Below are 57,671 nucleotides of genomic sequence, written 5' to 3'. Positions count from 1 at the left end.
CCGCTGGTCACCATTACAAAGGTGGGCGACCAGAGTGCTTTATTAAGCGGATTGACCACCGACAGTCCGTAGCCGGCGCAAATGCCGGCCAATGCCAGCATCATCAGCTTATTCGGACAGCGCTGCTGCACCAGCACGTAACGGCCAACCCAGACGCCGGTTAAGCAGGTCGCGACCGCAGGCAGGGTGGAAAGTACCCCTTCAGGATCAAACGCAAACGGTGTTGCCTGACCATAATATACATGCGCTTTACCAAGCAGGTGATGATCAATGTACGCCGCCAGACTGTTGCCAAACTCCCATTGCCCCTGATAAATCACGCCGTCAGCACTGCTATAGGGTATAAGCGCCATGGCCCCCCAGTAGCCCGCCAGTAAGAGAGCGGTCAGAACGCCAAGCCAGCGCCACGACAAAGTAAGAATAATCACCACTGTTAGCCAGTACACAGTACCGAGCCGTGGCAATACGCCGGCGAAGCGCAACGTGAACAAACGTTCCTCAATCCAGCTATACCCTGGGCTGGCGGTATTAAACCAGCACAGGTATAACAGCCACCCCAGCAAAATAAGTGTCATGGCCCGTCGGGTCGTGCTTCTGAGCACAGCCATAACATTACCTACCCGCTCCAGCTCCCGGGGCAGGTGAATGGCGATGGTCACTCCCATTACAAAAATAAACCCCGGAAAAATAACGTCCGTTGGGGTTAAACCATGCCAGGCGGCATGTTTTAGCGGGGCATAAACAGCTTGCCATGAACCCGGATTATTAACCAGCACCATGGCAATTATCGCCAGTCCCCGCAGGGCATCCAGTGCACTGATCCGCTGCATCATTTTGTCTGCTTTATTCGATGGTAACGGGTGATTTGCCAGGCATGGGCGAGCGCCCGAGCAAACCTTCCGCGAGGGCGTCGAATACGGCGCCCTGAGCCTCGGCGGCGTCTTTGTCACCGGCTTTGGTGACGGTCACGTTATAGCCGAATGTCGCCACCGCTGCACCAGCCAGATGGCGGTAATCCGAAATACTGTAGGGCGCACGCAGTGCAATAAATACCGCACCAACCGACTGCTCCCCGGCGCTGACTAACAACCGCCTGATCCAGGCCGACTGAGTGGCTTTATCCGGCCGGTTTCGCCACACGGCCAGGTCGGCCATGCCGCCCATTTCTGCCAGGCTGTGTTGCGGCGTAATATCTCCAACAATTACCGCATCCGTCCCGCTCAGGTCGGGTAAGACGCCTTCAGAGTCAATCTCTGTTAACGCTTTACAGGTTAATTGCAAGTCTGGCTGGCGTTTTAACAACGCCGCCGTCATTGCCATGCATCGCGCGGTATCCGGCATTACCACATAGTAACGGTTGCCTTTGAGAGGCAGTGCTCCCAGATTATAAACCTGAGTCAGGGCGGCGCTGGCCAGCGCCATTTCGGTTTGCTGATTAGCTTCCATGGGAAGGCGCTCACGGGCTGCCTGAACCCGCTCAGCTAACGGTTGCTGAATAAACTCTTCCAGCTGAAACTGTTGCTTAGCCTGCAAAATACGCTTTACCGACAATTGCGTTTGCTCGCGGTCGATATCACCACGCTTGATGGCTTCAGCCCATTGTTCATATAGCGCCCAGAAACGGCTGATGCTTTGCGGGTTGCGCACCGCGTAAGGCATCAGTGCGATGTCGGCGCCGGCGTTAAACGTTTTAATCACCGCGTTTTTATGATCAACATAATGAGCAATCCCCGCCATATCCAGCGCATCGGTAACAATGATGCCTTCATAGCCCATTTTATTGCGCAACAATCCGGTAAGAATCTTGTGCGACAGCGTTGCTGGCACCAGGGTGTCCTCACCGTCGAGCGCTTTAAAACGAGTGTCGTCGAGCAACGGATACTGAATGTGTGCGGTCATAATCATAGCCGGTGCATTGTGCTGCCCGATAGCATAACTAAAAGGCAGTAAATCCACCGCTTCGACCGTGGCCAAATCATGATCGACCCGTGGTAAGCCGGTATGACTATCAGTGTGGGTATCACCATGGCCAGGGAAATGTTTCAGCGCACTAAGAATGTTTTCGCTTTGCAGCGCGGCAACCGCCGCAGCGCCGAGTTCGGCGACCATTTGTGCTTCTTCGCCATAGGATCTGACGTTAATCACAGGATTGTCAGCATTAACGTTTACATCAACCGTTGGGGCAAAGTTCACATTAAAACCAAGTAAACGGATACTGGTGGCAATCCCTTTGTTTACCCGTTCAGCAAAGGCAGTGTTGTACAGCGGATACGTTGCGCCAATCGCCATATTGCCCACATAACGGGTGGCCACTTCATCAGGTAGCCGGGCCACTCTGCCGCCTTCCTGATCAATAGCAATAAACAAGGGTGGCAGGCCGGCTTCTTTTGCGAGCTGCTGGAGAGCATAATTCAGCTCGATAATTTGCCGGCTGTTGTCGAGGTTTTCAGCAAATAAAATCACGCCGCCGATGTGGCCCTGACGAATAATGTCAGCAAACTCAGGCATAAGCGTGGTAACCGGCGTTTTGCAGCGTTCTGCTGGCGTGCCATCCGCGCAGTAGTAACGCATGTCCAGCATCAGCTTTTGGCCTAACATGAACTTCGCGTCCTGCCCGCCAGAACAGCCTAAGGTTAACATTACAAGCAAACTCACCAGTACGGCTTTTGTACGCATCACTTTCAGGGCCTTTTCAAATGTATCAACAACGATAACCAAGCTTACCTCAGCGACCGCAAAAAATAAATTATTCCAACTTTGCATTGGCAGACTTCCCGTTACGGCCCGGCGGTGACGCCTAAAATGTGTCAAACCAGGCGGATAAAAAAGGTCAGAAAGGCGATGTAAACCGAGTAACAGAGAGCGTCGGCGGCCCGGATGCCGCCCTCAAAACCAGGAATATTTTATTATGCACGAGCCATTCGAGTATGGTAGTTTGAGACAATAACCATCTGAGCTTTAGTCAGATGCCCAGTCAGCAAATCATCAATGAGTAGAGGAATAACTGTGACCAGCCGAAGTTTTCGCAGTGCGATATTATGGACACTTTGTGCACTGCTTTTAATTAGCTGTAGCAGTCGACGGGTAATTGAAATGCCGTCGGCCAATTATGGGGAGCGGGTAAAGTCGCTGGTGCTGCACTTTACAGCCATTGATTATGCCCGCTCAGTCACAGCACTGGTAGAGGAAGGCGGATTAAGTTCTCACTACCTTATTCCTGAGTCTAATGACCCGAGCGATCCTGGCGGTAAGCCAAGAATTATTCAGTTGGTCGATGAAAATATGCGTGCCTGGCATGCTGGTAAGAGTTACTGGCAGGGGCGTACCGGCTTAAACGACCACTCCATTGGTATCGAGATAGTCAACGTGCCCGAATGTGAGCGCGATGGCGAAATGGCCCCCTCTCTGGCTGAGCATGGCTCAAATCGGCTGTGCTTTTTCCCGGATTACGACCCCGCTCAAATCGAAGTGGTTATCGAGCTGGTAAAAGACATTATCGCCCGACACCCGGACATTGAACCTACCGCCGTGGTCGGCCATTCTGATATTGCCTTCGACCGCAAGAACGATCCCGGCCCGCGTTTTCCGTGGTTTGAGTTATATCAGGCCGGCGTTGGCGCCTGGTACGATAATGAGACCCTGGCCGATTACTGGAAAACCTTTAACGAACAGCCGGCCAGTATCGGGTTACTACAAAGTGCATTGCGCGCCTATGGTTACGGCGTGATTGAAACCGGTATCGCCGATACCGGTACGCTCAATGCCATTTCCGCGTTTCAGATGCATTTCCTGCCCTGGCATGTCAGCGGCGAACCTGACAGTCGCACCACCGCCGCCATATTTGCCCTGCTGGATAAGTATTTTCCTGAGCAAAATGAGGCGTTGCTGGTTCGATACGAGAAAGAACGCAATGAAGCCATAGCCGCTGCAGAAAGCGAGCTGCCTGAGATTCGCCGGGGCCAGATAGACGCGGTACTGCCAGATCTCAAGCCATCTAAACGCGCCTTTGTTAAAGACCGCTTCGCGTTTAAAAGCTACGCCGGCCGCGGCGAATTAATTATCGAAGCTGATGGTCCTACCTCCGCTACGGTGTCGGTAAATGGTGAAACACTGTCGCTGGACGATGAGTTTACCGCTGGCAATACCTATCGCTATTCGCTCGCCCGCCGCACCCGAACCGGCCTTAATACCCTGGCCGTCAGCGCTATTCAGCCCGCCGAAGCACAGTTACATATTCAGGTGCCATACCCTCAGTTAACCGACAATACCCGCGCTTATCAGGACCGCTTTGCAGCAGTCGACAAGCTGATCAATCAGGAAGTAGCCGAAGGCTTCCCGGGTGCGGTTTTGCTGGTGATTAAAGACGGTGAAGTCATTAAACGCACAGCCTATGGTTATCAGAAACGCTATGATGAAAACGGTGAGGTGCTGGCGGATCCGCAACCGATGCGCACCGATACCATTTTCGACCTGGCGTCTAACACCAAGATGTTTGCAACGACACTGGCGCTGATGCATCTGGTGGAAACCGGTCAGCTCGACGTAACCGTGCCCATTAAACATTATCTGCCGGAGTATCAGGGCGCAGGCCGGGAAGCACGCCGCGTCAGTGATTTACTCTCACATCAGTCCGGTTATTCACCCAGCATTGCTTTTTACGATCCGGAAAATCCACTGGGCAAGCGTTTTTACTCCCAGTCGAAACAACGCACCAGTGAACTGCTTATTACCCAGGCCCCCTTTGAGATCAGCAACGGGCTTAACGCCTCGTACAGCGACATTAATTTTATGCTGCTTGGGCTGATTGTGGAGCGCATTACCGGCATGCCTCTGGATAGTTATTGTGAGGAGTGGTTATATCAGCCGCTGGGGCTGGACAACACGGTCTTTAACCCGCTCAAAAAAGGTCATCATAAAGGCGAGTTTGCCGCGACCGAACTGCGCGGTAACACCCGTGACGGGCGCATTACCTTTCCCAATATCCGTGACTATACCCTGCAAGGGGAAGTTCACGACGAAAAAGCCTTTTATGCCATGCAGGGCGTGTCTGGTCATGCCGGGTTATTCTCTACCGCCGATGAACTGGCAGTAATGGCACAAATGCTGTTAAACGGCGGTGGCTATGGTGAAACCCATCTGTTCGACAGCAATGTCATTAATGCTTTTACCAAACCGGACAACCGCTTCTGGCATTACGGACTGGGCTGGCGACGGGCGGCCAATGGTACCAATCGCTGGCACTTTGGCCCTTATGCCAGCGATCAGGCTTTTGGCCACACCGGCTGGACCGGCACCGCAACGGTTATCGACCCAGCCCTTGATTTGGCCGTCATTCTCTTGACCAACGCCCGCCATTCGCCCATTGTGGAAGAAGACGAAGAAAAGCTGCAGTTTACCGGTAAGCAATTTGAAACCGGCCGCTACGGCAGCATCGTTTCACTGGTCTACGAAGCGGTTCTGAACACACAGGCCAATTAAAATAACGACATAAAAACAACAAGGGTTCATTAGTATGGATTGGGTTTCCATCATTCCACCAGTCATCGCCATTGTGATCGTTTTCTGGAAGAAAGAGGTCATTATGGCGCTGTTGATGGCGGTTCTTAGTGCCGAGGCACTGATCCTCCTCACCGCAGACACCGGCAGCCTTTTGCTGGCGCCAATCACTTCCATCGAGCGGGTGGTCGATGTAGCCACCAGCGCCGGCAATACCCGCATTTTACTGTTCAGCGTACTGGTAGGCGCATTGCTGGCCTATATTCGTGACTCGGGCGGGGTAACGGCTACGGTCGACTGGCTAACGAAACGCGGGGTAGCCAAAAGCCGTCGTCAGGTTGGCGGACTCACCATGCTCACCGGCATCGTCGTTTTCATAGAATCCAACCTCAGTGTACTGACCGCCGGCATATTTGCCCGCGGGTTATTTGATAAGTTTGGTATGAGCCGAGCCCGCCTGGCGTACCTGATAGACAGTACCAGTGCACCGATATGTATTCTCATTTTACTTAATGGCTGGGGAGCCTTCGTACTCGGCATGCTCGATACTTACGAACTGCCCGCCTCATCAGCGAGTATCCTGTGGGGCTCGGTATTTTTTAATTTCTACGCCATTATTGCCCTGCTCATCGCCGCCTACACCGTGTTTGCCGACAAAGTACACGGCCCCATGGCCAAGGCAGAACAGCAACTTCAGAGCAATCAGCAGCAGCTTTCTGCCGCAGCCGCCACCAAACCCGGCTATATGGTGATCCCCATTTTAACTATGGTGTTAAGCATGGTTGGCTTTATGCTCTGGACCGGCAATGGCGTACTCTCTCAGGGCAGCGGCAGTAAATCGGTACTGTATGCCACTATTCTGGCCACGGCGGTAGCGTATCTGATGCTGGTATTTTCCAAACGCTTTACCCATCACGAAGCGGTTGATGTGGGCTTTAAAGGCATGGGCGAGTTGCTGCCGCTGGTCACCATCGTATTACTTTCCCTTACACTGGGTAGCAGTTTAAAAGTACTGGGTACCGGCATTTTCGTGGCAGGTATAGTTGGCGAGTACTTACCATTATTCCTGATTGTCCCCATGCTGTTCTTAGCCGGCGGCATTATGTCGTTTACTACCGGCACGTCCTGGGGAACCTTCGCGATTCTCATTCCTATAGGTGTGCCGCTGATCCAACAACTCGGTTTGCCTCCTTCACTGGTCATCGGAGCCATTCTGGGTGGCGGCGTATTTGGCGACCATTGCTCGCCGATCTCCGATACCACGGCGGTTTCGTCGATTGCCTCAGGCTGCGACCTGCTTGAGCACGTGCGCACGCAAATGCCTTATGCACTGACCGGCGGCGCCTTAACCTTAATTCTGTATGTGATAACAAGTTTAATCATGGTGGGTTAGTTTCATGCGATATCTGTTAATTAGTGCCTTTCTCATTTCCCTCACTGCCTGTTCATCCTCCGAACAGGTAACGGCTTCACCGGCGAGCTCTGCGGAGTTTGCGGTGGCCATGCCGGATAAATTCGCGGCTCAGGTGGCTCTCGATGTGATGCAGGACGGTGGTAATGCGGTGGATGCAGCCATTGCAGCACAGTTTGTCCTGGCCGTGACTTATCCGGAAGCCGGTAATATCGGCGGCGGCGGCTTTATGACCATTTACATGGACCAACATGCAGACTTCCTCGATTACCGTGAAATGGCTCCCGCTCAGGCATCCCGCGACATGTATCTGGATGACAGCGGCGATGTACACCCAACCGACTCGCTGTTTGGCGCTAAAGCATCCGGCATACCGGGTACCGTTGCCGGTATGTGGGCCGCTCATCAAAAGTACGGCAAATTACCCTGGCAGCGTCTGGTTCAACCTGCTCTGACCTTCGCCAGCGAGGGCTTTGAAGTGCCGGCAAAACTGGCGGGCAGGATCAGTCGCTATATTAACCGCATTGAAAAACGTGGCCTTGAAACTAACTTTGCCAATTACTTTGGTGAAGCGGCTACAGCAGGTGTGTTGTTCAAACAACCGGAGCTGGCGGCCACGTTAACCCGTATCCGGGATAACGGTCCGGCGGGCTTTTACGAAGGAGAGACGGCCGATCACATTGTTAGCTACATGCAGGCCAATGGCGGTTTAATCAGCCACGACGATTTAAGCCGTTATCATGCACAGTGGCGAACGCCGGTGAACTTTGACTGGCGCGGCTACCAGGTTGTTACCGCCCCACCACCAAGCTCCGGCGGTATTGCCGTTGCTCAATGGCTGGGCATGGTCGACAACGTGATTAAAACCAATGTACTACCTGCCCATAACTCGGCGCCTTATCTGCATCTGGTCAGTGAGGCAGGCAAGCGCGTGTTTGCCGACCGCGCCGAATACCTTGGCGATCCGGACTTTTTCTCGGTGCCTCAGCCCCAACTGATTGCACCGGACTATATCGCACAGCGGGCCCGGGAAATTAACCTGATCGCTATCTCCGCTACCCCTCAGATAAAGCCCGGATTACATGAAAGTGAGGACACCACCCATTTCTCTATTGTCGATCAATGGGGCAATGCCGTGGCCAATACCACTACCATTAACCTTAGCTTTGGTGCTGGCGTGGTAGCTGAAGGGGCGGGCTTTTTATTAAATGATGAGATGGATGATTTTAGCGCCAAACCCGGCGTGCCTAACTTCTTTGGCGCCATTGGTGGTGAAGCCAATGCCATTGAGCCTTACAAGCGCATGCTGTCGTCGATGACTCCCACCATCGTACTGGAGAATGGCCAGGTAAAACTGGTTACCGGTTCCCCTGGCGGTACCACCATCATTTCATCAGTTACCCTGTCGATACTGAATACCCTGCTATTTGATTTAAGCGCAGAAGAGGCAGTAAACCGTCCGCGTTTCCATCATCAGCTGTGGCCTGAGGATCAAATTCGCGTACACGAAGGCTTCAATCCGGCCACATTAAATTCGCTGCAGGACATGGGCTACACCATCAAAGAGAGTAACTTTGGCGATCTGCACCTGATAATGCAACGAGACGGTAAGCTGTCTGCTGCATCCGAGGCCCGGGGACGGGGCAAAGCGGTAGTGCAGTCGGTAAAATAAAGGGTAGAGATAGCCTGAAGCCGGACGCTTCAGGCTATGACAAGGTAATGCCGGGTAAGCTGGAAGGCCAGTTGCCTGACAAAATAATGCCCAGAATGAGTAATATTAGCAGCCCCGTTGCCGCACAGGTAAAGCCGGTATGGGCCTTTTCCTGACGGAAAATTGCCCGCTCCCGCTCAACTTTTTTGGGATACTGACCAAGCGTCAGAATTTTACAAACCGGCCAGCCAATCACGTAACATAAACGCCAGAACACCAGCTCCGCGATAATAAAACCAAACCCTCTGAAAAACCCCTTACCTGCCTGGGCGACTACTTCTTCAATCACGATAAATCCTGTTGGTTATTATTGTTATGTATTCAGCACAGCCGGTATTCGATGGCTATTGCTAAGCTAATTTATCTGTTTTTAGCGGGGTAAATAGTGCCGACCGGCCCATTTAACACACTGTCGCTTTATTTAAATTATTACAAAACGCCATGATTAACAATAAGTTCGCATTGTAAGGCAACCATTCGCGGCATGCCTTAATCTGTCGCAAACAACTGATTAATATTTGCAAACGCCTTAAACTCCAGAGCGTTACCAGCCGGGTCCATAAAGAACATGGTCGCCTGTTCGCCCGCCTGCCCCTTAAAGCGCACGTAAGGTTTAATGACAAACTCTATGTTTGCTGCCGTTAATGTATCGGCCAGAGCCTGCCAGTCTGACATGCTCAGCACTACACCAAAATGCGGGACCGGCACGCTATGACCATCTACCGCATTATATTCAGGGGCTGACGGCATCGCTTTCACCAGGTGCGTCACCAGTTGATGGCCGCCTAAGTCCCAGTCAATCCACTGCGTATCGCTGCGACCTTGTTTACAGCCGAGTAAAGTCCCGTAAAATTCGCGGGCTTTATCAAGATCATCCACCGGGATTGCTAAATGAAACGGTTGAGGCATGACGATACGGCTCCTTTCGTCGTTAATAGTAAAGACATTACAGCAATTTTTTCAGTAAGAAACGTTTGCGCGCACTGGAGGGTGCGTACCGGATAGCGACATCAAACCAGAAACTGCGCTTCATCACACTTTTCTGATGGCTAAAGGTGTCGAAGCCAAACTTCCCGTGATAACGACCCATGCCGCTATTGCCCACGCCGCCAAACGGCAATTGTGGGTTAGCCATAAACATCATTGTGTCGTTAAGGCACACGCTACCGGCACTGACCTCGTCTACAAACTGCTGTTGAGTAGCTTGTGACTCACTGAATAAATAGGCCGCCAGGGGTTTATGCCGGCGCTTGATAAAATTAATCGCCTCACTGACACTGCTCACTTCAATCACCGGTAAAACCGGCCCGAAAATCTCTTCCTGCATGACCGGAGTATCGATATCCGGATTCAGGATCACGGTGGGAGCCAGTTTCATCCGGGCTTCATCCACCTGCCCGCCAATCACAATTTCATGGCCTTCGGTATAATGTTTTAAGCGCATCAGGTGACGCTCGTTTACAATGCGCCCATAGTCCTTACTTTGCAATGGCTGAGAACCAAACTGGCGGGTAATTTCTTTGCCGAGCAGCTCAACCAGTTCATTGGCACAGCTGCGTTCAACCAAAACATAATCCGGTGCGATGCAGGTTTGACCGGCATTGGTCCATTTTCCCCACACAATTCGACGAGCAGTAGTGGCAATATCGGTATTGCCGTCCACCACACAAGGGCTTTTGCCCCCCAACTCCAGAGTCACGGGCGTAAGATGGCGGGCGGCCGCTTCCATGACAATTTTACCGACCACTTCACCGCCGGTATAAAAGATATGGTCAAAGGGCAAGGACAACAATTCACTGGCAGTGTCCTTGCCTCCCTCGACAACAGCTACCGCATCGCCGTCCAGATACTTCGGGATCAGGCTGGCCATCAGAGCGGAGCTCGCTGGCGACAACTCAGAGGGTTTAAGTAGCGCGCAATTACCTGCTGCCAGTGCGGCAATATAGGGGGCTAACGTTAACTGCACCGGATAATTCCAGGCCCCGATAATCAATACGGTACCGAGCGGCTCTGGTTGCAGGGTGCTGCGAGCCGGCTGTGCCAACAACGGCGTACTGACTTTTTGGGCTTTCATCCATTGTCGTAAGTGTTTCTTAGTGTGCTGTATATCACTAAGCAGAAAACCAATCTCCGTGGTAAACGCTTCCGCTTCGCTTTTACCCAGATCGGCATTGAGCGCTTTAACAAACGCGGCTTCATTCTCGCTCAGCATACGATGTAAGGCTTCCAGCTGGGCCTTTCGCCAGGCATAGGTTTTGGTTTTGCCCAGCACAAAGGATTGCTGTAAGCGCTCAAATACTGACTCGATTGCGCCCGGTTCAATACTCACTAAAACAACTCCCACAGGTACGATGACCTCATACTAGCACTATTTTGCGGCAATAAAAAAACCCCGCATAAGCGGGGTTTTTAACGGCAAAGTGGTTTTACGCGTCGTAAGGGTGACGCATAACAATTGTTTCGTTGCGGTCCGGACCGGTAGAGATAATATCCACGGGTACGCCGGTGATCACTTCAAGTCGGGCAATGTAGTCTTTGGCCGCCTGAGGCAGCGACTCATAGTCGGTCACACCAAAAGTATTATCGCTCCAACCAGGCATTTCTTCATACACAGGCGTGATCAGATCATAGCCGTCAGCAGCCATTGGCGGAACATCTTTAACGTTACCGTCTTTATCTTTGTAACCCACGCAAATTTGCAGCGTTTCAAGGCCATCCAGAACGTCAAGCTTGGTCAGACAGAAGCCGGTGATTGAATTGATTTGTACCGCGCGCTTCATTGCCACCGCGTCAAACCAGCCAGTGCGTCGCTTACGACCGGTAGTCGCACCAAACTCATGTCCTTTAACACCCAGGTGTTCGCCTACGGCATCATCCAGCTCAGTAGGGAATGGGCCGGAACCAACACGGGTTGTATAAGCTTTTACAATGCCCAGAACATAGTCCAGGTTCAGCGGACCAAAGCCTGCACCCGTTGCTACCCCACCTACCGTAGTATTAGATGACGTAACGTAAGGGTAGGTACCGTGATCGATATCCAGCAACGTGCCCTGAGCGCCTTCAAACATAATAGGCAGACCGGCTTTCTGGGCTTTATCCAGTTCGTCGGTTACATCAACCACCATTGCACGCAGAATATCGGCCACCGCCATGGCATCGGCCAGGGTTTTGTCGAAATCAACCGGCTCTTCGCCGTAGTACTGAGTTAACGTGAAGTTATGGATATCCAGCACTTCTTTTAACTTCGCGGCAAAATCTTCGGCGTTGAACAAATCACCAACGCGTAAACCACGACGGGAAACTTTATCTTCGTAAGCCGGACCAATACCGCGACCGGTAGTACCGATGGCCTTGGCGCCACGGGCCTTTTCGCGAGCGACATCCAACGCTACGTGGTAAGGCAGAATAAGCGGACAGGCTTCACTGATTTTCAAACGTTCACGCACCGGTACACCGCGTTCTTCCAGCATGCCGACTTCGGTCATTAATGCTTCCGGACTCAATACCACACCGTTACCAATAATACAGGTAACGTTGTCACGCAGAATGCCGGATGGGATGAGATGAAGAACGGTTTTTTCGCCGTCGATTACCAGTGTGTGACCTGCATTGTGTCCGCCCTGATAGCGAACTACATACTTTGCACGGTCAGTAAGCAGATCTACTACTTTACCTTTTCCCTCGTCACCCCATTGGGTGCCAAGGACCACAATATTTTTAGCCATGAGTCGAGTATGTTAAAAAATTAGGCGTGGATTCTATCAAAATTAGGGCCACTGGATCATCTGTTTTATGCACAAATATTCAGCTGACCAGTGAATATTTGGCTTGTTCGGCGCTAATTTACTATAAAGTATAAACAAACTGAGCCAATCACCACCAAAGTGCCACCTATTTGACGTAACTGGCCAGGCTCTGATTCAGCCACTTGCCGGATATACTGCCGCCAGCGATTTGGAATGAGTAACGGACCAAGCCCCTCAATAATCAGTACCATCGCCAGAGCTGCCCAAAACCAATTTGGCATAGTTGTCCCAAAAATGCGTGAAATTGTCCCGCACTATAGCAAATTATTCATCGCTTGCTACGCAGGGCAGGCTATAATTAAGTACAACATTCCACTAAGCACAGAACATGCTATTTCCCAACCTCGGTCAGTACAGCCTGACTGTTTCTAATGACATACTGGAAGTCTATGCCACCGGAGCGTGGGATGTGGGTATGGCAAAAATGCTGAATGATGAAATGGCGCCTCTGGCCAGACAGTTCGAACAACGAGCATGGGCAGCCATTATTGATTGCCGGCGCTGGGTAATGAGTACACCGGAGTGTCAGGGGATCGTGCGCGAAGGTATTTTCGATAATATCCGCAACGGCTTGAAAAGGGCAGCCTATGTGGTGGATACCAACCACATTAAACATGCTCAGTTAGAGCGTACTCATCCGCAGATGAAATCGGATGACCAGATTTTAAAAGCCTATAAGCGTGAGTACTTCACTAACTACCTGAATGCAATTAAATGGCTCAGGGATGAAGGGTATCACCCCTGAACGCAACCGCAATTAGTACATCAGGCTGTAGACTTTACGGCGATAACCCGACTTGAGTGAATCGCCATCCGGCAACGCTTTGATAATATCCAGGATAAGCTTTTTCGCTTCGCCAAACCCGAAGTCTTTCAACAACACGCCATAGAGCAACTCCAGCGCTTCTTCAAAACGCTGTACCTGATAAAGCGCCACCGCTAAATCAACTTTGACCTGCAAATCATCCGGATTGGCTTCTGCCTGCTCCTGTAACGCACGAATCTCCGGCGTGTCGGCGGCCTGCTCGGCAAGCTCTACTTTGCCCTGCAGAGTATGATAACGCTGATCCTGATCCACCAGCTTAATCGCTGCTAACAATTCCTTGGCAGCCGGCACCGCGCCCGTTTCAATCAGACAGTCAATGTACAGGTATTTACTGTCAATATTGTCCGGGTTAATTTCATAGGCCTGTTTGGCCATCGGGAAAGCACCGCTGTAATCACCGCCAGCAATAAGTTCTGCTGCTTTGGCCAAAAATTCATCTTCCGGGCTGGGCAGGTACTTGCCAAGCATGGCTCGAATTTCAATTTCTGGCTGCATACCGGCAAAGCCGTCTACCGGCTGGGCATCTTTCACTACCATTACAGTAGGCAGATTACGAATGCCGAACTGAGCCGCCACCTGCTGCTCCCGCTCACAGTCGACACGAGCGAGTAACAAGGTTTCCGGGTAATCGCCGGCAATTTTTTCGAGCATCGGCGATAACTCTTTGCAAGGCTCGTAGCCTTCGGCCCAAAAGTCGATTAATACGATTTTTTCTTTGGAGACCTCCAGAATAATCTGCTGAAAGTTCTCTACCGTTAAATCCACGATGTTGTTCGACATCAATTGCTGCATGCTTATTTCGCCTGTTTACTTTCGTTCTGTTGTGCTTGTGTATATGGGCGCGCTGCCCCTAATTACAAGTCCGGATAACACAAATGCTACACTATCACTGACAAATTACTAAGGCGATATGATGACAACAACAAAACGCTTTGCCTCATTCAGGGATTTTTACCCCTATTATCTGAGTGAACATCAGAATGTCACCTGCCGACGGCTGCATTTTGTCGGCTCAACCCTGGTACTCGCCCTGCTGGTATTGAGTTTATTTACCGGCCAGTTAATGCTGTTATGGTTAGTCCCGTTCGCCGGCTATGGCTTTGCCTGGTTAGGTCACTTTAAGTTTGAGCACAACAAACCCGCAACCTTTCGTTATCCGTTGTATAGCTTAATGGGTGACTGGGTAATGTATAAAGATATCCTGCTTGGCAGGATTAAATTCTGACGACAGTAAGTAAGGAAAAATAATAATGAACAATACCGTAAAAGCTCTGGCGGCCAGCATTGCGCTGGGCTTGTCTGCCATGGCCGCGGCCGACACCAGCGCGCCAGCCACCTTTGATTACAAGGACGTATTTGCTCTGGAGTATGCCGCATCACCAGTGTTTACGCCTGACAGTAAACACATCATTTACGAACGTCGCAGCAACGACATAATGAACGACCGTATGCATCTCAGTTTATGGCGGGTAGATGTAAAAAGCGGCCAGCATCGCCCGCTGATAGCTGAGCATGCCAGTGTACGCAGCCCGGTGTTATCGCCCGACGGCACCAAGCTTGCGTACCTCTCGGACCGCTCAGGCTCACAACAACTTTATGTTCGCTACCTGGACAGCGGCGAAGACGCGCTGTTAACCAATACCAGCTTCGCGCCCGGCAACGTGGTCTGGGCACCAGACGGCAATTCACTGGCTTTTACCCAGTTTACGCCAAAGTCTGATAAGCCTTTATTCAGCGGCATGCCCGCCAAACCCGCCAATGCCCAGTGGGCAGAAACCGGCAGGTTTATCGAAGACCTCAACTACCGCTCTGATGGTGCGGGCTATGTACCGGGCGGCTTTAATCAAATCTATCTGCTGCCCGTGGAAGGCGGTACGCCACGTCAGCTTACCTTTACCGAGTATCCGCTCAATGGTGATCTGAGTTTCTCTAACGATGGCAAACAGTTGTTCTTCTCGACGAATCCCAGTGACAACTACGCCATGGAAGTGATGAGCAGTGATATTTACGCACTGGACATTGCCACCGGTGAGTTAAGTCAAACCACCAGCCTGGAAGGCCCGGAAAGCAATCCGCAGTTGAGTCCTGACGGCAAATATCTGGCATTTAAACACACCACGGATCGTAAACTGAGTTTTCAGAGCAGTGATTTATGGGTGATGCGGAGGAAAGACGGCAAGCTGACTAACCTTACCGAATCCTTTGATCGTACCACCGGACAATTTGACTGGGGCGATGACAGTGATGAGCTGTTCGTCAGCTTTCAGGATGCTGGCCAGACTAAAGTCGCCAGGGTTGAACTCGATGGCGATATGGATAAGCTCAGCATTACCTTAAGCGGACAATCCCTGGGGCGTCCTTATACCTCTGGCGAATTTGCCGTAGCAGACAATGGCGCACTGGCTTTTGTCAGTTCTGATGGCACGACCCCGGCAGATTTGTACGTGCGCGAAAGCCGCGGCAAAGTAAGACAGTTGACCACACTCAATGAGGACGTGCTCGGTCATCTTGCGATCCCGGCCATAGAGGCCATGACAGTTACCTCAACCGTGGATGAACGCCCGATTGAAGCCTGGATGGTGACGCCGCCTGATTTTGACCCCAGCAAAAAATACCCGCTCATTCTGGAAATTCATGGCGGACCTCACACCGCCTACGGCGCCAATTTCAGTGCCGAGATACAACTCATGGCTGCCAAAGGTTATGTGGTGGTCTGGTCAAATCCCCGCGGCAGTACCTCTTACGGTGAGGACTTTGCTAACCTCATTCACCACAATTATCCGTCTGAAGACTATAACGATTTGATGGATGTGGTAGACGGCGTTATCGGCAAGGGCTTTATTGATACCAACAACCTGTTCATTACCGGTGGTTCCGGCGGCGGCGTACTCACCGCATGGTCGGTAGGTAAAACCGATCGCTTCGCGGCTGCCGTGGTTGCCAAGCCGGTTATTAACTGGATGAGCTTTGCCTTAACGGCCGATGCTTATCCATACTTCACCCAGTACTGGATGCCTGGCATGCCCTGGGAAATTCCGGAGCATCTGTGGGCCCACTCCCCGCTGTCACTGGTTGGCAATGTAACGACTCCTACCATGCTGCTAACCGGAGAGTCTGACTACCGTACACCTATCAGTGAATCGGAGCAGTTTTATCAGGCACTTAAATTACGCGGTGTGGAGACAGCTATGTTAAGGCTACCGGGAGCGTCCCACGGTATTGCTTCCAAGCCTTCACGGCTGATTCAGAAAGTGGGCAATATTCTGGCCTGGTTTGAACGGTATCGCACCGAGCCAGAAACTGCGAAATAGTAAGCAAAAGGGCTACTTCGGTAGCCCTTATTATTAGTTGGCGGGTGATAATTGCAGTAACTTGCCGTTACTGTCATCGGTCAGCAGGTAAATCAAACCGTTCGGACCCACTTCAACGTCTCTGATCCGCTCATTGCGATCGCGCAGGTATTCGGTTTGCGATTCAACTTCCCCGGCCTCACTAAAACGGATGCGGCGCAGGTGGCGAAACTTCAAAGCGCCAACCAGCAAATCGCCCTGCCAGTCTTTAAACACTTCTGAAGCGTAAAACGTCATGCCACTGGGTGCTATGGATGGATCCCAGTAGAGCACCGGTTGTTCCATACCCGGCTGCGCAGTTTTATCAGAAATGATACTGCCGTTGTAATCAATACCATAGGTAATCACCGGCCAGCCGTAATTCTTACCGGCCTTAATCAGGTTTACCTCATCGCCGCCTTTGGGGCCGTGTTCCATAGCCCAGATTTCCCCGGTTTCAGGATGAACGGTTAACCCCTGTACATTGCGGTGACCGTAGCTGAAGATTTCCGCCGCATCACCATCGACAAACGGATTGTCTGCCGGCACATCACCATTGCGCTTAATACGTACAATTTTACCAAAATGATTATCGGTATTCTGAGCTTCTTTCATGTACTTGTAGCGGTCGCCCAGGGTAACAAACAAATGCTCGTCATTGTCGAAAGCCAGCCGGCAGCCGAAGTGAAACCCATTATCGACCACTGAGTCTGCGACAAAAATATCTTTCACATTGGTCAGGCTGGTGCCATTCAGGGTGGCACTGGCAACGCTTGAGCTGCTGCCGCCTTCGGTTGGCCGCGAATAACAAAAATACACGGTCTGATTATTGGCAAAATCCGGGTCGGCGGTAATGTCCAGCAGGCCGCCCTGATTGTCCGCCGCCACCGCTGGTACGCCACTGATAGGCTTACTGAGCCCGGTGGCAAAATTGAACTGCCGAATTTGGCCGCTACGTTCGGTGATCAGCATATCGCCGGACGGAAGAAAGGTCATCCCCCAGGGATGGTCCAGTCCGGTAGCTAATTCATTTACTTTCAGTGTTTCTGTCGCCTGGCTGCTAAACGCAACAGCACCGGCCAAAGCCAGTGCTGTTAACGTCGCAACCTTATGTTGAGGTCGCTTCATAGTCGTCTCTTGTTGTTTTAAAAAATGTTATTGCACCATCGCACGTAACATCCAGGCTGTTTTTTCGTGGACTCTCATGCGGTCAGATATTAATGCCGCCGACGATTCATCATCCGCCTGTTGGGCCAGTTTCAACGCTTCACGAGAGGTCTTCACGACCTGTTCATGAGCATGAGTGAGTAAACGGACCATTTCGCTGGCTTCCGGCACGCCTTCCACCTCTTCGATAGCACTCAACTCAGCAAATGCTTTATAAGTACCGGGCGCGGCAATCCCCAGTGTACGGATACGCTCGGCAATGTCATCTACCGCCACCGCGAGTTCAGTATAATGCTCTTCAAACATCAGGTGTAATTCGCGGAATTGCGGGCCGGTAACATTCCAGTGGAAATTGTGGGTTTGCAGATACAAGGTGTAGGAATCTGCCAGTAATTTCTTTAATCCATGGGCTACTGCTTCGCGATCTGCTTGTGCAATACCGATATCAATCTTGCTCATCATAAACTCCTTGGTTTATTCCAACTGTGTTATTAATAGCAATAATGCACTGATTTGGATTACATTACGTTTACAGCGACCCGCTCTCAGTGATGGTGATGGCCACCCTGACCACCTTCTGCACCAACACCAATTTCCACCGTTTTGGTGGTTGCGTCAGCAAAATGCAGCGTCAGGCTAAACTTATTGCCTTTTTCCAGGGGATTAACCAGCCCCATAAGCATTACATGGTAGCCGCCCGGTTTAAATTCAACCATGGCGCCGGGCTCAATATCGATGCCAGCGGTTACTTGTCGCATCTTCATCATATCCCCTTCCATCACTGTAGTATGAATTTGCGCTTCACCGGCAATCTCGTCAGCAACGCTAACACTGGTTAAGGTAAGAGCACTATCTCCATGATTCATCACGGTAAGGTAAACTGCAGCGGTCGTCGCCATGGCGAAGGTCGCCCGGGCGCTGGCATTGTGTACCATTGCATCATGCTCCATGCTCGCCGTCGCGGGGAACGTCAGTTGCAGCGTCAGGGCCAACACAAGGCTTTGCCAGTAACGGTTAATAGTCATTGTCACTCCACTTTCTTTTGCGCAAAAAAAGACCCCACTTGGTGTGAGGTCGTGTAGTCTGTTTTAGCTTTCTGACGCCAGCCGACTGGCTTCTTCTGCCAGGCAGGGAAAGTGCGCCAGTGAAAGATACTCACTGAGGCTTAAAAGCTTACTGCCCAGTTCAGCGTAATTCGACGCGGTTACGTTAATATGCCCCATCTTACGCTTTTGACGCACGGTTTTTCCATACCAGTGAAAATGCACGCCCGGCACACCTAACAGTGCCATATTATGATTGTCGCAACCAATGATATTGATCATAGCGCTCACCGCGGCTTCACCACCGGTATTACAGGCAAGGCCCAGGGGTAAATCGAGCACCGCCCGTAAGTGATTTTCAAACTGACTGGTGGGTGAGCCGGCCTGACTCCAGTGTCCTGAATTATGTACTCGCGGGGCCAGTTCGTTAACCAGCAGTTCATCGCCACACTGAAATAACTCAACCGCCAGGACGCCGACATAGTCCATGCCATTTACCAGCTTGGTAAAAATGTCTCTGGCCTTTTCGTTTAGCGCGGCGCTGCTGGCAATCGCTGGCGCAACAGAAACATGCAGTTGCCCTTCGTGATGAAGGTTTTCGGCCAGTGGATAAACCACCACCTGACCACTTTTACTGCGCGCACCAATCAGCGACACTTCACGGTCGAAGTTGAGCATTTGCTCGACCACCAAAGGCACTTTTTTCAGATCCAGCTCGGCTAGCTGAGACTTCAGTGCCGGTAACTCACTGGCAGCCTTCAAGCGCCACTGGCCGTAGCCGTCATAACCGTCACGACTGGCTTTGATAATCAGCCGCTCACCAAGCTTATCGACACAGCTGTCGAGTTGCGCAAGGTCATCCACTACCTGATAGGGGCAATTAGGAATTGCCAGACCACTGAGTAATGCTTTTTCACGTACCCGGTCTGCACCCACTAAAATTGCGTCGATACCCGGATACAACTTACCCGAGGCCTGCGCTTGTTCAAGAAGGGGTTCGGGCACATGCTCAAACTCAACGGTAAGTGCATCAGCCAGCTCAATGGCCTGCTCAAGGGTACACTCAAGCGGTAGTTTACTGACCGGGTGTACCACAGTGTTGTTATTGACATCCACCGCCATGACATTGATGCCCAGCGCCGCGCCATCAAGATACATCATTTGTGCCAGTTGTCCGGCACCGTATACCAGCACCTGCATGGTTACAGCTCCAGTTTACCGTTAGCTAACACCGTTTCGGTTTGTTGTTTACGGAAGGCAATAATCGCTTCCCTGACCGCCGGGTCTTGTAAAGCAACAACCTGCGCCGCCAGCAAACCCGCGTTTGCAGCACCGGCTTCACCAATGGCCAGTGTTCCTACGGCAACGCCCTTGGGCATCTGGACAATTGATAATAACGAGTCCAGACCATTTAATGCCTTGGACTTGACCGGGCAGCCGAACACTGGCAAATGCGTGTGGGCGGCAATCATGCCTGGCAGATGGGCTGCTCCGCCGGCACCGGCAATAATTGCGCAAAAACCATTTTGCTCTGCCTGCTCGGCAAATTCGACTAACAGATTAGGAGTGCGGTGTGCCGAGACAACCTGAGCCTCAAATTCAACACCAAATTGTTTGAGCATTACTGCCGCGTTTTGCATGGTGGGCCAATCCGAAGTCGACCCCATTACAATTGCGATTTTCGCCATTTTGCCGTCCTCACAGACTTTGCGTTTACTAACCCGCTTAACTCGTGGTTGAGCAGCGCTTGAAAAGCGGCCGATATTAGCTCATTTTACCTCGTTTGCCCATAGAAAGCGTCTATTTGTGGTCAATTGCAAAGTGTCTGTAAACGGAAATTTCCCCGCTTTCAACGCAAGCAGCCGATTATAGATAGAGATAAATGAGTTTTTAGTATATTTTTACACAAATGCTTTTATGGGATGCTTTATGAATACATTGACGTTCAGACTACTCGAAGTTTTTCAGCAAGTTGTTGATTGCGGATCGGTGACTGCGGCCTCTAATGCGCTGCAACTTTCTCAACCCACCGTTTCGCTTCAGCTTAAAAAACTAAATACTATTATTGGTTTACCGCTTATTGAGCACTTTCAGGGCAGCGTGCAACTCACTGAAGCCGGCGCCGCCGTTTACCGCTGTGCCCAGGAAATTCTGTCTTCGCAAGATAAGCTAAAGAGTCAGATAAGTGCGCTGCAAGGCGTAGAAGTCGGCTCCCTGAAACTTGCGGTGGTGACTACGGCCAAATATATTATCCCGCCAATGCTCAGTCCTTTTTGCAAAGAGCACCCCAATATCGACGTCCGCTTTACCGTGGGCAACCGCGAACAGATTGCCGAACGTCTTATGCAAAACCGCGATGATTTGTATATCTTCACCTACCCGCCTGAAGATGAAGATTTGGTTTGCGAGCCGTTTTTGATCAATCCGCTGGTCGTCATAGCGCCGGCGGACTACGATGGCCCGGATAATTGTAGTTTAACTGAACTGCAAAACGCCAAGTTCCTGCTCAGGGAAAAAGGCAGTGGCACCCGCCGGACACTGGATGAGTACTGTGACAAGCATGATGTCTCGCTGCGTAACAATATGGTCATAGAAAGTAACGAAGCAATTCGGCTGGCAGTCTCTGCCGGTCTGGGGCTGGCGGTTATATCACAGCATACACTCGACCAGTCCGCTGCCGACAGTGTAAAAGTACTGAAGATTAAAGACTTCCCGATTCAAAGCACCTGGCAGGTAGTGACTAACCGACGTCGCCCAATCAGCTTGTCGGCCCAGGCTTTTCGTCAGTCTTTGCTTGATAACCGACGTATTTAATCAGCATTTTAAGTAAGCTGGTGCGCCGCACCGGCTTGCTTAAATAATCATTCATGCCGGCACTCAGACAGGCCTTACGATCATCTTCGAAGGCATTGGCAGTCAGGGCAATAATTGGCACCGTTGACTTCTCACCCGGCAGGTCTCGAATAGCGCGGGTCGCTGAGAAGCCATCCATTACCGGCATCTGACAATCCATCAGCACCAGATCAAAATCGATTTTAGGCAGAATCTTAACCGCAGCGCCGCCATCTCTGGCCCGTATACATTTCACTCCGGCATCCTTGAGCATATCGAGAATAATCTCAGCATTAATATCATTATCTTCAACCACCAGAATTTTTAGCCCGGGAGGCAGCGTTACTTCCGATTCCTCTGGGGCCTCAGTAATCTGATTAGCCGCTGGCAAGGGTAGCCTGACGATAAACTCACTGCCTTTCTGGCGTTCACTGTCCAGCGCAATCGTGCCCCCCATTAACTCAATCAGCTTGCTGGTAATAGACAGTCCAAGGCCGGTGCCACTGAACTGACGTGAGCTTGAGGCGTCGGCCTGCACAAACTGATCAAAAATGGTTTGCTGCTCAGTCTTGTCGATACCTATACCAGAATCCCTCACCGCCAGAATCAGCGTGCCATCATGATATGACACCTGGATCACTACGCCACCGATAGCGGTAAATTTCACGGCGTTACTGAGCAGGTTATTCAATACCTGGCTGATTTTCCCGGCATCACCAAGCAAATAAGGCGGTATGTTGTTCCCCCAGTCGACTGCCAGACTCAGCTGCTTACGGCTGGCTGCCTGTCGATGAATTTCGGCACAGGCCTGAATAACCTGTTGGCCTGAAAAGGGGTGACGGGTCATTTTCATTTTACCCGCTTCAATTTTCGACCAGTCGAGTATGCTGTCGAGAATCAACAGCAGGTTGTTAGCAGACTGCACTATTACCTGAATTCGCCGGCTGACTTCATCAGGTAAAGGCCGTTCCAACAGGTTTTCACAGGTGCCGAGAATGCCATTCATCGGCGTGCGGATTTCATGGGACATGTTGGCCAGAAACTGTGATTTGGATACGTTTGCCGCCTCCGCCTGAGACAAGGCCTGAATCAACGAGGCGGTTTTTTCCTCAACCCTTTCGGTGAGGGTGAGATTAAGTTTTTCCAGCTCTTCATTCAGTGTGCGCTGACGCTGACGTGAGGTAGAAAGCTCGTTAAATGCACTCACCAACCGCTCACCCAGTTCGCTGAACTCTATTGCCAGGCCCGATATCTCTTTCAATTGCAAACGGTTGTGACTGAAGGACTGAATAGGAACCGGCGATTCCGGCGAGTAACCGGCGAAGGTTTTCATCAGTTCCCGGATTGGCCGGGCAAAGATCTGAGCAACCCGTCCTCCCACAACCACGCCCACCAGCCCCAGGGCAAGCAACAGGAACAGTGCCCAACGCACATAGTCAGTGCTCATGGTCATGTAGCTGCTGTTCTCAAACAACATAGTCACTGTCCAGCCCAAAATGGGATCCCGCGACTGTGCGATAAACCAGTCGCGGTTTAACGCGGGTTGCCGTGAAAAGCAGATCTCCTGAAGACAGGCGGGTAATTCAGGCTGCTGTAACGCTTCGAGCCTGAGTTCCGGCGAGGCGTACACTACCTTACCTGCCTCATCGCGATAAATAGTCCAGAATCCGGGCAAATTACGGCTGTCATACTCAATAAAGCTACTCAGGTTAAGCGACCCTTCCAGTATCCCTCTCAGGTTGCCCTCACCGTCATACAAGGGGCTCGCAATAGCGACTATCGGGTCGTTACCAAACCCGCGCCCCTGAAACGCCTGGGACACAAAGGTCGCTTCCGTCTTCATGGCCTGAACGAAGTATTCCCGTTCCGTCACAATAGCCTGGTTCAGCCGCCTGGCCCGGCTCAGTAAATTCGTCGGATAAGAATGTGTGATTGCACCTTTTTCATTAGCAATTAAAAAGGTCAGAAACTCAGGGAATTCCTGGGCCAGATTAGTCAGCGTTTCCGCCGCAATAGCAGACAGAGGCGCGCCGTGTTTTTGCGCAATGGCCATAGATTTGGCGGTGTTACTGATAGCGCCGGCGTGGCCGTCGAGGAAGCGACTTAACTCAGTACTCATGACCTGCGCACGCTGTGTCATATAAGACGTTAACTGCTGTGCCTGCTGTCGTTGCAATTGCCCGACATGCACATAGGTCATAATCAGCACCACAAAGAAAAACAGCGAGGCAAACATATAGCGGAATAAAGTTTCCACATTAAAACGGAGTTCGTTGCCTGCAGGCAGGTAACGCAGCAAGGTAAGAAACAGCAAATGACCAAACAAGCAGGAAAAAATACCGCTCAGCCAGGTTATTGAGTACGCGGTGAATGCCATGGTGGGTGAGGCACTGTGAGTTGCATAAGCAAACACAATATAAATGGGCAGGATCAGTCCGCTCCACCAGCCAATTCCCAGCTTGAGCGGGCTCAGCACATCTTCTTTACTGGACAGCGCGTTTACCAGCAAGGGTTGCACGGCCAGAAAGACGATCATCAGCGGATCGTTGCCATGCACCAGCAGGGTGGCATAAACAACCGTGGTGACTAGCAGCGTAAGTTGAAAGGAAAATAACAGGGCTGCGGCAATGGCAAAGCCACCACCAAAAAACACCACGCCACCGCTTTCCAGTGGCGCAGGGAGCAGATTAACGACCACTCCGGCCAGTGTCAGAGCTAATGCCTGCAACAACCTGTTTTCCATAGCTGATTATTCTGCGTTAGCATCCATATAATCGAGCGTCAGGTTGGTCAGTACCCGCACGCCCAATTTCATGCCCGCATCATCCACGTAGAACTCCGGGGTGTGGTGGGCAGGCGAGTCTTCAACCGGCACATCCAGAGGTTTACCGCCCAGCCACATAAATAACCCCGGCACTTTTTCCTGATAAAAAGAAAAGTCTTCAGCACCGGTAACGGGTTTGGCAAGAATCGTATTTTGCTTGCCTGCCGTGCGTTCGACGGTAGGAAGCATTTGCGCGGTTAACGCCGGGTCGTTAAAGGTGATCGGGTAATTGTAATCGAGCGGTAAAGTCAGATCAGCCGTTGCTCCCATGCTGTCGGCAATCCCTTTTACCTTGCGAGCCATGGCTTCATAAACGTGTTCACGGGCGGCATGGTTAAGGGTGCGTATGGTCCCCACCAGCTCTACCTTATTAGGGATAATATTAGACCGGTTGCCACCGTGAATTGAGCCAATCGTGACCACCGCTGCATCATCGATAATTTTGAGTTCGCGGCTTACGATGGTTTGCAGCGACATAATCATTTGCGCAGCAGTGGTAATGGGATCCACACTTTTCCAGGGATACGCACCATGGGCCTGTTTGCCGTGGATAACAATTTTAAACGGATCGACCGCAGCCATAGTACCGCCGGGATTATAGCTGACAGTACCAATATCATTGTTGGCGCTGATATGCAGACCGAAGATCACGTCGACATCCGGGCTTTTTAACACCCCCTCCTGAACCATGACTTCCGCCCCGCCCTTCTCACCGGCTGGCGCGCCCTCTTCCGCTGGCTGGAAAATAAACTTCACTTTGCCATGCAGTTTGTCCTTCATGGAGGTCAGCACCGACGCAGCCCCCATCAGCATGGCCATATGGGTGTCGTGACCACAGGCATGCATTACCGGTACATCGTTCCCGTTGTATTCTCCTCGCTGGGTTGACCGCCAGGCCAGGTCATTTTCTTCAGGTACCGGCAGACCATCCATATCGGCTCGTAACGCCACCACCGGTCCCGGTCGCCCGCTGTCCAGAATGGCGACCACGCCCGTTTTAGCAACACCGGTTTGAACGTCCAGATCGAGCGTGCGCAGATACTTTGCAACATATTCAGCGGTATTAAATTCGCGATTGGATAACTCTGGATATTGATGCAAATGATGACGCCAGCTTATGACCTCACCTTCGATTTCATTGGCTAACCTGTCCACTTCATTGGACTGGGCAAACACGGACAGTGAAAAAAGAGGGACCAGGGCAGCAAGGACGACTCGACGCATAATATTATCCATATAATTACAATAACTTTACACTACCCCGTCTGCTCAGAAATCACAAAAAAAAACCGCTGTCAGACAGCGGTTTTTAGAACAATATAAACTAATGATTAACTTCTTTGGCGCTTCATCGCATCGAAGAACTCATCATTGGTCTTAGTCATGGAGAGTTTATTGATAAGAAATTCCATGGCATCAATCTCTGACATTTCATGGACAATCTTACGCAGGATCCACATTTTCTGCAGTTCATCCTGGCCGGTCAGCAATTCTTCACGACGGGTACCTGAACGGTTAAAGTCGATGGCCGGGAAGACCCGTTTTTCAGCAATCTTACGATTCAGGTGTAATTCCATATTACCGGTACCTTTAAACTCTTCGTAGATCACTTCATCCATCTTAGAGCCAGTATCGATAAGCGCTGTCGCAATAATGGTTAAGCTTCCGCCTTCCTCAACATTACGAGCAGCACCAAAGAACCGCTTAGGCTTATGCAAGGCGTTGGCATCCACACCACCAGTCAGAACCTTGCCTGACGACGGGATAACCGTGTTGTAAGCACGAGCCAGACGGGTAATGGAATCCAGCAGGATAACCACGTCTTTTTTATGCTCAACCAAACGTTTGGCTTTCTCGATGACCATTTCAGCCACTTGTACGTGACGACTGGCTGGCTCATCAAACGTTGAGGCAACCACTTCACCCCGCACCAGACGGTGCATCTCGGTAACTTCTTCAGGTCGCTCGTCTATCAGCAATACCATCAGTTCACATTCGGGATGATTCGCCGCGATGGACTGAGCAATATTCTGCAGCAGTAACGTTTTACCGGCTTTAGGCGGCGCCACAATAAGACCACGCTGACCGCGGCCAATGGGCGATGCCAGATCCAGCACCCGGGCAGTAATATCTTCAGATGAACCATTACCGCGTTCCATACGCAAACGTGAGTTAGCGTGCAGTGGGGTAAGGTTTTCAAAAAGGATTTTATTACGGGAGTTTTCTGGCTTATCGAAGTTAACTTCGCGAATCTTCAGCAGCGCGAAATAGCGCTCGCTGTCTTTCGGCGGGCGAATTTTCCCGGCGATTGTGTCACCCGTACGCAGGTTAAAGCGTCTGATCTGGCTGGGTGAAACATAAATATCATCTGGCCCCGCAAGGTAAGAAGAGTCAGCAGAGCGCAGGAAGCCGAAGCCGTCCTGGAGGATTTCCAGTACGCCATCGCCAAAAATGTCTTCGCCACTTTTTGCGTGGGATTTCAGAATCGAGAAAATAATGTCTTGTTTTCTCGCCCGGGCCATGTTTTCGAGGCCCATTTCTTCGGCAAGTGCGACCAATTCACTGATTGGCTTATTCTTAAGTTCCGTTAGATTCATACTGGTGGGTCTTTGTGCTTGAACGTCTTTTAGGGAAATTCGTTAATTAATAAGAATAGTGCTTGAGCCCGGAGGCGGGCTTGTAAGGATGCTAGGTAAGCCTAGACTCAGTAAAGGTAGCACCATATTTTACTATCGTCCAGACTAAATCCTGCAAATGTTAAAAAAAGATTGCGAAACACTGAACCTCATCGCTGTGTGCCTAAGCCGGCAGGGCTTGTGGCTGCTCAATGCATCTTAACAACATGGCCATGTCCGGCGAAAACCCGGCTACTGCCGGCACTTTCACTTTATAACCGCTGCCCGGCGCCACCAACAACGCTTCGCCTTGCTGAGAAAGCAGTGTATCGAGGGTAATTTCAGTATTGCCGGCGGGCGTCATCACTTCCAGCTTGTCATTCACGCTGAAGCGGTTTTTCACTTCTACATACCACCAGTCTTTATCGCCGTGAGTCACTTCACCAACTAATTGACGCGTGTCACTGGCGGAGTTACCCCGCGAATACTGCTGATAATCTTCATGGTTATGACGCTGCAGGAAGCCATCTGTGTAGCCGCGGTTGGCAAGATGTTCCAATTCCAGGAACCAATCGGCGTCAAAAGCCTCTCCCCGGCAGGCCGCATCAATGGCTTTACGATAAACTTGTGCGGTGCGCGCGCAGTAATAAAACGACTTGGTGCGTCCTTCAATTTTCAGCGAGTCCACGCCGATTCCGACAAGACGCTGAACATGCTGAATAGCGCGCAGGTCCCGCGAGTTCATAATATAGGTACCATGTTCATCTTCAAACGCCGGCATGGGCTCATCCGGGCGCTGTGGCTCGGTCAGTAAAAACGCCTGATCGGTTGGCGTTCCCCTACCCAGGGTTGGTTCAATGGCATCACGGGACGGAATAAACTGGCCTACGTCGTTATCACTGGCCGGTTCTGCGGTGTATTCCCAGCGGCAGGAGTTGGTACAGGCCCCCTGATTGGGGTCACGCTTGTTTATGTAGCCGGATAATAAGCAGCGCCCGGAATATGCCATACACAACGCACCGTGAACGAATACCTCCAGTTCAATGTCCGGACACTGCTGGCGAATTTCTTCTATTTCGTTCAGGCCCAATTCGCGGGACAGAATAACCCGCTTAATCCCCTGCTGTTGCCAGAATTTTACCGCTGCCCAGTTGACCGCATTGGCCTGCACTGACAGATGAATTGGTAAATCCGGGTAATGCTCCCGGGTTAGCATAATGATGCCCGGGTCAGACATGATCATGGCATCAGGTTGCAACGCGGCAACTGGCGCAAGATCCTTTACAAAGGTTTTCAGTTTACTGTTATGCGGCGCGATATTATTAACGATGTAAAACTGTTTGTGATGCGCGCTGGTGTAATCTCTGGCTTCCTGCAATTTCGCCAGGGTAAATTCGTTATTGCGCACTCGTAATGAATAACGGGGCTGACCGGCATAAACCGCATCGGCGCCATAATGAAGTGCGTATCTAAGGTTTTTCATCGACCCGGCGGGTGACAGTAATTCAGGTTTTTGCATGGCGTTAAAGTAACCGGTTTAAAATAGCGCCGAAGGTTAACCAGTCGACGCCCTGAAGATCTTAACCGAGATCAAAAAAAGCGTATTTCAGACCCAAAAAAACCGGCCTCAGCCGGTTTTTTCAGTCCGATAGTCAGCGTATCAGATGTTTTCGTTCAAAAACTCAGTCAGCTGTGCTTTTGACAGTGCACCTACTTTGGTAGCTGCAACATTACCGCCTTTAAACAGCAGCAACGTAGGGATACCACGGATACCGTATTTCGGCGGAGTTTCATTATTTTCATCGACATTCAGCTTGCCAACTGTTAACTTTCCTTCAAAGTCGGTTGCGACCTCTTCCAGAATAGGGGCAATCATTTTACACGGGCCACACCATTCAGCCCAGAAGTCAACCAGCACAGGACCTTCAGCATTGATAACATCTGCTTCGAACTTATCGTCAGTCAACTGGATAATTTTGTCGCTCATTCTTTTCTCCGTAATTGGTCTGTCGCTGAATTGTTCAGCTCTACCATAAGTGTTATATAGAAACTGTTTTTTAATGCAAGCACTGATAAGCTATAAGCTATGCAAACAACTCATTTAACCGAAACACATTTTTCCGATTTACCCATCAATGCCAAAGTCATTGATGCCTTAAATGCTGCAAATTATACGCATTGTACACCAATTCAGGCGCTAAGCTTACCTCCTTTATTAGAAGGTAATGACATAGCTGGCCAGGCCCAAACCGGAACCGGTAAAACCATGGCATTTCTGGTCGCAACTTTCCACCACATTTTAAGTCAGGATAAAAAACCTGATGGTGAGAAAGCCGGACCTAAAGCTATTATCATGGCGCCTACACGGGAACTTGCCGTACAAATTTACAATGATGCTGAACTGCTCAGTAAGCATACAGGGCTTTCACTTGCACTCATTTATGGGGGCGAAGGGTATCAAAGTCAACGCGAAACTTTGCAGGATGGGGTAGATATCGTTATTGGTACGACGGGCCGCATTCTTGACTATTACAAGCAAGGCGTGTTCACCCTGAAAGATATTCAGGTCGCCGTACTTGATGAAGCTGACCGTATGTTTGACCTTGGTTTCATTAAAGATATCCGCTTTTTATTCCGCCGTATGCCGCCCGCTACCGAACGTTTAAGCATGCTGTTTTCAGCGACCTTGAGCTATCGGGTTCAGGAGCTGGCCTACGAGCATATGGACAATCCGACCCATGTGCAGGTGGAAGCGCAACAGATGACTGCCAGCCGCGTTTCAGAAGAATTATTTTATCCGTCTGACGACGATAAAATAAAGCTACTGTTAACCCTGATGGAAGAAGAATGGCCGGAAAAAGCCATTGTTTTTGCCAACACCAAACATGGCTGTGAACGCGTTGCCGACTGGCTGGAAGCCGATGGGCACCGGGTCGGGCTGTTAAGCGGTGATGTACCACAGAAGAAACGCCTGGGTATTTTAGAAGACTTTACCGGTGGCAAACTGGATATTCTGGTTGCAACGGACGTTGCCGCCCGAGGCCTGCACATTGAAGCCGTTAGTCACGTATTCAACTATGATTTACCTGACGATCCGGAAGATTACGTGCACCGCATTGGTCGGACTGGCCGGGCGGGTAAAAGCGGTGTGGCAATCAGTTTCGCCTGTGAGAAATACGCGTTAAATTTACCCGGTATTGAGAGCTATATTCAGCACGCCATTCCGGTGACCGAGTATGTACAGGATGCCCTGCTCGATGACGTAAAAGCGCCTAAGCCGCGTCAACGCCGTCAGAATCGACGCCCGTCGACACGTCGTAATGGATCAGGCAAACGCCCACAGCATAAAAAGAGTTAATGTCGCAGTAAACGTTATGCAGCCACAAACCGATTTCGACGCCGAGACACTCGGCGAATACTATGCCGCCGTAGACCTCGGGTCGAACAGTTTTCATATGGTGGTAGTGCACGTTGCCAATGGCAGCGTTCAAATTATCGGTAAGATAAAGCAAAAGGTACGCCTAGCCGCTGGTCTGGACAAAGACATGGTCCTCAGTGAAGAGGCCATGCAACGAGGCTGGGATTGCCTGCAGACGTTTGCTGAACGATTACAGGACATACCGGCCTCTAACATTCGTGTAGTGGCTACGGCCACGTTACGCCTGGCGGTAAATGCTCAAAGCTTCATCGATAAAGCGGAAAAGATCCTGCAGCACCAGCTCGATGTTATTCCCGGCGAAGAAGAAGCCCGGCAGATTTACCTTGGCGTAGCCTATACCTCGGCAAATCAGGGGAACTCCCTGGTGATTGATATTGGCGGCGCCAGCACCGAGATCATTATCGGTAACGATATGCAGCCGATTCATATGGTCAGTCTCGACATGGGTTGCGTGACCTTTATGGAGCGTTACTTCCTGGATGGCGAGCTTTCCGAAGCTAACTTTGAGCGCGCAAAAGAAGCCGCCGATGCGCTTTTAGAGCCGGCCGTTGACGCATTTTTGTGTTTTGACTGGCAAAACTGTCTTGGCGCCTCCGGTACCCCGCAAGCGATTACCGAAATACTGGTAAAACAGGGGATCAGCGATGCCATTCGGATTGATTATCTTTACAACCTCAAACAGCAGTGTATTGACTGTGGCAATATCAAAGACCTGGTGATTGATGGCCTTGAGCCTAACCGGCAGCCCATTTTCCCCAGTGGCCTGACGATTCTGCTGGCGTTATTTGAGCGATTGAAAATCCGCACGATGAATATCTCCGGCGGCGCGCTCCGCGAGGGGCTGATTTACGGCATGCTGGATAATCTCAAGCATAATGATCGCCGTACCCAGACACTTAACACGGCCATCCGCCGCTATCACATTGATAAACCCCATGCGACCAACGTTAAGCAACTGGCTATCAATCTGTGTAAACAGCTTTGCCAGCAATCAACGTTCTGCCATCTGGACACCGAAACAGTTCTTGATGCTGCTGCCATGCTGCATGAGATTGGTTTACACATAGAATATAAAAAGCACCACGAGCATGGTGCCTATATTCTCAACTACATCGATTTACCCGGTTATACCCGTTTGCAACGCGCGGCTATCAGAGACCTCGTTGGCACACACCGCCAGGCTATTGATTTAAAGCCCTTTGCGCTTTATCACGAAGACGTAAAGCCTATGCTGGAGGGTTTATTGCGCATCCTGCGTATCGCTGTGGTGGTCTGCCTGCGCCGTCATCAGCAGCATATTCCGGCTATTGAGCTTAAAGCAGATGGGCTGGACTGGACGCTGACCTTTCCGGAAAAATGGCTGAAACAACACCCGCTGATCAACGCTGAACTGGTTAATGAAGCCTGGTTACAGCATAAAGCAGGCTGGCACCTTACCTGTCAGTAGGGCCAGCCGTTAAGATCAGCGATTTTTAAGCAAGCGCGCAGCTTCCGGTGCAAAATAGGTTAAAATGCCATCGGCACCGGCACGTTTGAAAGCCAGCAACGACTCCATAATAACCTGTTCACGATTTAGCCAGCCATTCTCAAATGCCGCAACATGCATGGCGTATTCCCCGCTGACCTGATAAGCAAAGGTCGGTACCGCCAGTTCGGATTTACAACGCCGGACAATATCAAGATAAGGCATACCCGGTTTAACCATCACCATGTCAGCGCCTTCCTCTAAATCGAGGGCAATCTCAGCCATTGCTTCATCGCTGTTGGCCGGATCCATCTGGTAGGTTTTCTTGTCGCCGCCTTTAATATTCGCGGCTGAACCGACTGCATCGCGAAAGGGACCGTAGTAGGCAGAGGCATATTTAGCCGAGTAGGCCATGATACAGGTATGCACAAAACCGGCTTCTTCCAGTGCATCGCGAATGGCGCCGATACGGCCATCCATCATGTCGGAGGGGGCGACCATATCCACACCGGCTTCGGCATGAGACAGCGCCTGCTTAATGAGGATCTCAACCGTTTCGTCGTTCATCACGTAACCGTCTTCATCAATAAGACCGTCCTGTCCATGGGAGGTAAACGGGTCGAGGGCGACATCAGAAATCAGCATCATTTCCGGTAATTCAGCCTTCAGCGTGCGAATAGCGGTTTGGGCAATAGCATCCGGATTAAATGCCTCGCTGGCACACAGCGTCTTTTTTTCCATGGGCGTAACCGGGAATAACGCCAGGCTACGGATCCCCAGCTCAAAGGCCTCTTTGGCGGCTGCCACTAATAAATCAATAGATAGCCTTTCAACGCCAGGCATGGAGGGTACCGCCTCACGCTGATTACTGCCCGGTAACACAAATACCGGATAAATAAGATCGGCGGCGGAGAGTTGATTCTCGGCAACCATCCCGCGTAATCCTTCGGTACGACGTAAACGGCGCATGCGGCGCGGCAGATATTGTGAATAGCTCATAGTGATGTCTCAATGTGGTTTTGCTGAGGTGATAATAACCCGGTTTCGGCCGGCTTGTTTGGCGGCATATAATCGTTCATCGGCCAGCTTTAGCAATTCAACTTCGGCATTTTCATGGGAAATTATTGCACTGGCTACACCGCCACTCAGGGTTAATGAAATGCTTTGGTTATCCAGTTCACAGGGCGTTTCGGCTAACTGCTTACGAATTGCTTCAACCAGCTGACCGGCCCCTTCGGCATCGGTGTTAGGCAAAATGATAGCGAACTCTTCACCACCATACCGGCAAACGTCGTCAGTGGGTCGTTTGAGCAAGCTCTGCAGCGTTTGCGCCACATGCCGGATACAGGTGTCGCCCACACTGTGACCGTATTGATCGTTAATTTGCTTAAAGTGGTCGATGTCTATCATCGCCAGTGCCAATGGTGTTTGCTCACGGCGACTGCGACGACCTTCGGCTTGCAGGCGCTTATCGAAATGTCGGCGGTTGCGAATACCGGTTAAGGGGTCGATAGTATTAAGCTTTTCCAGCTCCCGGTTAGCATCCGACAGCTCTCGTAAGGCAATTTCCAGTTCCAGCGTACGCTCCTGGACCTTATACTCCAGTTCATCCTGAGCCCGCTGCTGCAGCTCAATGAGCTCCTGCTTTGCAGACACCGCCTCGCGTTCCTGCTCCAGGGCCTGCTCCTTGGCCTTCATCATTTGGTCGCGCTGACGGCTATAACTAATCGCCAGAATAAACGACAACATCAATGCCTCAATGGTAGCGCCATAAACCAGCAATACCTGAGAGGGGATGTTGATATTGAGCAGTCCCAGGTTGTCCAGACTGGCCGACAATGCACTTATCAACAACGCGCTCCAAGCCAGCGCATAATAACCGGCAATACTAATACGGCGCACGGCGAACCAAATGGCCACCCCCATTATCAGAAACACGGTAATAGTCAGTAGCACCAGAAAGACTTTAATCGATATCGCATAGTCCAGCAGCAAAGCGCTAATGGTTAACGCCAGAAATGACCAGGTAAGCGCTCTGAAACACCGGGTTAGAAATGCGCTGTGACGCCGCACTTCCAGCAGAGAGCCGGAAAAGATAACCGCAAAAAACAAGGTGGCGCTGGCCAGAAAACTCACCGCCTGGCCCTGAAACCAGACTTGCTGCGGCCATAAATACTTGTAACCAAAGCCGTGCAGTCCGGCCAGGGTCAACCCCAGGCAAAATACGTAGCCGGTGTAAAATAAGAAGGTCAGATTACGGGTAGTGAAAAAGAAAAACAGATTACTCAGACCCATGGCCAGCAGCAAACCAAAGAACAAGCCCATGATTAAATTGGTGTTCGCGGTATATTCGCTGAACGCTTCGCGCTGCCAGATCTTCACCGGTAGCTTAAGTACACTGGATGACTGCACCCGGATAAACACCTCGGCCGGCTGGTTATTTTCCGGCAGGGCAAACAAAAAACTGTTGTATCGCAGTTGGCGTTGACTAAAGGGCTTACTGTCGCCTTCCGAGAAAACAGTCAACTCGTTGCCCTGCACTATCCATACGTCGATGTTATCCAGTAACGGGTAACCTATTTCAATGTAAGCCGGTTGTTCCGACAAGTTGGCAGAAACTAACGAAAAGGAGACCCAGTGGGGTTGGTCGCTGTAACCAAAACTAGCCGGATTGGCCACTGGTTTAAAGGTCAAACCGGTCTGTGCCTGCAACGCGCCAAAGGTGGCAGGTGGTTCGGCAGCATTCAAGGCGTGCAGTTCGGGCGTAAAACTGGACTGGCTGTCATCGAGGGCTGAGCGGGTAATGACAATAAGCACCGCCACCACTAACAGGCTGGTTAAAATAAATAACCATTTTTCTGTAACCAGTTTGGTTGACGCAAAAAACTGCATACTTTTCGCTCTGTTAGCCAAAGAGAGCTTTGGCATTGTTAAAGCTGCTATTCTGCACCTGTTCGACACTCAGGGTTTTGATCTGAGCGACCGTTTGCCCAATATGTGGCAGGTAAGCTGGCGCATTGTTTCGTTGTCTGGGCTTACGATCCTTAGGATACAGGTATGGCGCATCGGTTTCCAGAATCAGCCGTTCAAGGGGTAATTCGCCCAGAGCTGCCCTCAACGCTTCGCCCCGCTTAGCATCGCACACCCATCCGGTCACGCCAATATACAATCCCAGCGCTAAGTAAGTCCGCATTTGTTCTGCGCTACCGGTAAAGCAGTGGGCAATACCGCCAACCAGTTGCGCTTTGAATGGTTTCAGTATAGCCAGCTGGTCGTCAAAGGCATCACGTTCGTGCAAATAAACCGGTTTATTGAGTTCTACGGCCAGCGCCAATTGCTCGGCAAATACCGCGCGTTGGGTGTCCCGTGGCGAAAAGTCACGATTAAAATCAAGACCGCATTCACCAATTGCCACCACGCCAGGCTGCTGTGCTCTGACACGTAATTCCTGCCAGTGTTCGGGACGGGCGTCTTTAGCATTATGCGGATGTATTCCAAGCGTATAACTAAGCTGTTGCGGAAACTGCTGGTAGTAGTGTTCGGCTTGCTGCCATTCATTGGGATGGGTAGTAATCAGGCACAGTCTTGAAACGCCGGCATCGAGTGCATTCTCAATGGTTTGTTCGACAGGCATACGCGCGTCGAACATATTTATCCCGGCATCAAACCAGGCCATATTACCGGGTCCGCTTAACTTTGATACGGCGATTTACGCCGTCGTGACTGAGAAAGAAAGCACCGAGGAAGCCACTTTCAATGGTAACTTCCATACCCACAGTCAGTCTCAGTGGCTGACTGTCTTTCTGCTGCCACTGGGAACCGTTGTCGAGGGTGATAATCATTTTGCCGCGAGCCGTTTCACCGAGTCGGGTAATGACGGCGGTGATTTCGTCGATATCTTCTTCAAAGGTCTTCGGCGGTAACCCAAAATCGTCAGGCATTTCTGTTGATTGGCGGCGGGCTTGATCGCGCTGACTTTCGCCGCGACTGGCTTGAACTTGTTGAGGGCGATCGGGGGCTTTCTCTGCACTGCGCTGTGGCTTGCCGCCGTCGACCGGCTTTGAGGGTTTTAGCGGGCCGTCCTGCTGCGCGGCCAGGCGTTCTAATGCTGAAGATTCGATAGCATCAAAACACGCCAGACGCTGCGTATTGTTTGCAATCGCTTTGCAGGTTGCAATAGCCTGAAGCACATTGTCGGCATAAGTATTTACCGAAACCGCCAATAGCAAAGCAGGTAAAATGATGGCAGACAAGATTTTCATGGCTCGCATCCTTTAGTTGTTTTAGTCTCTCAGGCCATTTGTAATAAGCAGTTTAGTCCGTTGTTTCGGACGTTTCCTCTTCATCTTCTTCGTCACGGCTATACATTGCGCCAATCACCACGCCGCATTCAAACAGGATCCACATGGGGATCGCTAACAGCGACTGGGAAATAATATCCGGGGGGGTTAACAGCATACCCACAACAAACGCCCCAACGATCACATAAGGACGCTTTTCGCGCAGACTTTTGGCATCCGTTACGCCGGTCCAGCAAAGCAGCACAATAGCGACGGGGATCTCAAATGATACGCCAAAGGCAAAGAACAGCTTAAGGACGAAATTCAGGTAGCTATTGATGTCAGTGGCAACGGTAACCCCTTCCGGCGCAACCGAGTTGAAAAAGGCAAAGACCACCGGAAAAACCACAAAATACGCAAACGCCATGCCGGAGTAAAACAGCACGGTACTGGAAAAAAGTAAGGGCGCTACCAGTTTCTTTTCATTGCGATACAACCCCGGGGCGATGAACCCCCACACCTGATAGAGCACATAAGGGATTGCCAGAAAGAACGACAACACCATGGTGAGTTTAAACGGCGCGAAGAAAGGAGATGCAACATCGGTAGCAATCATTGAAGAATTGGTTGGCATAGAATTCAACAATGGTTTTGCCAGCAGCTGATATAAGTCGTTTGAAAAGTAAGCCAAACAGATAAATACCAGCAAAACACTGAGGACGGCGCGCAGCAACCTTGAGCGCAGCTCAATCAGGTGCGAAATAAGACTGTTTTCTTCTGACATTTACTGTTTTTTATACGGTTCTTGAACAGATTCGGCGGCTTGTTTTAGCTCATCCACACTGCTCTTTAATTCCGGCGACAGGTCTTTGAGACCCTGCTGTTCTGCTTTTTTCAGGTTTTCGTGAAGTTCTTGCACGCGAAGTTGATGCTCGATCTCTTCCTTAAAGCCGCTCGCGGTATTACGCACACTGCGAACTGTTTTAAGTGTAGCCCGGATGGCGCCTGGCAGCCTTTCGGGCCCAAGCACCAGCAAGGCCAGCACACCAATCAGCAGGATTTCCCAAAAACCGATATCAAACATTAGTGTTTTTCTTTTGTTTCGCTTTCTGTCTTAACCGCTTCACCTTCAGCTTTCGGCTTTTCTTCAACCTTGTTCTGAGGTTCTTTAAAATCCGCATCTTCTTCGGTTACGGCTTTCTTAAAGCCTTTAATGGCACCGCCTAAATCTGAACCAATTCCTTTTAAGCGCTTAGTACCAAATAATAACACTACAATTACTAATATAATCAGTAACTGCCAAAAACCCATATTGCCCATATCAACCTCTTACTTACATCTGTGGCTACAGTATGCCATTGACTGTCAGTTCAGACAGCACTTTTATCGATTAATCAGGATATTCTACCGAGCTATTTAGGATAAGCCAGTACTGATTAGTCTGCCGGCAAAAAATCGGCGCCAAATATCTGACCGTCACTCGATATGTCCCAGGTGAAAAATTTATTTGCAGCTACTGGTATTATCGCGCAAGCTAAGTTTATCAGTTGCAAGCATTTTCAGGGAAGTCAGGTGCTTAACTCCTAATGGTCGATTTAGATTCGCTAACAATAAAAGGAACGTGGTCTCTTGTTGGTTAAATTCAGGCAATTCGCCAGCTTGCTGCTCCTGTGGTTATGGATTGGTAGCCAGGCCTTCGGTCAGTCTGACGAAGCATCGGTTGAGCGCGATAAGCCCCTGCAAACACCGCCAGCAACCGAGAGCTGGCTGGACAACTGGCACAGTAATTTTAGTGACTCTATGGATTATACCGCGCAACGACTCGACGAATTTTTTGCCCTGGCCGACAGTGATGAGCATGAAAACGCCCGCGCAGAGGGCCGGGTAAGATTCGGTTGGGAGCCCCGCACCCGCGATCTCGCTGCCCAGGATTTTCGTTTCAGAGTCAGGGTGAAGCTACCGGCCCTTAAAGACAGAGTCGATTTAATGTTGTCTGATGACGAGAGCTACGATCGTCAGGACTCTATCAGAGCGGCCCGGGATGCAGTAAACGAAAACCGGGATTCCACCACCTTGTCGCTGCGTTATCAGGAAGAACAGGACTCGCCTATTTCTCATCGCATTGGTGCCGGTCGACGGGGCCAGTTGTTTGCCAAGAGTCAGTATGAAAGTGACTATCACTTCACTGATGTCCTGAAGATGGATTACGACGCCGAGTTGTACTATTACACCCGTGATGAGCTCGGAGCAGAGCTCGGATTGGATTTCACCTACCTGCTGGCCGATGAAAAATACCTGCGTTTTAATAACCGTTATTATTACCGTGACCGTTTTGAGGACTGGTTCTGGCGACATGAAGTGCAATACCTGCGGCCGCTGACCCAGGAAAGTGCGATATTGTATACCTTTGTGACCAAGGGCCTGACCAAGCCCAATCATCACCTCAACGAGGTCTATACCAGCGCCCGTTGGCGCACTAACTACTTACGTTCGTGGCTTTATTTTGAGCTTGAGCCTTTTGTTATCTGGCTTCGCAAAGAAGACTTTAAGCCCTCATACGGGGTGGCCATGCGTTTTGAATTTTATTACGGCCAACAATAATTAGCCTTAGCGAAGGGCGCACGGTTCGTCCGGCTAACATTAAAATGTGGTGGCCCGTTGCTTTTACGCTTTCCCCGTTAAAAAATAAATCAAAATAAAATCAGCACATTACTCATCGTTAATGTATTTTCGTAACAGTTTTAAACCGCTTACCTCTTGCTCACAAACCCAGAATTGGGTTTAATAGACCAACTGGACTGGTTAATTATTAATCGCTATACGCAACAAGGAGGGGTATAAGTGCTATTTAAAAGCTGCATAAAACTTTTATTTTGCCTCGGTTTGTCCTTGCCAGCGTCAGCATTGCAACCGGACCATGACGAACTCCTTTTACAGTTCCAGCAAAGCTTCGGTTACCAGACTCCACCCCTGTTTTACAAACCCCAGCCACAGCTCAGCGCCCGGTTTGACGAAAGTCATCTGAGGGTATTTTTCTCTTTGTTCTCTGTTGCACTCATTGTACTGGCTATCCGCGGTCAGCAACGTCAGGATTACAGTCAGTTTCGGGAACCCGGAAAGCACCCTTCGCTGGCTTTGCCAAACCACCAGTTTTAGGTAAAAAAAAGCCCGGCTGAGAGCCGGGCTTTTTCATGCTTGACTGGTTAAGGGCGCAAAGCACGCTCACCGCGGGCCAGGCCACACACACCGGTGCGTGATGACTCAATAATTTCAGTGCACTGCGCCATGGTTGTAGCGAAGGCATCCAGCTTATCTGTAGTACCGGTCACTTCCATGGTGTAGTTGTTTAGCGAGACATCGAGGATATTTGCCCGGAAAATATCGGCGTTGCGCTTTACCTCTGCACGAATAGCTTCGTTACGGGTGGCGACTTTAATCAGCATCATTTCCCGTTCGATATGCGCATTTTCTGATAAATCGATAACCTTGAGCACATCCACCAGCTTATTGACCTGCTTGGTAATTTGCTCAATCACCTTGTCATCACCATGGGTGATGATGGTCAGGCGCGATAAACTAGGGTCTTCAGTGGGGGCTACACACAATGAATCAACGTTATAACCCCGCTGCGAAAAGACACCGACTATACGGGATAATGCACCTGGCGCGTTTTCCATTAATACTGAAATAATTCTCTTCATCAGGTTCTCTCCGTCTTACTTAAACGCATGTCATCCATTGCTCCGTATTTAATTTGCATGGGGTATACATGCTCGTTCTGGTCAACCGCAATATCCATGAATACCAGACGATCGGTAATGCTAAAGCATTTCTCCATAGCAGCGTCCAGTTCAGACAGTGAATCAACTTTAATACCCACGTGGCCATACGCTTCGGCCAGTTTGACGAAGTCAGGCATGGAATCCATATAAGAATGGGAATGACGCCCTTTATAAATCATGTCCTGCCACTGACGAACCATGCCCAGCGCGCGGTTATTCAGCGAAATAATTTTAATCGGCAGGTTGTACTGCAAGCAGGTAGACAGTTCCTGAATATTCATCTGGATACTGCCGTCACCGGTGACTACCACAGACGTGGCTTCAGGGTGAGCAAACTGAACCCCCATCGCAGCAGGTAAACCAAAGCCCATGGTGCCAAGGCCACCAGAGTTAATCCACCGACGTGGCTTGTCGTAGGGGTAGTACAACGCCGCAAACATCTGATGCTGACCAACGTCAGAGCTGACGTAGGCTTCACCATTTGTGTGCTGATATAATGACTCAATAACCTTCTGGGGTTTAATGACCGACTCACCTTGTTCGAAGTTCAGGCATTTACGGCTGCGCCACTGGGTAATTTGCTCCCACCAGTCAGCCAGCTTAGCTTTCTGCTCTGGTAACTCTTCAGGCGTTAACAGGTTTAAAATCTGTTCAAGCACGGTTTCAACTGAGCCAACCACCGGAATGTGCGCGTTCACCGTTTTTGAAATTGACGCCGGATCAATATCCACATGAATAATATCGGCATGTGGACAGAACTTCTCAACGTTATTGGTCACGCGGTCATCAAACCGGGCACCCAACGCTAAAATACAGTCTGAGTTATGCATCGTTTTGTTGGCTTCAAGCGTACCGTGCATGCCCAGCATGCCAACGAATTGCTCATGAGTACCGGGGAATGCCCCCAGCCCCATCAGGGTACAGGTGACCGGAGCCTGTAATAACTCAGCCAGTTGAGTCACCAAACCAGAAGCTTCAGCCGTAATGGCACCACCGCCCACATACAATACCGGGCGCTCAGCTTTTTTAAGGGAAGCAACGGCTTTCTTCACCTGCTTCATGTGGCCGCGAACCGTCGGATTGTACGAGCGCATGGAGACATCGGTTGGGAACACATACGGATGTTCTTCCATAACGTTCACGATATCTTTTGGCAAATCAACTACTACCGGGCCGGGTCGGCCGGTATTAGCGATATAGTAAGCCTTGGCGATTGCATCAGGAATATCTTCCGCGCGCTTTACCAGGAAGCTGTGCTTCACCACCGGGCGCGAGCAGCCCACCATGTCGGTTTCCTGGAAGGCATCTTCACCGATGAGGTTCGACGGTACCTGACCAGATAACACAACCATCGGTATGGAATCCATATAGGCGGTCGCAATACCGGTGAGGGTATTGGTTGCACCCGGGCCTGAAGTTACGAGGACGGTACCGGTTTTACCTGTCGAACGCGCGTAACCATCTGCCATATGAGCAGCAGCCTGTTCGTGACGCACGAGGACATGTTTGACATCATCCTGAGCAAATAATGCATCATAAATGTCAAGAACGGCACCACCCGGGTAACCGAATACATGTGTAACTCCTACATCTTTTAGCGCTTCCACCACCATGGCGGCGCCCGACATCATCTTCACGGTGTTATCTCCTGTTGGATCGTTAATTCACACTAATCATTGAAGTAATTCAATGAATTAGTTAAAGCAAACTGCTTGAGTGACAATGACAGAAAGTCGATTGCAAATTGACCTTGATTGTCGTGTACGCGGACTATATCGAAGGCACTGGGAAGATCAAACAACTTTTTTCATAAAAGTGAGATACATATCCCAAATAGTGAATATAATAGGATAAACATCCTATTTACAGGTGATTATTCACACAAAAACGAAATTTTTATATTTACATCAAATTAACAGTCTGATGATTCAAAACACCCTTGCAGCGCTTAATAATCAGGCCCTTTCAAAATAAACAGCAGCGAAAAAATCAATTTAATTTACCACATCAAATTAGGATAAATATTTCGTTCAATTTTTTCGCTCTTATTCCCGCTACGCCCGGGCACTTACCCGCCTTCGCTCCAGGCAACCTGTCTGGCATGGGTGACCAGCGGTATTTCCGGTCTTATCCATCCCCTGAATAAGCCCAATCGCTCAGTATTTGACCGCCACAGTGTAACGGATTTCGCTGTAGAAAACGATCAAAGCGTACGCCAGCAACCGAGTACGGGTGTCCGACCCGGACACTTAAAGTGTCCGCTTGTTGATAACCGGACACCCAAAAACAACAAAAACAATAAAAAACAATTGGTTATGAATTGGCATGTATCTGGTATCTGTTCTGGTAACCGTTCTAGGAGGAACACCTTATGTTACTCATTCATTTTCTTGCCGTCCCGGCAATGATACTGATTACAGCAGCATGTATTACCTTATTGGAATCCATTCAATTAGGTGGCCTGAAATGATCAAGGACACCAGCGCCCAGGATTCCGTTGTAGCGCCTCAGCGGCGGAACAATATTAAACGCCTTGTCGTTATTGCCGCGGCTCTGATAGCGGTTGCGCTATCGGCACATGCCATACTTAACACAGAGTCGGCGGCAAAATCGGTGGACCGTGCCAGTGTACAGATCGCCACAGTAGAACAGGGAGATTTGGTTCGGGACATAGCTGCCACAGGCCGTATTGTAGCCGCCAATGCACCTCAGGTTTACAGCCCGGAAGAAGGATTGGTTACGCTGTTGGTCAGAGCCGGCGACTCAGTTAGCAAAGGTCAGGAGATCGCCAGAGTAGACAGCCCGCAGTTGCAGAATCAGTTGCAACAGGAACGTTCAGAGCTGGCGCGCCTGGAGGGAGAGCTGGCTCGAAAATCCCTCGATGCCCGTCGTCAGACTTTATTGCTAAACAAACAGCTCGATTTAGCCAAAGTTGAACTCAAGGCTGCTGAGCGCGAAAGCCGCCGTGCCAACAAATCAATTAAAACCAATATTATCAGCCAGATAGACTATGAAAAGGCGGAAGATGAACTGGCCCGGGCGATGCTGACGGTAACTCATGCAGAACAGGAAGTTGCCCTTGCCAAGGATACACTCGCCTTTGAAGTACAGGCCGCTGAAAATACGCTGGCCAGACAGCAACTGGTGGTTGAAGAGCTGCAAAGAAAAGTGGGGAACCTGACCATAGAGGCCAGTGTTGAAGGCGTGGTAGGCAACCTGTTTGTTACCGGACGCTCGCTGGTTACTGCCAATCAGCCACTCATGACGCTGGTTGACCTGACCGCCTATGAAGCGGAAATCAACGTGGCCGAAAGCTTTGCCAATGAACTGGGCCTGGGCATGGACGTGGAGCTCAAAATCGGTCGTCAGACGGTGTTGGGCACACTTTCAGCTATCTCACCAGAAGTAGCCGAACGGGAAGTCACTACCCGCGTCCGGTTTGATCAAAGTAGCCTTAATCAAATTCGCCAGAACCAACAGGTAACGGCCCGGGTACTGCTGGAAAATCGTAGTGATGTGCTCAAAGTTCGTCGCGGCAGTTTCCTGCAATCAGGCGGTTATGTGGCCTACAAACTTAACGGTGACGTGGCAACCCGAATCAATATTGAAACCGGAGCCACCAGCATGCGTGAGGTAGAGATCCTAACCGGAGCGGTTCCCGGCGATGAAATTATCGTGTCCAGCTATCAGGGCTTTGACCAGGCCGAATCCATATTACTGCGTTAAGCCTCGTGCTGACACGTGCACTTAATTGAAAGGAAGATCCTAATGTTAACAATGAAGAATGTGAGCAAAGTTTATCAAACCGAAATGGTCCAGACACATGCCCTCAGGGATTTTGACCTGGAAGTCAAAGAAGGTGAGTTCATCGCAGTAACGGGGCCTTCCGGTTCAGGCAAAACCACGTTTTTAAACATTGCTGGTATGCTTGAACCCTATACCAGCGGTGAGTATATGCTGGATGATGTCAATGTGGGCGGGTTATCGGATAATCAGCGCGCCGACCTGCGCAACCAGAAAATCGGCTTCATCTTTCAGGGCTTTAACCTCATTCCGGACCTGAACTTATACGAAAATGTTGAAGTACCGCTGCGCTATCGCGGTATTAAGGCAGCAGAGCGTAAAAAACGGATTGAGTCCTGCCTTGAACAGGTAGGGCTCGGCAGCCGCGCCAAACATTTGCCTCAGCAGCTCTCGGGCGGACAACAACAACGGGTAGCCATCGCCCGGGCCCTGGCCGGTGAGCCGCGTTTCTTACTGGCCGATGAGCCAACCGGTAACCTCGACAGCCTGATGGCCCGCCAGGTCATGGAACTGCTGGAACAAATTAACCGCGATGGAGCCACCATCGTGATGGTTACGCACGACCCTGAGCTGGCTCGCCGGGCGCCACGCAACATACAGATTGTTGACGGCCAGGTGGCCGATTTAACCCTGTATCAGGGCGTCTCCGGCCAGACTGATCGTCAGGTGGTAGGAGGCTGATATGTTTCTGCATTATATAGATTTAGGCTGGCGCAGCCTGCGCCGCACCCCGCTGGTAAGCTTTTTGATGGTGCTGGCCATTGCCCTGGGCATCGGGATTACCATGACCAGTTTGTCGGTTTATCACATGATGTCCATGGACCCCATAGAGCATAAAAGCAGCCGCCTATTTCATCCGCAGTTACAAACCATGGATGACGGCGAAGACACCTGGTCTGAGGATAACCTACCGTATCAGTTAACCTATCAGGATGCCAAAAACCTCGCCGAAGCGCCGTTTCCGCAGTACAAGGCTGCCATGTTGAGAACCGGCTTTACAGTGCACATGGACAATTCTGAGATTCGCCCGTTTATTCAAAATACCCGGGTGACTCACAGTGACTTCTTTACACTGTTTGATTTGTCGTTCATTTACGGCTCCGCCTGGACGCAGGAACAGGCTGATGCAGCAAGCCCGGTAGCAGTGATCAGTGAAGAACTCAATGAGAAGCTGTTTGGCGGCGAAAATTCCGTGGGCAGGCAAATCTATCTCGACGATACCAGCTTTCGGATCGTCGGTGTTATTGCCCCCTGGCAAACCCATATGAAGTTTTATGATGTGAATAACGGCGCCTTTAACAGTCAGGAAAGTATTTATATTCCCTTTAGCCTGATTGCGGCCATGGACATTAATACCTGGGGTAACAGCAACGGTTGGAAGTTCGAGAATATCCGTTCTATGAAGGATAAACGCCAGTCTGAAATCTTCTGGCTGCAGTTCTGGGTACAGCTTGAGGATGAGGCCGCGGTCAGTCAGTACGGCGATTATCTGATGAGTTACATGGCGGAACAGCAAAAGTTTGGCCGCTTTAACCGCGAACAACTCGAATACGGACTGCGCGATGTGAATGCCTGGCTCGATTACCGCAATGTGGTGTCTGAAGACAATGAGGTACTGGTGGCATTGAGCTTTATGTTTCTGGCCGTCTGTCTGGCCAATATTCTGGGCCTGCTGCTGGCCAAATTTATGCGCCGGGCGCCGGAAGTAGGCGTACGCAGGGCACTCGGGGCCAGCAAGCGTCAGGTGTTCCTGCAACATATTATTGAAGTGTCGATGTTAGGTCTGATTGGCGGCTTACTGGGTATCGGTATCGCACAACTGGGACTGTGGGGTGTGCGCCTGACGCAGGAGTACTACTCTCCCCTTGCCACCATGGACCTTTCGATGTTGCTGTCGGCACCGGTGATTGCTATTTCGGCCTGTGTGATTGCGGGTCTGTATCCGGCCTGGCTGGTTTGCCGAACCACACCCGCCACTTACCTTAAAACTCAATAGGAGCCGCATGATGTTAGAAATTAAACCCATTATTAACGCCCTGCGCCGCTCTAAAGTGGGCGCAATCCTGCTGCTGATCCAAATTGCCATTACCACCGCGATTGTCAGCAATGCGGCCTTTATCATTCAGGACCGGATGACGTACCTGCAGCAGGAAACCGGTTATCCGGAGCAGGACATCTTCTCCATAACCGTAATGACCTACGGCAAGGATCGGGATTTGTCTCAGCAGTTTGAGGAAGACGAGGTCTTACTGCGTAATCTGCCTGGCGTGGTGGATGCTTCGCTCAGTAACGCAGTACCGCTCAGCGGCTCCGGCAGCGCCTCGGGGATGGGCCTGAAGCCAGCGCCAGAACCAGGCCGTAACGTTCGTGCCGGTTATCTGTTTGGCGACGACCACATGCTCAATACCCTGGGCGTTAAGCTTACACAAGGGCGTAACTTTGCCCCTGACGAAGTCATCGTAACGCAGGATCCGGGCAAAGTCCCTAACGTGGCCATTGCTTCGTCGACTTTTGTAGAGGAAGCTTACCCTGATGGCGACGGCCTGGGTAAACTCATGTACATGGGTGACAAGCCATTCAAAATCATAGGCATCGTCGATAAGATGAAAGGCCCGTGGCTGAAAGACGACCGACCGGATAACGTGGTGATTTTCCCCTACATCAAAGCCGAAACCTATCAGCATATTATTGTGCGTACCGAGCCTGGTCAGCGTGCTGCCGTAATGCAAACGGTGGAGGATAAATTATTAGCCGCCTACGACAAACGAGTATTCACCAATGTGATCACGCTGGACGAAAATAAGCGCCAGTACAATGCGTCGGATACGCTTATGCTAAGAATGCTGATGGTCCTCATTGTGGTACTGGTAGCGATTACCGCACTGGGCATATTTGGTCTCACGCTGTTTAATATCAGTAAGCGAACCCGTCAGATTGGTACCCGCCGCGCGCTGGGTGCCCGCAAGTCAGATATTATTCGCTACTTTCTGGTAGAAAATACCCTGATATGCAGTGGTGGGCTGATTATTGGTTGCACCGCAGCGGTATTAATGGGTCAACAGTTACTGCAGCGGTTTTCGCTGCCGGCGCTGGAACTGCAATACATAGCAGGTACCGCAGTGATGGTGCTGGTGATGACCCTGTTGGCGGTCATTTTTCCAGCCCGACGGGCGGCACAAATTTCACCCAGCGTTGCCACCCGCAGTATTTAACGGTAAGGTCGTAAAGTGTCAGCATCTAACCCTTAACAGGCTGTTTAAGCACTGAAATTATGGATAAAATTCTACTTGTTGATGATAACCCGGCAGTGCTTGAGGCACTGTCGTTGTTACTGGAAATTCATGGCTATACGGTAGTGACCGCAAACACCCCTGTGGCTGCCCGGCAAATTGTGAATTACCAGAGTATATCGCTGGTTATCCAGGATATGAATTTTAGTGCCGACACCACCTCCGGCGAGGAAGGTAAGCAGCTGTTTAAAGCCCTGCGCGAGCTTAACCCGCACCTGCCGGTGATCTTAATTACCGCCTGGACCGAGCTTGAACAAGCTGTCGAACTGGTAAAAGCCGGCGCCGCAGACTATATAGCCAAGCCATGGGACGATCAGAAACTGATTAACACCGTGGCAAACCTGATAGAGCTGGGCAAAGCCCGTTCGCAAAGTGCACAGTTAGCAAAACAGCAGACTGTTTTCTTAGACGCCAGAGAAGCCGCTAACAAGGTTGGACTGGTTTATCAAAGCGCAGCCATGCAGCGCCTGATAGACATGGTTATTCAGGTAGCAAAGTCCGATATCAGCGTGTTGATCACCGGGCCAAATGGTAGCGGCAAAGAAAAAATAGCCCAGTTGATACAGGCGTGTTCCCCGCTCAGAGACAAGCCATTTATTAGCATTAATGCCGGGGCGTTACCCCCGGATTTAATGGAAGCTGAGCTATTTGGTGCCGAACCCGGCGCCTACACCGGGGCACAGAAAGTGCGGATCGGTCGCTTTGAAGCCGCAGACGGCGGCACTCTGTTCCTCGATGAAATTGGCAATTTATCACCCACCGGACAAATGAAATTACTGCGGGTACTGCAAACCGGCGAATTTGAACGTCTGGGCTCGGTACAAACCCGTAAGGTTAATGTTCGGGTTGTGTCAGCCACCAATGCAGACTTAACAACGGATATCCGACAAGGCCGTTTCCGTGAAGATTTATATTACCGGCTGAACGCCATAGAACTTCGGCTACCACCGCTCAGTGAACGACCGGATGATGTAATGCCGTTAATTACGCACTTTCTGCCCGGCCGGGATATCGGTCTGGATGTGCAAAAAGCCCTGGCTGACTATACCTGGCCAGGTAATGTCAGGGAGCTGGAAAATGCCTGCAAGCGGGTGGCAGTACTCAAACCCGATGGCGATATTCGCCTTGCCGACTTTGCCCTGACTGGCTCCACTTCGGTTACTCATGCAGCCGTGAGTGCCGAGCCTTCCCGTCAGGCACTGGAGTATGCCATCGAAAAACATGAAGGTGTTATCGCCCGGGTGGCAAAAGAATTTGGTATGAGCAGACAATCGCTCTATCGCAGACTGAAAAAATTTGGAATTGAGTATTGAGAACGGCATTGCCCCCTTTTTTTATGGTGTACATGGCTACCGTGATAGCCGTGACCGTAGCTTTCACCCCACTACTATGGCTGCTTGACTGGTCAATCAACCTTAAGATTGCGTTGTTCGCTTTTACGTTAATTGTGTGCATGCTCATTATGAAAAAAGGACTGGCCCGGCTTTCAACCTCGCTGGACTCGCTAAAAGTGGGGCTGCTTAACTTTAAAGACGGTGAGTTCTCAAACCAACTTGTATACCGGGAAAAAGACCCCTTAGGCGACTTATGCTTGCTGTATAACGAGTCGGCAGAAAAATTACGCCAGGAAAAACGCTGGCTGCATCAGCGGGAACTGATGCTCGATAAGGTGTTGCAGAGTTCCCCTGAAATTCTGCTGTTACTCAACGACCACCAGCAAGTGGTCTTCAGTAACTATGCAGCCAGAGACTTCTTTCATGCCAGCGACCGACTGGAAGGCTTTCCCTTATCAGCCTTGCTGGATAACATCTCCGCGCCGGCGGCCACCGTTCTCAGAGAAGCAAAAGAAGGGTTGTTTACCCTGCCCTGCTCAACCGGTGAGAACGAAACCTGGCATTTATCCATAGGCCGTTTTGTACTGAATAATCAGCATCACAGACTGTTTATTCTTAAACAAATGACCCGTGAACTGAGCCGTCAGGAAGTGGCGGTCTGGAAAAAGGTGATCCGGATTATCAGCCATGAACTGAATAACTCTATTGGCCCGGTGTCTTCCCTGCTGCACAGTGGCCGTCTGCTCAGTGAAAACCTCGATGAACCTCGGTTAGCGCGCGTTTTTGCCACTATCTCTGAACGTGTCGCACATTTAAGCGACTTCGTGCAGGGCTATGGTAAATTTGCCAAACTTCCTGAGCCTAAGCCCGAAAAAATTAACCGGGTTGCGTTTATTTCTCAGTTACAGCAGCAGTGGCCGTTTCATTATCACGAAAAAGGCGAAGGAGAGCTTTTTGCCGATACCATTCAGTTGGAACAATTGCTGATCAACCTGTTAAAGAACGCCCATGAATCTGACTCCCATGCAGAAGATGTTACCCTGAGCATTACCCTTAACAAACAGCACACCATTATCGAAGTCAGCGATTTAGGTAAAGGCATGTCTGAAACTGTACTTTCCCAGGCGCTGGTGCCCTTTTATTCTACCAAGAGTTCAGGCAGTGGTTTGGGACTGGCTTTATGTCGGGAGATTGTAGAGGCCCATCATGGCCAGATAGCACTGCAAAACCGAGAGGGCGGCGGCCTGACCGTGCGCGTCACATTCCCTGCAATGTCGACCACCTGAATCTTTAGAGTCTATTAAGAGACTACTTAAGGGCAAACACCTGCTCCACCGGCACCTCAAAATGGGCTGCAATTTTAAGTGCTATCACTACTGACGGTGTAAACCGACCGGTTTCCACCGTGCTAATGGTTTTCCTCGACACGCCGATGGCGTCGGCCAGTTCCTGTTGGGAAAGCTTGTGCTGCAGGCGAAGTTTATGGATATGATTATCCAATTCTTCATTCATCAGCATCTTCCTCACGTAATTTCCATAAAATCAGCACGCCATGGGTGAGCATGGCCACCCCTAATAGAACGAATATTGCGTCGGTCAGACCGATGGGTGTTAAGGACTCAAGAAACCACTGGCTATCTCCCAGAATAGCCAGCAGAAATCCGCCGTTCATCATAATGTGGCAGGTCGCCCGTAAGCTAAACGCACTTACATAGTCCGCATACTCATCCTGAAATTTCAGCGACCAAAATCCCAGGCGGTTTGTATACCTGTAGAATTTCATTGATTTCATTGATAACAAAAAGACCAGGATAACACCTGCCAGCATGGTACATCCCAGCCCCCAATACATCACACTACCTTTATCCCCAAAGAAATCCTGTGCCACACTCATCAACAAAAGTATTGCCGCGGCAACGCTAATTTTACCGGTATAGGCCAAATATTGCTGCTCTACCTCAGCTGTCACAACTCCCAGGAACGCATTAATCTGCTTTCTGCTTTCATTTGTTTTGTTTCTGGTTTCATCCATTTCCATTTTAAAATTCCTTAATAAGTAACCTTACTATTACACATGAAACCTATACACACCATATGTAACCCATAGGTATCAATGATACCCAAAGGTTACACATCTGCAAGTTATTTTTTACGGTTTTGCAAAAGAAGGTTCTAAAGGCGAGTTAGTGAGCGGATTGTTGCTGCTTAAAAAATGCCCTGTAACCAAGCGCCATGGCTCTGGCGCACTCGGCCGGCGATGGAGCATTATCAGAACAGACACCTTTCATTAGCTCGGGATACTGTTCAGCGACCCAGCGCCTTGCCTCGTAATAAATGGGTTGGTCGTTGGAACTGGTCTCAATAGCGGTAATCAGATTCTCGGTAAAAGTGAGATGGAAGGAGTCTGTCACATCAAAACCTGTTTGCAGGGCCATAACCAAATCATCCTGCACAGTGATCCGACAAATCACGGTGTGGCTGACGGGGTCGGCTTTGCATGGCATGCGTTTGACTATCTTATAATTCCCCCCTTGTGCCCACGCCTGATAGCGAAAGATCGATTGGGCGGAATCTCCGGCATGCCGTAAATAAGGTGCCAGCCGGTTCGCATTAAAAGAGTAAAATGCCTCTATGAATTGTTCTGCGATGGCCAGTTGCGGTGTTTTATCTTCTGCCCGGGCAGGTAAAACAGCCGCCAGACAAAGGCCTGCAAACAGGCAGGCATGCCGTGTAAAGCTTAGCAACATGCCGCTTCGACCTGTTGCATCTGGCACTAGCGGCACGCGCATTTCAATATTTCGTGAGTTTACGGTTAGACACAAATGCGATTTTATATTGGTCGAGAATACTTAAGGCTTTACCCGAACCCGCGCCAATTTTTTCCACATCGGTGCGATCTGAATAGGTGCCAAAAATCCGATCCCAGATAATGATGACGCAGCCAAAATTAGTATTGCTGCTGGCGTAGTCATAAGAATGGTGAAGGTGGTGTTGTTCTGCAGTGGTAAAAAACCAGCCATAGATACCGGATTTCAAGGGTAGATTCGCATGGGTTAAATAGGCGCTAAAGAGTGTAAAGGCGCCGGATACCGCGATGACTTTATCGCTGGCCCCCATCGTGGCCAGAATAATGGGTGAGCCCACAAATAAAGCTAAAAATTCCAGCGGATGGCCGCGATCCGCCCGTGCCGCTCCCATTTTTGTGATGTGATGATGGGTTGCATGGATACGCCACCAGAACAAAGAACTATGCTGAACCCGATGTAACCAGTAGTAAATAAACTCTATGAGGGTTCTGATCATAATGGCAGCAAAGACCAGTCCTAAGACCGAAGTCGGCTCAATGGTAATGCCCAGTGGCAAAGTATCCCGCACGGCTTTAAACCCTTCAGATATGGGGGTTTGATAAAAATCAGTATAAAAGGGATACCAGATAAACACCGCGCCCGCGAGCCAGAATACATCCTCAGCAAATTCCTTATGAGTCAGCACCCAGTCCTGACGTTTTGTCCAAATTCTTTCGGCAATGAGCACCAGAGGCAACGGCAGTACGATCATTAGTGCCGTAAATAAATCGGCATCAAACCAATTGTGGATCTGTATTGAGGCAACCGCAAAAACGGCTGAAAAGACTAATACGGGTTGCGGCAGGCTAAGCAAAAAATCACGCCAGGCGGACGATTTTGCTGATGACGGCGCAACAGATACAGCCGGCTCACTGGTGGGTTGTTCACTCATAAATCCATCCGGGGAAATAGTCTGGAGAAGGGCCTGTAGACCTCAGAAATTAAGGTCCTGGCACCGTGTATGAACAGTTACCCTTTTAACTGCGCACATAACCACCGGCGTCGACTCCATTCAATATAGCCTATTTTTTGAACAATCACCATTGGAGTTAATGTGTATTCCTGCGCGCCTGACAAAAGCAAGCAAAGACCGGCAGATTTTGCGCCGCAACCCTGGCTATTTACGCTTGGGCACCCAGGCCCATAACATCTCACAAATAAGCGGTTCGACGGAGTTTGCGTCAGTCACTGTTACTTTAACCAGCACCTCACCTTTTTCCTGCCGCTGCATCATTGCAATCTGTTCGTCAGTGAGTGAGGCAACGGCTGTCATATCACCGGTTGCCCGTTTAACGTATTGTAAATTCATCGACTTAATCAGCGGTAACTTATCTCCGGGCAGGTTTAAACCCACAATAAAGCCTGTGGCCGACTCAGCCAGCAAAGCCATTGCCGCAGCATGAACACTGCCAATATGATTCTGCACTTTTTTATAATTAGGTTGCCTGAACGTCACGGTGGAAAAGTCTGTAGAGACAATATCTACCCGGGCAGTTCCCGCCAGTTTGACTTTGTAACGGAACATCCAGGTCAGCAGTCGACTGCTCAACCAGGCAGGGTAGTGATTCACTTTTTCGGCATAGCGTCTTAGGGGATTACTCGACATAAACTAAAGGCTCAACTGGTTAGACCAGAAGAGCCTACGTTTTCTCACAGCACAAATCAAGAGAAAGCCGTTTACAGGTTATTCAGCGGATAGATCGCCTAGGAGTGTTTCCAGCTTTTTGGTATGGGCAGCATACTGGCGCCAGCGCCCGATTGAACGGGTATTTATTGCCTCTCTCACCTGCACCTTACTGGCAGTTGACACCGGTGCTGTATTATTTTCCACCTGCAGGCAGGCCGATTCCCAATCCAGACCGCAAAACTCAATCAACGCCCGGACTTCCTCATCAGGCCGGGTTACCAGTTCCTCGTAGGATTGCAGCCGCACGTGCTCAGGAAACAAGCGCTGCCAGTGATGCACTAAAGAATAAAAATTCTTATAAAAACGTCCTGTAGATTCAAGATCATAGGCGTAAGCAAAGTACGGACTGTTTAATGAAAACAGCTGCCGGTAGTTGCCGATGCAGGTGTCCATAGGATCCCGCAATAAACAAACAATCTTCGCGTTGGGCAATGCCCGTCGAATTAATCCAATATAGAAGAAATTAAACGGTAACTTGTCTACCAGGTGTGTCTTTTGGTTTAGCAAAACAGACGTTCTTTCGAGGTAACGGCTACCCAGTTCGCGAAAAGAAAGCTGCTCTGCTGCCTGTAAAGTTGGCAGGTCGAGCACCTGATTAGAGGGCGTTTTCGTCAATTCTTTTACAGCCAGTCCAAAATCCTGAAGCTCGCCGCCAGAGGCCACCTCGCTATGGCTGGTAATAATTCGTTCCACCAGAGTAGTCCCGGAACGGGGCATACCGAGCACAAAAACAGGCTGTGATGACGGGTTGCCCTGCGCCGCGCTTATCTCGCTTGGTTGTTGCGCCAGCAGCCAGTTAAAAATGGCCTCATAGTGGTTTTCAACGGCCGCAAACTGACGCCGTTTAGCTCGTTTGGCGTCGTCCAGTACTTTGAAAGCTTTGTCATACTCCTTAAACGCTTCGTACTCTTTAGCCAGTGCGTGACTCAGGTGTAATTTGCCATCTGTATCAGTAGTTTTTGAATGAAGAACAGTCAGTCTCTCAATGTGGTTGGTACTGTCACTTATACCGCCTAAATCGGAGAGCGCAAAGTGTGCCTGATAATAATCTGGCTTCAGTGCAATAGCTTGCTCAAAGGCCTGTCTTGCCGTCTCAAACAACCCGGCAAATTTGGCGGATACGGCATAATTATAGTGAAAATGGGCGTTGTCCGGTGCTTTTGCCAGCGCCGCTTTAAAATAGTCCAGCGCTTCCTCGTGTAGCCCTACCCGGCTGAGTGCAACCCCAACGGTATCCAGCGCCAGCGATTTCTCCAGACGGGATACCGGGCAGTGGGAGGCGGCCTCTACCGCCGCAGGCATATCACCTAACAGCGCATGGCACTTGGTCAGATAAGCATAGGTTTGCGGTTCCCTCGAAAGAGCCACGGATTTTTCTAACAGGCGAATGGCCTTCTGAATTTGCAGTAATTCAATATGCACCATGCCGAGCAGAAAATACGCTTGCGCATCATCCCCGAATTGTTTAATCAACGACACACATGCGCCGTGTGCAGCGACATAATCTCGTTGATTAATCGCACTCAGCGCCTGCTGAATAAACTGTTGCTTGTTTTGCATAGGTTGTGGTTCCAACAAAAAGGCACCTTACGGTGCCTTTAAAGCATAGACTTGCCGGGCCTGCCATGCAGTCCCTGGTTACGCAGTTTTACATTTCAAACTGATAACTGAACGTTACACCAACCGTGCGCGGGCGCAACAGGAAGTGGCCGTAACCACGCTGTAAATCGGTGCGGTTAATCTCTATATCACCCATTCCCTGATAACCCTGGTGTGCACGAGTCGATACGAAAGCATACTTGTCGAACAGGTTATCAACATAGAAAGTCACACTCCAGTCAAAATCGGAGATTTTGGCCGTCAGGTTACTCACCGCATAACCGGCCAGGCTCTCACCACTACGACGTTGACCTACCGTAGTAATGATATCGCTTTGCGCAGTAATACCGTAGTTAATATCCAGCATCTTATCGCCAAAGACTTCCTGCGTGTAGGTTAAACCGAGCGAGAACTGCTGCTCAGGTGAACCTGGCAGGCGGTCACCATCTTTACCATCAAACAACTGGTCAAGATTGGTTGGGTTACCATCTTCATCAAACTCGTCGTAAACATTAAACAGGAATGGCGCATCTGCTGTGAGCTCTGCCTGGGTGTATGAATAGGTTGCATACATGGTCAGTTCGTCACTGAGTACCGCACGGGTGAATAATTCTACACCCCGGGAGTTAGCGCCTTCGGCATTGGTCGTAATGGGCTGCTGACCGTTCACCGTTGCACCACCTACCTGGGCGTCTTCCCAATCCACGTTAAACACCGCAGCATTGAAGTGCAGCTTGTTGCGGAAGAAGGTGGTTTTAACACCTAACTCATAGTTGGTGGTGGTATCGGCGGTGTAAACCTGCTCATCTGGCAGTGCACAGATAATCTGGTTGGTAATTTCATCGATGTCCGGAGGACACGCAGCCACACCGTTAGCACCACCGATACGGAAACCTTCGCTCACCGTAGCGTAAACCAGCACATCGTCAGTCATCTGATAGCTGGCATTTAACTTAAACAGCGTACCAGAATCATCCGCGCCCTCTTCACCGAAGTCGAGAACGATGGAGTCGGAAGCTCGGCCTAAAAACACACTTTCAAATAACGGTAAATCAACCGCAGAACGGGAGTTCACCTCGTATTCGTAAGCCCGTAAACCGGCGGTAATGGACAGTTTATCGGTCACTTCGTAGCTTAGTTCACCAAATATGGCCTGCTCTTTTACGTCGGTGTAATCTACCGAGTAATATTCCAGTGAATCCGGACGAGGATTTCCGCCTACGCCCCACACATCCAGTGCATACTGGTCGAAACCGGGGGTAAATTCCTTACTGTAACCATAGCTTTCAGTGTCATAGTAGAAAGCACCGACAATCCACGATAACGGGCCACTCGGCTCAGACACTAAACGGATTTCCTGAGTAAAGCGGTCGATATCGCCCACTTCTTCCGTAAACGCACTGAACGCCGGGAATTCTTCATAAGAATAAGCCAGACGAATCAACAGGTCGGTTTGATCGCGATTACCAATGTCTTCAGAAGTAGACCAACCCGTTGCGGAAACCAATTCAGCGAAACCTAAATCGGCCTTTAACTCCAGACTCAACAGGTCATCTTCCTGCTCACGAGGTTCTTCGTAGCGATAGCCTGATTCATAGGGCCCTAAAACGTCATTCAGTCCATTGGCTGGATCCAGAGCGCCATACTGCGTAATCGAGCGACCTTCAACTTCACGCTTTTGATAGAAGTAGGATACCGTACCATCGAACCAGTCATTCGGTGTCCAGCGTAAGGCGACACGTCCGGTCAGGGTTTTTTCGCCGTTGGCATCTTTTACCTGTTTAAGGTTGTCTGCCACTGCCGTAGGGTCTGTCCAGTCAGGATCAGGCAGAGAAACGCCGCTTTCACGCACAACATAGTTGTAATCCAGGTACCCCGGATCGTTGAAGTAGTTGACTGCAGCGCGCACAGCCAGGGTGTCATCGATTAAAGGCGTGTTAAATACGAAGCTGGCTTCACCGCCCATGGAATCACTTTCCGCAACGCTGAAAACATCACCTTTCACGCGGCCAGTGGTCAGATCCATCTCCACTTCATTGGGCAAATAACGAATGGCACCACCGAGCGTACCGGCACCGTAAAGAGTCCCTTGTGGGCCTATTAACACCTCAACCCGGGCAACATCGATTAAACGCATGTTCAAAAATAGTGGTACATCGCCGAAGTACGTGGCTACGGTGCCACCATCGGAAGACGGGCCCGAGGAATTGGTATTCAAACCCCGAACAATAATAGGCGAGTCTGTACGGCCACCCTGGTTAGTAATTGTCAGACCCGGCACCCAGCGTGCCAAATCTTCCAGATCTTCTAAATTCTGGTCTTCCATGATATCAGCGGTAATCGCTGAAATATTTAGCGGAACTTCCTGTAATGAACCGGTACGGCGGGTTGCCGTTACTTCAATCTTTTCGATCTCTTTTGCACCATCCGGCACCTGGGCCATAGCAGTTGGTACCATACAGGCAGTCATGACTGCGCTGGCTACAATAGAGTAGGCAAATCGATTACCTGGTTTATTCATGTGTGCTCCTCAACGGCGATATAACGACAACTTGCTTTTTATTTATCCGCCGACTACAGCAGCATTTGTGCCTATTTTTATTGATTTAGCCTAATTATTTAGCTGTTTTGTACAAATAACCCGCATACTTATGCATTAGTGGTTAAGAAAAATGCAATAAAGCCTTAAGCGCAGACTTTTAAGTGCCCAATACAGTGCAAAAATGCATTTTATAGTCGGTTAAATTTTGGATATTCACCATTTTAGGGCGAAAATTAAAACGTCGCACACAAAAAATGCATAATTATGTGAATAAATATGTAGAAAGACACACTTTGGCACAACTGTGCTGATGCCATGGGTATCCTGAAGGATTCGCAACTATCGGCCAACCGCCGACAACGGATTAATTCAGTGTATTAAAAGCGAAGGTGAAAGCGGCACTATTGAAACAACTACGTTGTCGCAGGCCCCTTGGGGTCGCGCTGTGCATTACTTCTGAATTTAAAAACTTCTCTGGATGAGAAATTGGAGCGGGAAACGAGGTTCAACTGGCAGCCAAGCTGTCGCTGGCCCCTTTGGGTC

At 50.3% G+C, this 57,671-nt stretch carries 51 protein-coding genes (1 of these 51 running past the window's edge); 17 read left to right on the top strand and 34 right to left on the bottom strand.

The window, feature by feature from the left end:
• Window positions 1-833 carry the 5' portion of an acyltransferase family protein gene (locus tag AC27IB_RS16520; RefSeq protein ID WP_487122292.1) on the bottom strand. The gene continues 310 nt to the left of window position 1, outside the view, so the window shows 833 of its 1,143 coding nt (coding positions 1-833); its start codon is at window positions 831-833; the stop codon falls past the left edge of the window.
• A gap of 10 nt (window positions 834-843) precedes the next feature.
• Complete coding sequence (locus tag AC27IB_RS16515) at window positions 844-2,763, bottom strand: glycoside hydrolase family 3 protein (protein WP_487122290.1); 1,920 nt, start codon at window positions 2,761-2,763, stop codon at window positions 844-846.
• Window positions 2,764-3,093: 330 nt separating this feature from the next.
• On the opposite strand from AC27IB_RS16515, the gene pbp4b reads away from it, so the two are divergent.
• Genes pbp4b through ggt form a run of 3 tightly spaced genes read left to right on the top strand, consistent with a single transcriptional unit; the run spans window position 3,094 to window position 8,579 of the window.
• Window positions 3,094-5,478 carry a penicillin binding protein PBP4B gene (gene pbp4b, locus AC27IB_RS16510; protein ID WP_487122288.1) on the top strand — a complete coding sequence of 795 codons (2,385 nt, stop codon included), beginning with the start codon at window positions 3,094-3,096 and terminating at the stop codon, window positions 5,476-5,478.
• A gap of 34 nt (window positions 5,479-5,512) precedes the next feature.
• Window positions 5,513-6,889 carry a Na+/H+ antiporter NhaC family protein gene (locus tag AC27IB_RS16505; protein WP_487122286.1) on the top strand — a complete coding sequence of 459 codons (1,377 nt, stop codon included), beginning with the start codon at window positions 5,513-5,515 and terminating at the stop codon, window positions 6,887-6,889.
• 4 nt (window positions 6,890-6,893) lie between these two features.
• Window positions 6,894-8,579 (top strand): gamma-glutamyltransferase, encoded by a 1,686-nt coding sequence (ggt, locus tag AC27IB_RS16500; RefSeq protein ID WP_487122284.1) that lies wholly within the window; start codon window positions 6,894-6,896, stop codon window positions 8,577-8,579.
• A gap of 34 nt (window positions 8,580-8,613) precedes the next feature.
• Here the strand turns inward: ggt and AC27IB_RS16495 are convergent, their stop codons facing one another.
• The 5 genes from AC27IB_RS16495 to AC27IB_RS16475 form a co-directional block, all read right to left on the bottom strand.
• Window positions 8,614-8,907, bottom strand: a complete 294-nt coding sequence (locus AC27IB_RS16495) for a hypothetical protein (protein WP_487122282.1) — start codon at window positions 8,905-8,907, stop codon at window positions 8,614-8,616.
• Between the two features lie 200 nt (window positions 8,908-9,107).
• Complete coding sequence (locus AC27IB_RS16490; RefSeq protein WP_296050022.1) at window positions 9,108-9,527, bottom strand: VOC family protein; 420 nt, start codon at window positions 9,525-9,527, stop codon at window positions 9,108-9,110.
• 37 nt (window positions 9,528-9,564) lie between these two features.
• Window positions 9,565-10,947: an aldehyde dehydrogenase family protein gene (locus tag AC27IB_RS16485; protein WP_296050018.1), complete on the bottom strand. Its 1,383-nt coding sequence runs from the start codon at window positions 10,945-10,947 to the stop codon at window positions 9,565-9,567.
• A gap of 97 nt (window positions 10,948-11,044) precedes the next feature.
• Window positions 11,045-12,343, bottom strand: a complete 1,299-nt coding sequence (locus tag AC27IB_RS16480) for an adenylosuccinate synthase (RefSeq protein WP_296051675.1) — start codon at window positions 12,341-12,343, stop codon at window positions 11,045-11,047.
• A gap of 113 nt (window positions 12,344-12,456) precedes the next feature.
• Window positions 12,457-12,645, bottom strand: a complete 189-nt coding sequence (locus AC27IB_RS16475) for a DUF2065 domain-containing protein (protein WP_296051677.1) — start codon at window positions 12,643-12,645, stop codon at window positions 12,457-12,459.
• A 107-nt stretch (window positions 12,646-12,752) separates the two neighbouring features.
• Between AC27IB_RS16475 and AC27IB_RS16470 the strand changes: the two genes are divergently transcribed.
• A complete protein-coding gene (locus AC27IB_RS16470; RefSeq protein WP_487122279.1) occupies window positions 12,753-13,169 on the top strand; it encodes a hypothetical protein in 417 nt (138 codons plus the stop codon).
• 12 nt (window positions 13,170-13,181) lie between these two features.
• Here the strand turns inward: AC27IB_RS16470 and AC27IB_RS16465 are convergent, their stop codons facing one another.
• Window positions 13,182-14,042, bottom strand: coding sequence for a tetratricopeptide repeat protein (locus tag AC27IB_RS16465; protein WP_487122277.1), 861 nt, complete (start codon window positions 14,040-14,042; stop codon window positions 13,182-13,184).
• Between the two features lie 121 nt (window positions 14,043-14,163).
• Between AC27IB_RS16465 and AC27IB_RS16460 the strand changes: the two genes are divergently transcribed.
• Both AC27IB_RS16460 and AC27IB_RS16455 read left to right on the top strand, forming a co-directional pair.
• Window positions 14,164-14,475 (top strand): Mpo1-like protein, encoded by a 312-nt coding sequence (locus AC27IB_RS16460; protein ID WP_296051684.1) that lies wholly within the window; start codon window positions 14,164-14,166, stop codon window positions 14,473-14,475.
• Window positions 14,476-14,500: 25 nt separating this feature from the next.
• A complete protein-coding gene (locus AC27IB_RS16455) occupies window positions 14,501-16,561 on the top strand; it encodes a S9 family peptidase (RefSeq protein ID WP_487122275.1) in 2,061 nt (686 codons plus the stop codon).
• A 33-nt stretch (window positions 16,562-16,594) separates the two neighbouring features.
• Here the strand turns inward: AC27IB_RS16455 and AC27IB_RS16450 are convergent, their stop codons facing one another.
• From AC27IB_RS16450 to purE, 5 genes are all read right to left on the bottom strand, one after another.
• On the bottom strand, window positions 16,595-17,707 hold the full coding sequence (locus AC27IB_RS16450; RefSeq protein WP_487122273.1) for a PQQ-dependent sugar dehydrogenase: 1,113 nt from the start codon (window positions 17,705-17,707) through the stop codon (window positions 16,595-16,597).
• A 27-nt stretch (window positions 17,708-17,734) separates the two neighbouring features.
• The gene (locus AC27IB_RS16445; protein WP_296051708.1) at window positions 17,735-18,205 is read right to left on the bottom strand and encodes a Dps family protein; all 471 of its coding nucleotides are present in this window, start codon (window positions 18,203-18,205) and stop codon (window positions 17,735-17,737) included.
• A gap of 86 nt (window positions 18,206-18,291) precedes the next feature.
• Complete coding sequence (locus tag AC27IB_RS16440) at window positions 18,292-18,771, bottom strand: copper chaperone PCu(A)C (protein WP_487122271.1); 480 nt, start codon at window positions 18,769-18,771, stop codon at window positions 18,292-18,294.
• Between the two features lie 63 nt (window positions 18,772-18,834).
• Entirely contained in the window at window positions 18,835-19,989 is a 1,155-nt protein-coding gene (locus AC27IB_RS16435) for a 5-(carboxyamino)imidazole ribonucleotide synthase (protein ID WP_487122269.1), read from the bottom strand.
• A gap of 2 nt (window positions 19,990-19,991) precedes the next feature.
• Window positions 19,992-20,477 carry a 5-(carboxyamino)imidazole ribonucleotide mutase gene (purE, locus tag AC27IB_RS16430; RefSeq protein WP_296051696.1) on the bottom strand — a complete coding sequence of 162 codons (486 nt, stop codon included), beginning with the start codon at window positions 20,475-20,477 and terminating at the stop codon, window positions 19,992-19,994.
• 241 nt (window positions 20,478-20,718) lie between these two features.
• Between purE and AC27IB_RS16425 the strand changes: the two genes are divergently transcribed.
• Window positions 20,719-21,603, top strand: coding sequence for a LysR family transcriptional regulator (locus tag AC27IB_RS16425; protein WP_296051699.1), 885 nt, complete (start codon window positions 20,719-20,721; stop codon window positions 21,601-21,603).
• Here the strand turns inward: AC27IB_RS16425 and AC27IB_RS16420 are convergent.
• The 5 genes from AC27IB_RS16420 to trxA form a co-directional block, all read right to left on the bottom strand.
• Window positions 21,548-24,364: an ATP-binding protein gene (locus AC27IB_RS16420; RefSeq protein WP_487122266.1), complete on the bottom strand. Its 2,817-nt coding sequence runs from the start codon at window positions 24,362-24,364 to the stop codon at window positions 21,548-21,550. The two genes, AC27IB_RS16425 and AC27IB_RS16420, sit on opposite strands and share 56 nt — an antisense overlap.
• A gap of 6 nt (window positions 24,365-24,370) precedes the next feature.
• A complete protein-coding gene (locus AC27IB_RS16415; RefSeq protein ID WP_487122264.1) occupies window positions 24,371-25,669 on the bottom strand; it encodes an amidohydrolase in 1,299 nt (432 codons plus the stop codon).
• 107 nt (window positions 25,670-25,776) lie between these two features.
• Window positions 25,777-27,042, bottom strand: a complete 1,266-nt coding sequence (gene rho, locus AC27IB_RS16410; RefSeq protein WP_296051707.1) for a transcription termination factor Rho — start codon at window positions 27,040-27,042, stop codon at window positions 25,777-25,779.
• Between the two features lie 202 nt (window positions 27,043-27,244).
• On the bottom strand, window positions 27,245-28,579 hold the full coding sequence (gene trhP, locus AC27IB_RS16405) for a prephenate-dependent tRNA uridine(34) hydroxylase TrhP (RefSeq protein WP_296053639.1): 1,335 nt from the start codon (window positions 28,577-28,579) through the stop codon (window positions 27,245-27,247).
• 141 nt (window positions 28,580-28,720) lie between these two features.
• Window positions 28,721-29,047 carry a thioredoxin TrxA gene (gene trxA, locus AC27IB_RS16400; protein WP_105936165.1) on the bottom strand — a complete coding sequence of 109 codons (327 nt, stop codon included), beginning with the start codon at window positions 29,045-29,047 and terminating at the stop codon, window positions 28,721-28,723.
• Between the two features lie 99 nt (window positions 29,048-29,146).
• On the opposite strand from trxA, the gene rhlB reads away from it, so the two are divergent.
• Window positions 29,147-30,418 (top strand): ATP-dependent RNA helicase RhlB, encoded by a 1,272-nt coding sequence (gene rhlB / locus AC27IB_RS16395; RefSeq protein ID WP_487122261.1) that lies wholly within the window; start codon window positions 29,147-29,149, stop codon window positions 30,416-30,418.
• A gap of 16 nt (window positions 30,419-30,434) precedes the next feature.
• On the top strand, window positions 30,435-31,946 hold the full coding sequence (locus tag AC27IB_RS16390) for a Ppx/GppA phosphatase family protein (RefSeq protein ID WP_487122259.1): 1,512 nt from the start codon (window positions 30,435-30,437) through the stop codon (window positions 31,944-31,946).
• Between the two features lie 15 nt (window positions 31,947-31,961).
• Here the strand turns inward: AC27IB_RS16390 and hemB are convergent, their stop codons facing one another.
• Genes hemB through tatA form a run of 7 tightly spaced genes read right to left on the bottom strand, consistent with a single transcriptional unit; the run spans window position 31,962 to window position 37,564 of the window.
• A complete protein-coding gene (gene hemB, locus AC27IB_RS16385) occupies window positions 31,962-32,963 on the bottom strand; it encodes a porphobilinogen synthase (RefSeq protein ID WP_296051330.1) in 1,002 nt (333 codons plus the stop codon).
• A gap of 9 nt (window positions 32,964-32,972) precedes the next feature.
• Window positions 32,973-34,856: a sensor domain-containing diguanylate cyclase gene (locus AC27IB_RS16380; RefSeq protein ID WP_487122256.1), complete on the bottom strand. Its 1,884-nt coding sequence runs from the start codon at window positions 34,854-34,856 to the stop codon at window positions 32,973-32,975.
• A gap of 13 nt (window positions 34,857-34,869) precedes the next feature.
• Window positions 34,870-35,640, bottom strand: a complete 771-nt coding sequence (locus tag AC27IB_RS16375; RefSeq protein WP_296051326.1) for a TatD family hydrolase — start codon at window positions 35,638-35,640, stop codon at window positions 34,870-34,872.
• Window position 35,641: 1 nt separating this feature from the next.
• Window positions 35,642-36,226, bottom strand: a complete 585-nt coding sequence (locus AC27IB_RS16370; RefSeq protein WP_296051323.1) for a hypothetical protein — start codon at window positions 36,224-36,226, stop codon at window positions 35,642-35,644.
• A 52-nt stretch (window positions 36,227-36,278) separates the two neighbouring features.
• Window positions 36,279-37,028 carry a twin-arginine translocase subunit TatC gene (tatC, locus tag AC27IB_RS16365; RefSeq protein ID WP_296051322.1) on the bottom strand — a complete coding sequence of 250 codons (750 nt, stop codon included), beginning with the start codon at window positions 37,026-37,028 and terminating at the stop codon, window positions 36,279-36,281.
• Window positions 37,029-37,328 (bottom strand): Sec-independent protein translocase protein TatB, encoded by a 300-nt coding sequence (tatB, locus tag AC27IB_RS16360; RefSeq protein WP_296051320.1) that lies wholly within the window; start codon window positions 37,326-37,328, stop codon window positions 37,029-37,031.
• Window positions 37,328-37,564, bottom strand: a complete 237-nt coding sequence (tatA, locus tag AC27IB_RS16355; RefSeq protein WP_296051318.1) for a twin-arginine translocase TatA/TatE family subunit — start codon at window positions 37,562-37,564, stop codon at window positions 37,328-37,330. Before tatA ends, tatB begins: the two co-directional genes overlap by 1 nt.
• A gap of 309 nt (window positions 37,565-37,873) precedes the next feature.
• On the opposite strand from tatA, the gene AC27IB_RS16350 reads away from it, so the two are divergent.
• Together AC27IB_RS16350 and AC27IB_RS16345 are read left to right on the top strand one after the other, a co-directional pair.
• Complete coding sequence (locus tag AC27IB_RS16350; RefSeq protein WP_296051317.1) at window positions 37,874-38,845, top strand: hypothetical protein; 972 nt, start codon at window positions 37,874-37,876, stop codon at window positions 38,843-38,845.
• A gap of 288 nt (window positions 38,846-39,133) precedes the next feature.
• Window positions 39,134-39,400, top strand: coding sequence for a hypothetical protein (locus AC27IB_RS16345; RefSeq protein ID WP_296051314.1), 267 nt, complete (start codon window positions 39,134-39,136; stop codon window positions 39,398-39,400).
• A 47-nt stretch (window positions 39,401-39,447) separates the two neighbouring features.
• Here the strand turns inward: AC27IB_RS16345 and ilvN are convergent, their stop codons facing one another.
• Both ilvN and AC27IB_RS16335 read right to left on the bottom strand, forming a co-directional pair.
• On the bottom strand, window positions 39,448-39,945 hold the full coding sequence (gene ilvN, locus AC27IB_RS16340) for an acetolactate synthase small subunit (protein WP_105936177.1): 498 nt from the start codon (window positions 39,943-39,945) through the stop codon (window positions 39,448-39,450).
• Window positions 39,945-41,663 (bottom strand): acetolactate synthase 3 large subunit, encoded by a 1,719-nt coding sequence (locus tag AC27IB_RS16335; RefSeq protein WP_487122252.1) that lies wholly within the window; start codon window positions 41,661-41,663, stop codon window positions 39,945-39,947. The genes ilvN and AC27IB_RS16335 overlap by 1 nt, the downstream gene beginning before the upstream one ends.
• 829 nt (window positions 41,664-42,492) lie before the next feature.
• On the opposite strand from AC27IB_RS16335, the gene AC27IB_RS16330 reads away from it, so the two are divergent.
• Genes AC27IB_RS16330 through AC27IB_RS16305 form a run of 6 tightly spaced genes read left to right on the top strand, consistent with a single transcriptional unit; the run spans window position 42,493 to window position 49,740 of the window.
• The gene (locus tag AC27IB_RS16330; RefSeq protein WP_487122250.1) at window positions 42,493-43,752 is read left to right on the top strand and encodes an efflux RND transporter periplasmic adaptor subunit; all 1,260 of its coding nucleotides are present in this window, start codon (window positions 42,493-42,495) and stop codon (window positions 43,750-43,752) included.
• Between the two features lie 42 nt (window positions 43,753-43,794).
• The gene (locus AC27IB_RS16325; protein WP_296051302.1) at window positions 43,795-44,511 is read left to right on the top strand and encodes an ABC transporter ATP-binding protein; all 717 of its coding nucleotides are present in this window, start codon (window positions 43,795-43,797) and stop codon (window positions 44,509-44,511) included.
• Between the two features lies 1 nt (window position 44,512).
• Window positions 44,513-45,826: an ABC transporter permease gene (locus tag AC27IB_RS16320; RefSeq protein WP_487122248.1), complete on the top strand. Its 1,314-nt coding sequence runs from the start codon at window positions 44,513-44,515 to the stop codon at window positions 45,824-45,826.
• Between the two features lie 10 nt (window positions 45,827-45,836).
• On the top strand, window positions 45,837-47,042 hold the full coding sequence (locus AC27IB_RS16315) for an ABC transporter permease (protein WP_296051333.1): 1,206 nt from the start codon (window positions 45,837-45,839) through the stop codon (window positions 47,040-47,042).
• A 59-nt stretch (window positions 47,043-47,101) separates the two neighbouring features.
• Window positions 47,102-48,433 (top strand): sigma-54-dependent transcriptional regulator, encoded by a 1,332-nt coding sequence (locus AC27IB_RS16310; RefSeq protein ID WP_487122246.1) that lies wholly within the window; start codon window positions 47,102-47,104, stop codon window positions 48,431-48,433.
• Window positions 48,434-48,465: 32 nt separating this feature from the next.
• Entirely contained in the window at window positions 48,466-49,740 is a 1,275-nt protein-coding gene (locus AC27IB_RS16305; RefSeq protein WP_487122244.1) for a sensor histidine kinase, read from the top strand.
• Between the two features lie 22 nt (window positions 49,741-49,762).
• Here the strand turns inward: AC27IB_RS16305 and AC27IB_RS16300 are convergent, their stop codons facing one another.
• The 7 genes from AC27IB_RS16300 to AC27IB_RS16270 all read right to left on the bottom strand — a co-directional run bounded on the left by AC27IB_RS16300 (window position 49,763) and on the right by AC27IB_RS16270 (window position 57,107).
• Window positions 49,763-49,966: a helix-turn-helix transcriptional regulator gene (locus AC27IB_RS16300; RefSeq protein ID WP_296053177.1), complete on the bottom strand. Its 204-nt coding sequence runs from the start codon at window positions 49,964-49,966 to the stop codon at window positions 49,763-49,765.
• The gene (locus tag AC27IB_RS16295; protein ID WP_487122242.1) at window positions 49,959-50,492 is read right to left on the bottom strand and encodes a hypothetical protein; all 534 of its coding nucleotides are present in this window, start codon (window positions 50,490-50,492) and stop codon (window positions 49,959-49,961) included. Before AC27IB_RS16295 ends, AC27IB_RS16300 begins: the two co-directional genes overlap by 8 nt.
• Before the next feature lie 145 nt (window positions 50,493-50,637).
• Entirely contained in the window at window positions 50,638-51,243 is a 606-nt protein-coding gene (locus tag AC27IB_RS16290; RefSeq protein WP_487122240.1) for a hypothetical protein, read from the bottom strand.
• A gap of 1 nt (window position 51,244) precedes the next feature.
• Window positions 51,245-52,192, bottom strand: a complete 948-nt coding sequence (locus tag AC27IB_RS16285; RefSeq protein WP_487122238.1) for a sterol desaturase family protein — start codon at window positions 52,190-52,192, stop codon at window positions 51,245-51,247.
• A gap of 225 nt (window positions 52,193-52,417) precedes the next feature.
• Window positions 52,418-52,906 carry a DUF4442 domain-containing protein gene (locus AC27IB_RS16280; protein ID WP_296053170.1) on the bottom strand — a complete coding sequence of 163 codons (489 nt, stop codon included), beginning with the start codon at window positions 52,904-52,906 and terminating at the stop codon, window positions 52,418-52,420.
• A 78-nt stretch (window positions 52,907-52,984) separates the two neighbouring features.
• Window positions 52,985-54,565: a tetratricopeptide repeat-containing sulfotransferase family protein gene (locus tag AC27IB_RS16275; protein ID WP_487122236.1), complete on the bottom strand. Its 1,581-nt coding sequence runs from the start codon at window positions 54,563-54,565 to the stop codon at window positions 52,985-52,987.
• Window positions 54,566-54,635: 70 nt separating this feature from the next.
• On the bottom strand, window positions 54,636-57,107 hold the full coding sequence (locus AC27IB_RS16270) for a TonB-dependent receptor (RefSeq protein ID WP_487122234.1): 2,472 nt from the start codon (window positions 57,105-57,107) through the stop codon (window positions 54,636-54,638).
• Between the last annotated feature and the right edge of the window lie 564 nt (window positions 57,108-57,671).

This window comes from Alteromonas sp. 4NH20-0104, assembly GCF_057547795.1.
This window is presented reverse-complemented; position numbering and strand designations above follow the sequence as displayed.

What these genes read in the sequence shown, in the direction of transcription:
- AC27IB_RS16515 (WP_487122290.1), bottom strand. Translation starts at nt 2,763, where the DNA reads ATGCAAAGTTGGAATAATTTATTTTTTGCGGTCGCTGAGGTAAGCTTG.
- pbp4b (WP_487122288.1), top strand. Translation starts at nt 3,094, where the DNA reads ATGCCGTCGGCCAATTATGGGGAGCGGGTAAAGTCGCTGGTGCTGCAC.
- AC27IB_RS16505 (WP_487122286.1), top strand. Translation starts at nt 5,513, where the DNA reads ATGGATTGGGTTTCCATCATTCCACCAGTCATCGCCATTGTGATCGTT.
- ggt (WP_487122284.1), top strand. Translation starts at nt 6,894, where the DNA reads ATGCGATATCTGTTAATTAGTGCCTTTCTCATTTCCCTCACTGCCTGT.
- AC27IB_RS16490 (WP_296050022.1), bottom strand. Translation starts at nt 9,527, where the DNA reads ATGCCTCAACCGTTTCATTTAGCAATCCCGGTGGATGATCTTGATAAA.
- AC27IB_RS16480 (WP_296051675.1), bottom strand. Translation starts at nt 12,343, where the DNA reads ATGGCTAAAAATATTGTGGTCCTTGGCACCCAATGGGGTGACGAGGGA.
- AC27IB_RS16475 (WP_296051677.1), bottom strand. Translation starts at nt 12,645, where the DNA reads ATGCCAAATTGGTTTTGGGCAGCTCTGGCGATGGTACTGATTATTGAG.
- AC27IB_RS16470 (WP_487122279.1), top strand. Translation starts at nt 12,753, where the DNA reads ATGCTATTTCCCAACCTCGGTCAGTACAGCCTGACTGTTTCTAATGAC.
- AC27IB_RS16465 (WP_487122277.1), bottom strand. Translation starts at nt 14,042, where the DNA reads ATGCAGCAATTGATGTCGAACAACATCGTGGATTTAACGGTAGAGAAC.
- AC27IB_RS16460 (WP_296051684.1), top strand. Translation starts at nt 14,164, where the DNA reads ATGACAACAACAAAACGCTTTGCCTCATTCAGGGATTTTTACCCCTAT.
- AC27IB_RS16455 (WP_487122275.1), top strand. Translation starts at nt 14,501, where the DNA reads ATGAACAATACCGTAAAAGCTCTGGCGGCCAGCATTGCGCTGGGCTTG.
- AC27IB_RS16450 (WP_487122273.1), bottom strand. Translation starts at nt 17,707, where the DNA reads ATGAAGCGACCTCAACATAAGGTTGCGACGTTAACAGCACTGGCTTTG.
- AC27IB_RS16445 (WP_296051708.1), bottom strand. Translation starts at nt 18,205, where the DNA reads ATGAGCAAGATTGATATCGGTATTGCACAAGCAGATCGCGAAGCAGTA.
- AC27IB_RS16440 (WP_487122271.1), bottom strand. Translation starts at nt 18,771, where the DNA reads ATGACTATTAACCGTTACTGGCAAAGCCTTGTGTTGGCCCTGACGCTG.
- AC27IB_RS16435 (WP_487122269.1), bottom strand. Translation starts at nt 19,989, where the DNA reads ATGCAGGTGCTGGTATACGGTGCCGGACAACTGGCACAAATGATGTAT.
- purE (WP_296051696.1), bottom strand. Translation starts at nt 20,477, where the DNA reads ATGGCGAAAATCGCAATTGTAATGGGGTCGACTTCGGATTGGCCCACC.
- AC27IB_RS16425 (WP_296051699.1), top strand. Translation starts at nt 20,719, where the DNA reads ATGAATACATTGACGTTCAGACTACTCGAAGTTTTTCAGCAAGTTGTT.
- AC27IB_RS16420 (WP_487122266.1), bottom strand. Translation starts at nt 24,364, where the DNA reads ATGGAAAACAGGTTGTTGCAGGCATTAGCTCTGACACTGGCCGGAGTG.
- AC27IB_RS16415 (WP_487122264.1), bottom strand. Translation starts at nt 25,669, where the DNA reads ATGCGTCGAGTCGTCCTTGCTGCCCTGGTCCCTCTTTTTTCACTGTCC.
- rho (WP_296051707.1), bottom strand. Translation starts at nt 27,042, where the DNA reads ATGAATCTAACGGAACTTAAGAATAAGCCAATCAGTGAATTGGTCGCA.
- trhP (WP_296053639.1), bottom strand. Translation starts at nt 28,579, where the DNA reads ATGCAAAAACCTGAATTACTGTCACCCGCCGGGTCGATGAAAAACCTT.
- trxA (WP_105936165.1), bottom strand. Translation starts at nt 29,047, where the DNA reads ATGAGCGACAAAATTATCCAGTTGACTGACGATAAGTTCGAAGCAGAT.
- rhlB (WP_487122261.1), top strand. Translation starts at nt 29,147, where the DNA reads ATGCAAACAACTCATTTAACCGAAACACATTTTTCCGATTTACCCATC.
- AC27IB_RS16390 (WP_487122259.1), top strand. Translation starts at nt 30,435, where the DNA reads ATGCAGCCACAAACCGATTTCGACGCCGAGACACTCGGCGAATACTAT.
- hemB (WP_296051330.1), bottom strand. Translation starts at nt 32,963, where the DNA reads ATGAGCTATTCACAATATCTGCCGCGCCGCATGCGCCGTTTACGTCGT.
- AC27IB_RS16380 (WP_487122256.1), bottom strand. Translation starts at nt 34,856, where the DNA reads ATGCAGTTTTTTGCGTCAACCAAACTGGTTACAGAAAAATGGTTATTT.
- AC27IB_RS16375 (WP_296051326.1), bottom strand. Translation starts at nt 35,640, where the DNA reads ATGGCCTGGTTTGATGCCGGGATAAATATGTTCGACGCGCGTATGCCT.
- AC27IB_RS16370 (WP_296051323.1), bottom strand. Translation starts at nt 36,226, where the DNA reads ATGAAAATCTTGTCTGCCATCATTTTACCTGCTTTGCTATTGGCGGTT.
- tatC (WP_296051322.1), bottom strand. Translation starts at nt 37,028, where the DNA reads ATGTCAGAAGAAAACAGTCTTATTTCGCACCTGATTGAGCTGCGCTCA.
- tatB (WP_296051320.1), bottom strand. Translation starts at nt 37,328, where the DNA reads ATGTTTGATATCGGTTTTTGGGAAATCCTGCTGATTGGTGTGCTGGCC.
- tatA (WP_296051318.1), bottom strand. Translation starts at nt 37,564, where the DNA reads ATGGGCAATATGGGTTTTTGGCAGTTACTGATTATATTAGTAATTGTA.
- ilvN (WP_105936177.1), bottom strand. Translation starts at nt 39,945, where the DNA reads ATGAAGAGAATTATTTCAGTATTAATGGAAAACGCGCCAGGTGCATTA.
- AC27IB_RS16330 (WP_487122250.1), top strand. Translation starts at nt 42,493, where the DNA reads ATGATCAAGGACACCAGCGCCCAGGATTCCGTTGTAGCGCCTCAGCGG.
- AC27IB_RS16325 (WP_296051302.1), top strand. Translation starts at nt 43,795, where the DNA reads ATGTTAACAATGAAGAATGTGAGCAAAGTTTATCAAACCGAAATGGTC.
- AC27IB_RS16320 (WP_487122248.1), top strand. Translation starts at nt 44,513, where the DNA reads ATGTTTCTGCATTATATAGATTTAGGCTGGCGCAGCCTGCGCCGCACC.
- AC27IB_RS16315 (WP_296051333.1), top strand. Translation starts at nt 45,837, where the DNA reads ATGTTAGAAATTAAACCCATTATTAACGCCCTGCGCCGCTCTAAAGTG.
- AC27IB_RS16310 (WP_487122246.1), top strand. Translation starts at nt 47,102, where the DNA reads ATGGATAAAATTCTACTTGTTGATGATAACCCGGCAGTGCTTGAGGCA.
- AC27IB_RS16305 (WP_487122244.1), top strand. Translation starts at nt 48,466, where the DNA reads ATGGCTACCGTGATAGCCGTGACCGTAGCTTTCACCCCACTACTATGG.
- AC27IB_RS16300 (WP_296053177.1), bottom strand. Translation starts at nt 49,966, where the DNA reads ATGAATGAAGAATTGGATAATCATATCCATAAACTTCGCCTGCAGCAC.
- AC27IB_RS16295 (WP_487122242.1), bottom strand. Translation starts at nt 50,492, where the DNA reads ATGGAAATGGATGAAACCAGAAACAAAACAAATGAAAGCAGAAAGCAG.
- AC27IB_RS16290 (WP_487122240.1), bottom strand. Translation starts at nt 51,243, where the DNA reads ATGCGCGTGCCGCTAGTGCCAGATGCAACAGGTCGAAGCGGCATGTTG.
- AC27IB_RS16285 (WP_487122238.1), bottom strand. Translation starts at nt 52,192, where the DNA reads ATGAGTGAACAACCCACCAGTGAGCCGGCTGTATCTGTTGCGCCGTCA.
- AC27IB_RS16280 (WP_296053170.1), bottom strand. Translation starts at nt 52,906, where the DNA reads ATGTCGAGTAATCCCCTAAGACGCTATGCCGAAAAAGTGAATCACTAC.
- AC27IB_RS16270 (WP_487122234.1), bottom strand. Translation starts at nt 57,107, where the DNA reads ATGAATAAACCAGGTAATCGATTTGCCTACTCTATTGTAGCCAGCGCA.